This window comes from Terasakiella brassicae, assembly GCF_014641495.1.
GTDB classification, from domain to species: Bacteria; Pseudomonadota; Alphaproteobacteria; order Rhodospirillales; family Terasakiellaceae; genus Terasakiella; species Terasakiella brassicae.
This window is the reverse complement of record NZ_BMHV01000006.1, coordinates 1-56,899: the sequence shown is the minus strand read 5'-3', so window position 1 is coordinate 56,899 and position 56,899 is coordinate 1. Positions and strand designations below refer to the sequence as shown.

Genomic DNA, 56,899 nt, shown 5'->3' with positions numbered 1-56,899 from the left:
TTTCCTGCATGATGCGGACTTTTTCCGGCCAGCGATCAAGGTCTTTAAGAGCGGTGCGCAAATCTTCGGCATAATCGGTGATTTTCAGGAACCATTGGTTCAGTTTACGGCGTTCCACCGGGGCACCGGACCGCCAGCCACAACCGTCAACAACCTGTTCGTTGGCGAGAACGGTATTTTCGACCGGATCCCAGTTGACCCAGCTTTCCTTGCGATAAACCAGATCATTTTCCAGAAAATCGAGGAACATTTTCTGTTCGTGGCGATAGTACTGCGGATCACATGTGGCAATTTCGCGGTCCCAATCATAAGACAAACCCATTGTTTTGAGCTGGGCACGCATGTCTTCAATATTTCTATAGGTCCATTGGCCGGGGTGAACACCGGCATCCATTGCAGCATTTTCCGCCGGCAGGCCAAAGGCATCCCATCCCATTGGATGCAGAACATTAAAACCCTGTGCCTTTTTATAACGCGCAACCACATCGCCAAGTGTATAGTTACGCACATGACCCATATGAATCCGGCCGCTGGGATAGGGAAACATTTCCAGCACATAATATTTTTCCTTATCCGGGTCTTCTGTGACCTTAAAGGTTTGATTTTGATCCCAGTAGGACTGCCATTTAGATTCGGTTTCTTTAAAATTATATCGGGCCATGATCGTTATGTCTTACTTGTTCTAAAAGAAGTCATCCCGAACGTCCTGTCCGGGATGCATGATTTTAACAGCTTTTATATCGTGCGCTCTATTGCGTTAAACTTTCCGAGCGCAGCTGACGTGCCTTGGTCAAAATGGCGTTTTCAATGTCGGTGACTGCTTTTGGGTCCATTTCAACGGCTTGCCATTCATTATTTGTATTTTTCATTTGGCGGAAGGCGGCGACTCGGATCGCATCGGCGCGCAAAGCCTGATCCAGAATATAGATATTTAATTTAAAACGCTCGTTTGGTGTGTTGCTGGCGCTATGCCAGTCAGTCAGGATAACACCGCCAAATGGATCGGCAGAAGCCAGTGGCATAAAGGAAACCGTATCCAGTGTTGCCCGCCACAAATAAGCGTTTACCCCAATACCGGTGCCACCTTGGCCTTGGCGTTTCTGATCTTTGCCACCGAAGGTTAGGCCACCTTCACCAAAAACGGTTTGCTGTTTATCAATTTTATCCCAGCGATCATTAGGTAATTCGGTCGGTCTTGGATTCAGACTGTCACAAGCCACGAGGAACAAGGGCAAAGTGCCAATAAGGGCGAGGGTACGGATGGAAGATAGAAATCTTTTCATGAACGGATATTCCCGGCTCTGTGACAGATTAGTAAAGCTTAGAAAGATATATGCCTTATAATGATAGGGGGAAGCAAGCATCTAAGCGAGGATTTATCGGTTTTTCCTTATCTGATTGTACCTATGTCCAAAATCAGCCTGTGTTTTTTTTGCAACAGTGGGGATAAAAGGTCACATAAATGCTTTTCTTCTTGTTGACCTCTGCATTCGAAAGGCATTTAATACGTTCACGCAAAAGGCATGTGGGTATGTCTATTGCACATGTTGTACAAACAAAACCTTTCTAAGGGGATCTAATTAGATGAAAAAGCTTCTCGTAGCTTCTACTGCTCTCGTAGCTTTCGCTGCAGTTAACTCTGCTCAAGCTGCTGACCCGATCAAAATCTCTATCGGTGGTTATTTGAACGAATTCGTGTCTTACACAGACCAAGACGATGATGGCGGCCAAAACTTTGCTGAAGTTAACATCAACTCTGAAAGCGAACTGTACTTCCGTGGTTCCACAACTTTGGACAACGGTTTGACGGTTTCCGTTAACATCGATCGTTATGCAGACCGTGATGAAGGTAGCGGTGATGACGTATTCCTGCAAGTTGCTTCCGACAGCATGGGTAAATTGCGTATCGGTTCAACTAAAGGCGCTGCGTACGCATTGTCTCATCAAGCAACAGACGTAGCTGTTACTAACAACGATGGTGGCGTTGGTAGCGGTATCCATAAATTCTTTAACCGTCCGGGTAATGTTTATTCTGACCAAACTCAAACTGCTTCTGAAGCCAACGACGGTATTAAAATCGTTTACTGGACACCGAGCTTCGCTGGCTTCACTGCTGGTGTTTCTTACGGTGTGAACCAAAACGGTATAGGTTTGCACAGCGTGATTGATCTTGAATCCAATGACTTAAATGGTGCTACTCCTGGTACACCTACAGGAGATCGTGCTGCTGATGCGGGTATCGCTTATAACGGCGACTTCAACGGCGTTTCTGTTGGTGCTGACTTCACTTACCAACGTGACTTCTTAGGTGGTCTGACAGGTACTGCTAATGAAGACCGTAAAGCTTGGCGTGCAGGTCTTTCTGTAGGTGTTGCTGGCTTCACTGTTGCTGGTTCTTACCGTGACACATCTAACGAGCGTAACTTGAAAGATGTAGATTCTAAAGGTTGGGAAGCTGGTGTGTCTTACGCAACTGGTCCGTACGAAGTGTCTTTGACATACACTAACTTCAAAGAAGACACTGCTGCAAACAGCGGTTTGGAGCATGAAAACAAGCAGTGGGCTCTCGGTGGTTCTTACGACATGGGTGCTGGCGTGAAACTTGTTGGCGCGATCATTGGTGCTGAATACGACGATGGCACAACTGCTGGCGCTGCTGAAACCAACTCTACTACTGACAACGAAGGTTTCGGTGTAGTAACTGGTCTGAAAGTTTCCTTCTAATCTGATATCAGTTTAGATAAAACTTCAAAAGTTAGGGCGTTCCTTTGGGAGCGCCCTTTCTTTTTGTTTAATAAAAAGAATAATTTACCCATGCAACAACCGTCCCGCACCTAAAACCTGTCAATCCCGCACTTGATGCGAAACCCATTTTAAATCAAAGGGTTCAGTGTCTTATATCCGGGAAGACGGGATCCCCGATCAGGGTCGGGGATGACGGTGGAGAAAAAAGGGCAAAGAGGTTTAAAGTTAGCGTTTTACAGCAACGATACTACAAGCCATGTACTGGCAAAACGGTTTAGAAATCTGAATTTTATTTACGTCCAGTTTTTTGATCATTTTCTGTTCCGGCATATCACCCATTTCAAACCGAAGTTGGAAGAGACGTCCTTCCAGATCGCACATGCGGGGACTATGTTCCGGGATACCGTTACGGGTCAGTTGATAGGCATAACCTTCATGGCCATCGGCATAAAATTCAAATTCAAAATCAAGATTTTTAAAAAGCTGACGCAAGCCCGAAAATGAAATGCGCCAGAAATCGTCAGGATAAGCGTGAAAAGCCTGTACCCAAGGCACACTGAGAATCAATCGTCCGCCCGGCTTTAAAAGCTTTTCGATATTGGCGGCCACTTCAAACGGATTGGTGACATGTTCCAACAGATGATAGGCCACAATGGTGGAATATTGCTTGATTCCGGTCTTTTTACGCAAGCCGGAAATATTTTTTGTAATATCAAAGACGTAATCCACATTATCGCCGTCCTCAATATCGATCCCGATGACCTGCTTACCGGCAAAAACGCGGCGCCAGCGTGTTGTGGTATCTAAATCCGCAGCTTTACTGCCGATATGCAGGACCGGTCCGTCAAAGGTGGTGAAATGGCGCATGACCGATTCCATATCAATGCGGCGCAATCCGACTTTATTGCCTTCTGCGTCACTTTCCCATTCGCCGACGGTTTCAAAATTTTCTAACATAAATGCCCCAAAATATAAGTGTTCTGATTTGATTTGAATTTATACGATCTTGCCCGGATGAAAAAGGTCAAATCAACCCGCTAATTCCGGCAAAGCCGATTGATTTACTGCAAGACAGGCGAATTGCCGTTTTTTGATTGATCCCGCCCAGTCCATAGACGCTCCTATCGGTTTGTGAAGCCCACGCATTAAATCGGATGGTGCCAAGACAGGCTGCGTTGGGATGGCTTTGTGTGGTAAAGACGGGGGACAGAAGAATACCGTCCAGTTTGGCCTTTTCCGCCCGTTTTAATGCGTGCAGGGAATGACACGCCCCTGTTACAAGGAAGGTTGCTTTTGGGCGTGGGTACCGTCCGCAAGCCGCAATTCTCTTCACAGATTTTTCTGGAAAATGAACCCCATCCAGACGATGCTTCAGGGCAAGTTGAAGATCATCAGAAACCAGAAGTTTTACTTTATGTTTACGGCACATCCTTTTGATTTTAATTATAATTTGTTCTTTCTGATTTCTTGAAAAATGACGCACAATCAAGGCAGAGTTTTTCGGCAGGTACGGGATCAAAGACGTGGGGTCAGAAAGTCGTTTTGAATCCGTCATAAAAATAAGGGCCGGTAAATTTTTCTTTTTTGCATTCCGGCGATTGAGCTGACGGGCTACCTCTGATACGGTCAGGGCCATTTCCACACCTTTGATGTAAACGGATTCTCCTATGGGTATTGCAGATAATCTTGATCAAGTGAAGCAATCAATTCAACAGGCCGCACAAGAGGCGGACCGTAATGCTGACGAAATTGAACTGGTCGCGGTCAGCAAAGTGCATGTCGCAAAGACAATCCGCCCGGCATTGCAAGCCGGACACCGCGTGTTTGGTGAAAACCGGGTGCAGGAAGCCCAAGGAAAATGGCCCGCGTTAAAAGATGAGTTTTCAGAGGTTTCTTTGCATTTAATTGGTGGATTGCAAACCAATAAGGTCAAGGAAGCCGTTGCCCTTTTTGACGTGATTGAAACGGTGGACCGCCCCAAGCTTGCGCGCGCTCTGGCAAAGGAAATGGAAAAACAGGGGAAACAAGTCGGGGTTTACCTGCAAATCAACACCGGGGAAGAAGAGCAAAAAGGCGGATGCTTACCGGGGGATGCGGATGAATTTATCAAATTGTGCTGCGATGAACTGAAATTGCCGGTTCTGGGCCTGATGTGTATTCCCCCTGCTGAGGAAGAACCGAGCGTACATTTTGCGTTCTTGCGTAAACTGGCCCAGCGTTACGGGCTTAAAAAACTCAGTATGGGTATGAGTGGGGATTATGAAACCGCTATTCGTTTTGGCGCGACCTCGGTGCGGGTGGGGACGGCTATCTTTGGCGAACGGGCCCCGCATTAATGAGGCTATAAACGGATTTCTATCGTTTCATCAGGGGTGATCTTTGCCAAAATCTCGTACATATCGGTGAGGTTTACCGCAACACAGCCTTCTGTTGGGGCATATTGATGACGTGCCAGATGAAAAAAGACCGCACTGCCTTTACCGGGAACGGGCGGGCTGTCGTTATGCCCTAAAACAACAATAATGTCATAGATAGGGTCATCGCGATAAAGCTTTTCGTATGAGGCCGGAAAGGGCAGCGTAACAGGACGGTTATAATCCGCATGTTGCGGATCATCACACCAGCCGTCTGTTTTCTCAATAACACGAACGTTTAAGGCGCTATCGGGTTTTTTGATACGATCAGCACGATAAAGAATGTAACGCAACGCAAAAATTCCGGTCGGTGTGGCTCCATCGCCTTCGACTTTATCTGTTTTTACGCCGCCTTTTCCCAAGGCACAGCGATAGGTCTTCCCCCCATAAATCAGGGTGTTATCGGCCCGAACCAAGATTGTCATGGTCTATCAGCCCCCGGATTGTGCCGTGGTTTCATAACGTTTCATATTTTGTGACATCATATCGGCAAACCAGCCATTATCGGATGTTTGGCTGAGTTGTGCCGTATTGGCAGGCACAGGGGGTGGGGCAACAGGTGCTTTTCTTTCCGCTTTCAGGCGCTCTCCTTGATCCTGTTGGCGTTGTGCCTGCATATCACGGGCAAAGGCACGCAAGGCATCAAGGGAGTCGGTATGTGATTGTTTTGCTTGAAAACCAACAGATTGTTGCGGTTGGGCAACGATTGTGTTGGCGGGAACGGGTTCTGTTTTTGTTGATGTAACAGGCGCAGGTGAAGATGTTTGTGCTTGTGGTCGTTCGGTTGGGAAGGGCAAAGGCGGCTGATTTGCCGGGGGGGCCCAAGTGCCAGCCGACCCGGCTCCAACCGGGGTGTTGATAGGCGTTGGGACTTCACGCGTGGTGGCGGGGTTCATAAATTCCTGTAACTGCGCCAGTCTTAAGGATTCTTCCCCGGCTGCAAACGCATCAGCCTCGCTTTCAGGGATGGATTTGATCGGGGCGAACCCGTTTATAGGGTGCGATAGGCCCTCGTTCTGTGCCATCATGGTTTTGTCTTGTGCCGGAACATCAACTTCTTCGCCCTGGAACATGGCTAACACATGTTCCCCGGCATCTTTTCCGGTGTTGTTTTCTAAAATCACATTGAAGGCAGACGCCGCCAGTCCAATGGGACCACCAAAAAGCGTTCCCCCTGCCAATCGTGCGCCGGGGTCCAGTTCGTCGCCGGTAATGGCGCGATAAGCGGTGGAGACAATCGGGATATGTTGCAAAGGATTGACGACATCCAACATATCCCAGAAAGTAACGCCATCGTCGCCAAAGAAACTGAATTCTTTTTCTTTATCAGCCTGTTTGGCGGGCTCGTTGGATGATTTTGTCGCCTCGTTGCCAGCGGGTGGTGGATTGTATGCCACCTGCGTATTTACATGATCGACCATATCCGGCTCCGGTTGCTCAATTATCGCTCTTAGGTTTATTTCTTTTAAGCGATATGTCGCAAACTCTATGCCAGATTATAAGTATTTGAAAAATAAGTATTATATTTACAAGATAGGGCAGGGGAGGGCAAAAAATTCCGACTCAGCGGTTTAAAGACCTAAAGATAATGCCCACCTTTGGTCGCCTTGGCAAAAAGGTAAGGTTCGTTGTGTTTGTTGGTTTCAAACGCATGTTCGACCCGTTCCACCACATCGACATGACAGGTGCCCAGAACTTTGACTTTTTCCGGGTTGTTGGTCATAAGACGAACTTGTTTAACCCCAAGATGGTCAAGCATTTGTGCCGCCGGGATATAGACCCGTTCATCCGCATCAAAACCTAATTGTTCGTTGGCATCAAACGTATCCAGCCCGGTATCTTGCAATTTATAGGCACGTAATTTATTGATTAAACCGATGCCGCGCCCTTCTTGTGCGAGATAGAGCAAAATACCGCTGCCGTGATCGGCAATGGCCTTGATTGCACCGCGCAGTTGATCCCCGCAATCACAGCGCAAACTACCAACCAGATCGCCTGTGAAACATTCTGAATGAATACGGATCAGGACGGGTTCATTGGGATTGGGTTCCCCGATAATGATGGCGATATGTTCAATGCCACCGTCTGCCGGGCGAAAAGCGACCATTTTGGTCTGTGGGGCATCAGCCAGCGGCACTTGTGCATCGCTGACCGCGCGCAGGGAACGCGCAGCGGCCTCTTCATAACCAAAGATATCATGGTTGGTCACACCCATTAGGTTTTCTGCACTGATAAAGGACTTAAAATCATCCACAGGCAGGTTTACCGTAATCGCTGCCGGTAACAGGCGCGAAAGCTTGGTTAGGCCGATCGCAGCACTTTCGCCGCTGTCAAGGTCGATATCTTCAAACGGGATATCAAAAAAGTCGTTTTTGGAAAATTCAGCCAGCGGATTGACCAGACTTTCAATCAAATCGGGGCGCAGGGCTTTGCCCATTTTGGCACGCACGGCCTTATATTTGAAGATGCCCAGTCCTAATGTATGGGCGCGCGCGGCCGTGATGATTAAATCCGGTTGCCCCTTACTTAAATCTTTAAGGCGCTGGATCGTTGATTTTGTCGCGCCTTCTGCGGCTAAAACCAAGGTGATAAGCCCATTTGCGTTATCAATAGCAACAATTTGTCCACGGCGCAGGTCGGACAGGGCGCGGTCAACTGCCAGCAAAGACGGAGCTGTGGTCGCGGATTTGGTTTCGCTTAAGGTAATGGACAGGCGATGCGGCATAGCAATAACGGACATTTTTTAAACAAAGGTCCCCATATGTAGGCCGAATAACGCGATTTCACAATAGCGTTATCGCCCTTAAAGTCTTCTATACGGGATATTCTTTAGTTGTTATGGTAACGGGTGAGCAATATTCAGGTCCGTGTGAGGGAAGTTATGTCTAACGCCAAACGTGTTCTTCTTGTTGATGATGATGATTCATTGCGTCAAATGTTGACCGAACAATTGTCGTTACATGAGGATTTCGACGTGGTTGAAGCCGATGGCGCCGCCAGTGCCTTGGCGGTGACCAAAGACGAAACTTTCGATGTGGTGATTCTGGATGTGGGCCTGCCGGATATGGATGGTCGCGATGTGTGTCGATTGATGCGCAAACAAGGGGTGAAATGCCCGATTATCATGTTGACCGGGGCTGATACCGATGCCGATACCATCCTTGGCTTGGATGCCGGGGCCAATGATTATATTACCAAGCCGTTTCGTTTGGGGGTATTGCTGGCGCGTCTGCGGGCCCATTTGCGCCAACATGAACAAAGCGAAGATGCAACGTTCAAGGTCGGGCCTTATACTTTCCAGCCTGCCGCCAAGCTGTTGATTGAGAATGAGACGGAACAGAAAGTCCGCCTGACAGATAAAGAAAGCAATATTATCAAGTTTTTATACCGCGCCGGAGGCAAAGTTGTCGGGCGCGATACGTTATTGGATGAAGTCTGGGGTTATAACGCGGGTGTGACGACCCATACACTGGAAACGCATGTCTATCGTCTGCGTCAAAAAATCGAAAAAGACCCTTCCAACGCCCAGATCCTTGTGACGGAACCGGGCGGTTACAAGTTGGTGCCCTAGTTATGTTTCGTGCGCTGCTGTGTCGCTTTATCGGGGATGACGATGATCGCAAAATCCCCAAGCGGATTCAGGATGCAATTGTTGAACAGCAAAATGTATCAGAACAACTGGTCGGCTGGATCCAGCTGGCAGTGGTGGTGATCTTTGGTACCCTTTATGCTGTTTCGCCGAAAACCTTTCACACGGACGCCCCGTTTGAACCGGTCCCTTATGTTTTAAGTCTTTATTTCGGCTTTACGCTTATCCGGCTTTATTTCAGTTATCGCATGCGATTGCCCGGCTGGGTAATTTCACTATCGATTGTGGCAGATATTTTATTGTTGTTTGGTACAATTTTCAGCTTTCATATCCAATATATGCAACCGCCGAGTTTTTATTTAAAGGCACCAACGGTTCTTTATATCTTTATTTTCATTGCGTTACGTGCCCTTCGTTTTGAAGCCCGCTATATCCTGCTGAGCGGACTGGCCGCCGTTTTAGGATGGGCCGTGATGGTGGGGTATGTGGTTGTCCATGATGATATGAACAATATGGTGACGCGTGATTATGTGCATTACCTGACCTCAAACAGTGTGTTGATCGGGGCGGAATTTGACAAAATCGTCTCGATGGTTTTGGTGGCTGTGATTCTGGCCCTGGCAACTTTGCGCGCCCGTGCTTTGCTGGTTCGTGCGGTAACCCAAGGTCAGGCCGCCCAATCGTTATCGCGTTTTTTCTCGGAAGATTTAGCCGACCATATCAAATCGGCTGAAAATGACGCCCATGTCGGGGATGTGGTCGCGCGTGAGGCCTCAATCCTGAATGTGGATATTCGGGGCTTTACCCCATTGACCAAACGATTGAAACCGTCCGAACAAATTGCACTGATTACCGAATATCATGCCCGGATCGTGCCGGTGATTTCCAAATTTGGCGGCCATGTGGATAAATTTTTGGGTGATGGCATTATGGCTTATTTTGGGGTGTTGAAAGAATCTGCGCAGCATGGGGCACAAGCTTTACACGCGATGGAAGACATTATCAAAGCGTCTGATCAATGGAATGCAGACCGTGCCCGTTTGGGGCAGGATCCGGTTGTGATCCATGCCTCGTGCGCATCCGGTCCCATTGTGTTTGGGGTGATCGGTGAATCGCATCGATTGGAATATACTGTGATTGGGGATGCGGCAAATGTGTCGGCCAAAATGGAAAAGCAAACAAAGATTGAGGGCGTACGCGCCATTGCAACGGCACAAACCTTAAAATGCGCGCTGGATCATGGTTATGAACAAGCTGAAGAGCGTTGGGAACTTCGCCCCAACCGCCAAGTTGGCGGTGTTGAAAAACCGATGGATGTTGTTGTCCTGAAGGAAAGTTAAGAGACGATTTCGTGAAACGCTTGATCATATAGCGTTTTACTTTCGATATCGAAACAACAAAAAATTACCTGCGCCAATCCGGGGTGAATTTTGCAAAATTCAATGACATTTTTAACGACAAGTTGAGCCGCCCGCTGTGGGGGAAAGCCAAATATCCCTGTAGAAATACATGGAAAAGCAATAGATTGCAGGCCTTTCTTCAAGCAAATTCTCAGAGAGTTAAAGTAGCAGTTGAGAAGAAGCCGATCTGCTTCTTTAGGGGGATGTTGTTGCCAAACGGGTCCGACGGTGTGGATGATATAGCGTGCGGGCAGATTATATCCCCTTGTTAATTTGGCTTCTCCCGTTTGACAGCCGTTCAGGCGACGACATTCTTCCAGCAGACCTTTTCCCGCTGCCCGGTGAATGGCCCCGTCCACGCCACCCCCGCTTAACAGGGTTTCGTTGGCGGCATTGACGATAACGTCGATGTCTAATTTGGTAATATCGCCTTGCTGTATGGAAAAGACAGTCATGTTTCTAAAATACGTTCTCCACAATCTGAAAGATTAAGAATCCTTTTTCATCTTTTTCACTGTATTTGTCGTTGAAAAGCCGTCCTTTAATTGGGCAAGAAAGACGCGCCCGCCGTTTTGCTTGATCAATTCAGCGCCAACAACCTGATCGATCGTATAATCAGCGCCTTTGACCAGAACATTGGGCAATAAGGTTGATAAGAGCTCCATCGGGGTATCTTCATCAAAAATCACCACCATATCGACACAGGCGAGGGAGGAGAGAACGGTTGCCCGGGCCATTTCGTTCTGAATGGGGCGTTCCGGCCCTTTTAAGCGCTGGACGGAAGCATCGCTGTTTAACCCGATCACAAGCTTGTCGCATTGTTCTGCGGCTTGTTTCAGCAGGGAAATATGGCCGGGGTGCAAAAGATCGAAACAGCCGTTTGTAAAACCAACACTTTTGCCTTGTGCCTGCCAGCGAAGTACGCGGTCTTTGGCGCTGTCACGCCCGACGACTTTGGCTTCGGCTTCGGATAGGTCCTGATGATGCAGGGCTTCGATCAGTTCTTCGCCATAGACACTGGCAGTTCCGATTTTGGCAACAACGATCCCGGCGGCAACATTGGCAAGCTTGGCCGCATCGCTTAAGGTGGCCCCAAGGCCCAACATGACCGCCAAGGAAGCAACAACCGTATCGCCTGCCCCGGACACATCGAATACTTCGCGGGCTTCGGTTGGAAGGTGAATGACATCGCCTTCTTGGGTCACAAGTGTCATACCGTCTTGGGATCGGGTTGCCAGAACGTTTTCAATTCCGCAGGTTTCAATAATATGGCGGGCGGCGGCGACAATGGATTGATCGCTATCACAGGCCATACGGCTGGCTTCGCTGAGTTCCTTGCGGTTTGGTGTGACCAGTGTGGCCCCGCGATATTTGCTGTAATCATCGCCTTTGGGATCAACAATAATGGGGAGATCGGCTTTTTTAGCCAAAGCAATTAAATCAATTGCATTTTCCCCATGTAAAACCCCTTTGCCGTAATCCGACAAAACCATGACTTTGGCCTGTCCGAGACTTTGCGCCACATCCATGATGAGATCACCATGCTGTTTTTCCGATAAGGGAGCGAGGCTTTCATGATCAGTGCGCAACATTTGTTGGTTGGAGGCCATAAACCGTGTTTTTAACGAAGTCGGGCGCGTTTCATCCAATAAAAGGGCCGCGCAGCATCGATCATTTTCATTTAACAGGTTGGCAATTTGTCGCCCGGCATCATCTTCACCGACTAAACCGCAAAAACGGGCATTGGCCCCGAGGCTGAGGACATTGCGCACGACATTGCCCGCCCCGCCCAACATGGCATCTTCACGATCAATGCGTAAAACCGGGATCGGGGCTTCAGGCGAGATCCGGTCCACGTGGCCGTAGACAAAACGGTCCAGCATAATATCGCCGACACAAAGAATTTCGACCGTTTCGGCCCGATTGACCATATCGATGAGGTGGGCGTGCTGTGACATGTTTGGTTTACTCTTTAAATTTCAGATGGGCGATTGCACGAAAAAGTCTGGATGTGACAAATATTTCAGAAAAAAATAAGGTCCAAAAGAACAAATATTTCCGGTCTTACCTCTTGTGTTTTAACGCTTTGGCGAAGGGTGCAAAAGCATTTTCGCGCAGGTGGCGAAACTGTTTTTTCAACCCGCTCTCCCGGCTGAGATAATTTATTTTATAAATCATGGATTTAAATTAATTCAGCACAGAAAAAGCAGGTTTCTTTATAGCCTGTCGGGCTTTCCTTTGAAAAGACTCCTCTATAGGCTTTTAGAGAATAATTTTGAAATATTCAGAAACAAAAAAAATTATTGCAGAAAAACGCCCGCAATATCTGTGTGTTTATATGGAATTGTGAAACGGACATACTTATCAGGGCGTTTCGACATCAGGATTAAATCCCCCAACTCTTATTCCTGCTCCCTAACCTGAAACGCCCTGTTTTTTTGACCGCTCCCACAATCTAACCGAACAAAGCCCTGAGTGAGGTCGCTATGATTACCGGACATATTGAAACTACGACACAAGAATATCAAAATGATACCCAAGTCCGCGCTTATGCCGAGCGTCTGGTACTTAGCCTGGGATATAACGATGCGATTTGCACGGCGATGGAATTCCAACTGTTTAATGTGGCAGAGGAACTCCGCTTTATGCAAGATGACTATCGCGGCGTTGCCTAAGACCGCTCAGGCGAAAATTAAAATGAAAAAGCCCCATTTGCAAGATGGGGCTTTTTTTGCGACTCGTTATATTTGTAGGTATTGAAACAGAATCGAAACGTTCCTATATCAATAAAAAATAACAAGCAGGTTCCGTTTTCATTTTGCAGATGAGGGAATGATTATGAATAGAACACTCACAATCGCGCGCAAGAACCGCTATACCCATCCCGGCCATGAAACCCGCACCAACGAGCTGGCAAAACTGTTGGTCAATGCGTTTGGTTATGATCAGGCGATAGAAAAAGCCAAACAAAGCCATTGGGATAATGTGGCACAGGCGATCCATTTTATGCTGAGTAAAAGTTATAACCGCTTTTAAAGGTTAACAAAGCCTGAGTATTTGTGCGACTGGTCACATGTTATACTGCTTCATTGCGCTATAATATAAGCCTCTCGTCATGCATTATTTTTTGAGGTATAAGATGGTCCCTATGTTTGAGACCGTCCGACATAATTTGCAAAATTACGTTTTGAATGCGCAGGAACATATGGATTCTGCGCAACGGTGCAGACTTGCCGACGAAATGGCGCATATCTTTGACCATGACGGTTTAAATGAGCGTGAACGCCATCTGGCTGAAGAAATTATTGCCAACCTGATTGATGATGAAGTCGAGTCCGTCCGGGTTGCTATCGCCGTGGCGGTTGGAACATCCCCGCATTTGCCAGTTGAACTGGCTCATAAACTCGCATGCGATATTTCTACGATCAGCCTGCCGGTTTTAAAATTATCTCCGATCCTGGAAGACCGTTTTCTGGAAGATATTTTAAAAACGGGCGTGGTGGATAAAATGTTGGCGATTGCTGATCGCCATAATGTCTCGGCCCAAGTTTGCCGCCGCATTGTTTCGATGGGGCGTAAGGAGCCTGTTTTGCGCCTTTTGGCCAATAAGGGGGCGAAGATCAACGACCATACCATGATTACGATTATTCGTGTTTATGGGGATGACGAAACGGTGGAACAGGCAATTTTTGATCGGGGGGAACTGTCAGACGATGTTTTGACGACCCTGCAAAATCTCAGCGAAGCCCATGTTTCTGATTTTATACAAAAATATTTTAAAATACCGGGTCATGTCATGGATGTTGAACGCGGGCGTGATTTATTAGAAGGCATAAATCGCAAGCCGACATGGTGGCATAGCAAGCAAGGCCCGATCTAAAGGGACTTTTCCATTTTAAAATTGATGAAAATTTCCCTATTGCGTTCAACTGTTTGGTGGGTTTGAACGTGAAACCTCTGTTTCAAACAAGCGTATATGGATTATTTTTTGTGGACCAATGCCAGCAATCCGTCCAGATCGCAGTGGGTTTCCAAATGAGTAGCCAATTCATCCAGAATATCATCAATCTGTTGATCATAGCGCAAACCAGCCTGCCTTCCCTTGCGAATGTCCCCCAAAAAAGCATGGCGGAATTCGTCTGCATTGAACAGGCCATGCAGATAACTGCCCATGATTAAACCATTATTACTGATTGCGCCTTCGTCTTGTCCATTTAAATTCAGCCAAGGGGTCTGCCGGGCCGGGCCGTTTGAAACTCCCATATGCATTTCATAACCGAAAACAGGAAGGTTATTGGTTTTGCAATGACCTGTGGCTTCGCGCAAGGTTTTAGGGCCGCATAGGGTGGTTTCCATATCCAGCAGGCCAAGACCGGGTAATTCCTTGATATGGCCTTCGATACCGTCAGGGTCACGCACGGTATTGCCCAACATCTGATAGCCTCCGCATAAACCGACCACACGCCCGCCCCGACGCACATGGGCTTTGATATCAATATCCCAGCCTTGTTCGCGCACAAAAGCAAGGTCGGCCAAGGTGGCCTTGGATCCGGGCAGTAAGATAATGTCACTATCACCGGGCAGGGCATTTCCCGCTTCAACGATTTCAACCTGAACATCAGGTTCGGCCCGCAAGGGGTCGAGATCATCAAAATTAGCAATGCGGGTAAAGCGCGGTACAGCAATTTTAATCGATTTCTGATCTGTTTCTTTTTTGCGGTTATCAAGGCTCATGGCATCTTCATCGGGGAGAAGGCGCGCTTTGTCAAAAAAAGGAACGATACCGAAACTATCAAGATCTGCCTTGTCTTTAATGATATCAAGGGCAGAGGTGAACAGGCTGACATCCCCGCGAAACTTGTTGATCAAATAGCCCTTGATGCGGGCGCGTTCACGGCCTTGCAACAGGGTTTGTGTCCCGACGATGGAGGCAATGACACCGCCGCGATCAATATCCCCGATGAGAATGACAGGGATGTCGGCGGCTTCGGCAAATCCCATATTGGCAATATCGCTTTTGCGCAAATTGACTTCGGCGGCACTGCCGGCGCCTTCGACCAAAATAAGATCACAATCTTCCGCCAGTTTATGAAAACTTTCCAAGACTTTTGGCATTAAGCTTGGTTTCAAGGCAGTATAGTCACGCGCTGTTGCATTGCCGATAACGTTGCCCTGTACAACAACCTGAGACCCCACATCGCTTTGTGGTTTTAATAAAACCGGGTTCATATGAACGCTGAGGTTCAGTCCGCAGGCACGTGCTTGCAAGGCTTGGGCGCGTCCGATTTCCCCGCCATCGGGGGTGACGGCGGCGTTGTTGGACATATTTTGCGGTTTAAACGGGGCGACTTTCAGGCCCCGTTTGACAAAAGCCCGACACAGTCCGGCGACCAACAGGGATTTTCCCACATCTGATCCGGTCCCTTGAAACATAAGGGCTTTGACAGGCTTTTGCATGAACGTTCTCTTTATTTACTGGCAAGGGCTGCCAAGGTGGATCGTAGATTATCTGCTGCCGGATTGCTGGCTTTTCCTTCAATGACAATATCGCGTGGGTCAATGGCTTGTGCATAAAAGGACTGGTTCAAGTCTGCGCGCTTGGCAAAAACGGATCCTTCCAGTGCCCCACCGCCAAACAGGCCGCGATCAAGGGAAAAGGCCACAATATCTGCGCCAACAGCCGTTGTTGAGGCTCCTTCGACGCTGCCGCCAAAGGTCCCGACAACGATTCCGGCTTCGGCACCGACTTTAAACTGGTCGGCTAAAATGGCTTCCATCCCGGCGTGTGTGCGAATGACGAGGATCATTTGGCTGTCTTTTAGGCCGATCTGGAAACCGACACTGCCGCCACCGATAGTATAAAAGGCCGGGTAGCTCCAGCTGCCATTGGATTTTTTAGAAAGTAAAACGGCATTCCCGTATTCACCGCCGACAATAAAGCCGCCTTTAAGCAGGCGCGGCACAATGATGACCCCGACAGCTTTATCAAACGCATTGTTCAGATCGGGATATTGTCTGGAGCCGAGAACATGGCGCGCCGTTGCTTCGGATTCCAACAAAATCTGGATGGCATCCTGATCCACGGCCTGTGCCTTGTGGAAGGGAAGAAGGGTGAGGACTGCAAATGCAATCGCCAGAAAGCGTTTCATGGCATCTATCCTTTGAAATAAGAGCGTTGTTGCCGATTATGCGCGTTAAATTTGAAGAAAATCCTAAAATTCCACCCCGGGCTGGGCTTTGATGCCACTTCGAAACGGATGTTTAAGCAAGGTCATCTCGGTTGCCAGTTCGGCCGCATCCAACAATTTATCGGAGGCATGGCGACCTGTTAAGACCACATGCACCATATCAGGGCGATTTGCCAGACAGTCCAAAACCTCGTCTTCGCTGACATATTCATATCGGATGGCGACGTTGATTTCATCCAGAATAACCATGCGGTAATCGCCCGACATAATCATTTCCTTGGCGGCGGCCCATGCTTTTTGGGCGGCGGCAATATCGCGTTCTTTATCTTGTGTTTCCCATGTGAAACCTTCGCCCATGGCTTTGAAGGTGACCTGATCGGGGAACCCTTCAAACACGCGGCGTTCCGCCGTATCCCATGCCCCTTTGATAAACTGGATCACACCGACTTTAAACCCGTGTCCAACACAGCGTAATGCCATGCCGAATGCAGAAGAGGATTTACCTTTACCTTTGCCGGTATGGACGATGACAAGGCCTTTTTCATCGATCTTTTTTTCCATCATACGGTCACGGGCAGCTTTCTTTTTTGCCATTTTACTGGCGTGTTTTTCCAGATCTTCGTCTGACATGGGGGGTCCTTCCCTTTTTTAAGAAACGGTTTCCTCCAATATAGGAGTCTCTAAAGATTTCGCAATCGTAAAGGTAGGATTAGAGCAAGCAAAGCAAAGCAATCGCGCTGGCGTTGACGAGGCAAGCCGCGACATAAACCTGTAAGGCGCGTTTGATATCTTTGGACAGGACACGGGCCCGACCATCACCGATCCACGGATCATTAGCTTGACCTTCGCGATATTTGCGCGGTCCGGCCAGCGCAATATCCAAGGCCCCGGCCATTGCGCCTTCGGGCCACCCGGCGTTGGGGGAACGATGTTTGCGCGCATCGTGAAACATGGTTTTCAGACCTTTGAACGGGCTGGAGGTCGGTAAAAAGAAAGAGCCAAAGAAAATCCAGAAGCCGGCCAGACGTGCGGGAATAAGATTGAGGACATCGTCCAGCCGTGCAGCGCAAAACCCAAAGGATTTGTGGCGATCTGTTTTATGACCGATCATGGAATCCATTGTGTTGACAGCCTTGTAGACCAACAGACCGGGAAATCCGAACAGAACGTACCAGAAAACGGGGGCGACAACGCCATCGCCGAAATTTTCCGCCAGCGATTCAATGGCGGCACGCGCAACCCCGTGTTGATCCAGTTGGTCTGGGTCGCGCCCGACAATATGGCTGACAGCTTCGCGCCCCCCTGAAATCCCGTCTTCATTCAGGGCAATGGCGACCCGGCGCACATGGATAAACAGGCTGCGTTGCGCGATAAGGGCAATGGTCAGGAACAATTCAAGGATCCAGCCGAAGGGATAGTTTTGCCCAAACCATGTGACACCGAGACCAACGGTGAAACAAAGCGAAACCATGAACATAACAACGATAGCACCCCGGATGGTGCGATTGACTTCGGATCGACTTTCCCGGTTTAATTTTTGATCAAGAAAGGCGATCAATTCCCCGATCCAGACCACGGGATGTTTAATGATCGTAAACAACCGATTCATATCCCCGACATAGGCATCCAAAGCCAAGGCACAGAGCAGTAACCATAGGGGATTATAACTGTCGTAGGGGACAAGGGAGGAAATCGCGAACATGGTGTTATTTTTCGTGCAGATCGGTCTTGAGTTGATCGAGATCGAATTCGCTATATATATTTATACCGTTTTCTTTCAATAGCTTGGCTGTAATGCCCAATCCTTTGATCTTATTGGATGTGAAGGTTCCATCATAAATCAGATTGACGCCACACGAGGGACTGCGTTCTTTAAGCAAGGCATGCCGGATGTTGTGTTTTTTTGCCAAATTAAGCGCAATTGATGCACCTTGATGAAAGGCATCGGTAAAATCTTCACCATCCTGACTGATAACTTGCCCTGTTTCCAGGTCTCGTTCGCAGGGTTTACGCGGGACAGGTAAACCCCCGGCAACTTCTGGACAAAGAACAATAAAACGATCTTCTTTTTTCCATTGTGCCATGATCGGATCATCAATCAGGGTGTCACCCCCGTCATAACGGACTTTTTCGCCAAACAGGCAGGCGCTGATCAGTATCTTTTCCATAATTGCCTTATCTAGGTCCGTTTGCTCAAAGACCGTTTTTTCAGGTTCATTTTGTCATGGGCGGCGGCCCGTTTTTTGAGGGTGCGCATGTTTTTACGACGACCTTCTTCCGCGATCAAGGCTTCAACATGGCGCCCTTGGAATAATTCGATTCCATTGTTGCGCCCGAATTCGACGGCTTCTTCACTGTCACATCGGCTGAGGATAATCTGTTTGGCCCCTGTCAACATGATCTGTCGAATGACCTGATCGGTTAAATCATGCCCGCCGTGAATAATGTCGGATGACCAGATTAACTTGATCATATCTGCGCCCAGACGTTCGCGGTCGATAAAGGGCAAGGTCTTGTAATTCACCCCGTCAATGCAGATACGATAGCCACGTTCTTTGACATATTCGCGGGCAAAGAGGTAGGCGTTTAAATCACTGAAAATATCAAGATGTTGCAGTTCCAGAACGATATTACCGCGCATGGCAGCAATGACATTTTCATCGAAACGCATAAATTCGGTAGACAGCAGGGTTGCTACGTTCAAATTGATGCTGATATCGCCCGTGATATCGCGGTCTTCGGTTTTACTGAGCAGGGAAAGAACGCGCCGGTCCAATGTTTCAGTCAAATGCTGGAACAACCAAGGCGAGGATGTCAGATTGACACCGGGCAGGAGAGTTTCACGCAAATCACTGATTGAAATGAATAATTCGCTAAAACGTGCTGTGGGGACCATTTGCGGCCCTTCGACACTACAGACATATTGGCGACGCACCATATTGGTCAAATCAGCGGCTTTCAAGGCCTCGATCACACGATCAAGGATGCGTGGTGTCATACGTTCGCCGGCTTCTTGTTTGGCAAGAAGGGCGGTTTTGACATCGACGCTGCCGCCCATTGCGGCGCGGGCGCTTTTATCTTTTTCCACGAGATCGCGGGCCATTGCGACAATATCTTCATAGTCGGCTTCAACATCGTACCAGCTGTTAAAATCCTTGCCGTGCGGTCCGTTTTCTTCCAATAAAGGATCATCGCCAAACAGGAATTTGACTTTTTCAATGGCCTGTTCAACCTGTCCCATGGCTTCGGTTTTAAAAACAAAGATAATATCTGCGTTTTTGAAGACGAAGATTTGTCCGAGCAGATCTTTCACCATCCCTTCAAAGGCATCGGCGGCAACGCGAATATGATGTTCGCGCCGGTTGAAGGGGCGCAGCTTGGACAGGTGGAAATGCACCATTTCCCGGCCTTGACGGTGGTGTTCAAGGCGGCGGATATAATCGTAGAACAGGTTTTCCTGATTTTGGGTTTGCATGATCTACGCCCCCCTCATGGCCGAAGCCGTTTTTTGGGTCATGGCTTCCACCAGTCGATCAACGAAGAAGCCTTGAAAGCGTTGCACACCCAATTGTAAACCGAATTTGACGGCATCTTCACTATCGACCAACGAGATAATAACGTTGGAAGCGCCGATGCTCTGGATCAATTCGCGCATTTCCCCGCGCCCTTCCTGTGTGGCGGAGGCACCGAGCCGGTCGCCCCAGGCAATTTTATAAAAATCGGCCTTCAGTTTAGAAGGATCGAAATAATCCAGAACCAAGGGCTGTAGACTGTCAATCAGGACCTTATAGCCACGGGTTTGCAGCATATCGCGCACTTGTTCATAGGCAAAGATATCGCTGAAAACATCAACGGGTTGGAACTCGATAATAAAACGATGAGCATCTTCGCCGACAAAATGGTCAAACAGTTGAAAATCTTTGGTATGGATGGTTTGGATATTCAGGTTCAGGCTGATATTTTTCGGTAAATCATCCATTGTCTGACTGCGCAGCATATGCAGGACACGTTGATCCAAAATCGTGGTGAGATATTGAAACAACCATCGGTCCGCCAGCAGGTCCACATCCGGGGCAACAATTTTGCGTAAATCGGCGATGGAAACATAATATTCACGAAACAAAAGCTGGCCTTGTCCGTTTGTCCCCACCTGCACCGCGCTTTGGTGACGCATTAACGGGCGGGCATCCAGTTTGCGAAAGGTTCGGGCCAATTGATCCAGATTTTTCGGTGTGAGTTTTTCGTCATCCATAGAGGCGACGTTTTTATCCAGAGATTGGCGTTTGGCAGACAGAATGCTGGAAACAACGGCTTCCTTGAAATATTCAAAATCCTCTTCCAGATCATACCATGTACAAAAAGCCTCCTCCCCGCTGATATCGCGCCGCTCAATTAAGGGATCGGCGCGAAACATATTGCGGATAGAGGATAAGGCCCGGTCAATCTCTTCGACACGGCTGTTCTGACAGGTCAGGATAATGTCAAAGTTGGCCAAAGCGAACAGGTCTGACATATGAGTAATCGTTATAGGATCGAAACAACGCTCGGCAATGCGAATATAATCGGGTTTTCGGTTGGTGCGCTGTAATTGGGACAAATGAAGATGAACCGCGCACAGACCAACGGGTTTTTTTTCAAGAATCTGCATATTTTCCAGCAGTTTATTTTCCGGGCTGTTGGTTTCTGCCCGGATTGCCCGCATCAACTGTGCATCGCTTAAATTTTCTGCCATTTTCTTTCGTCTGTCCCAGCGTAGAAACTCAATTTATCCTTGAAGCTTTAAATGTATCATAGAGATAAAAGACTTCATAAAAAATTAAAATGCTCTATGTTTTTTGACGCTGGATATGTTACATGGTTCGGCAGTCTTTAAAGGGGAGATTCAGCTCGTGCATATGCGTAAACGGATTTTAGTAACTGGCGGGGCAGGCTTTCTGGGTTCGCATCTGTGTGAACGTTTATTGAAAGAAGGCCATGACGTTATTTGCGCCGATAACTTTTTTACCGGCAGCAAAGATAACATCCGTCATTTGCTGGATAACCCTTATTTCGAATTGATGCGCCACGATATTACCTTTCCGCTTTATGTGGAAGTGGATGAAATTTACAATTTGGCGTGTCCGGCGTCCCCGATCCATTATCAGCATGATCCGGTGCAGACGACCAAAACCAGTGTGCATGGCGCGATTAATGTTCTGGGATTGGCCAAACGTGTCGGGGCCAAGGTTTTTCAGGCTTCCACCAGCGAAGTGTACGGCGATCCTGAAATTCATCCCCAACCGGAAGAATATCGTGGCAATGTCAACCTCATCGGTCCGCGTGCCTGTTATGATGAAGGCAAGCGATGTGCCGAAACGTTATTTTTCGATTATCACCGTCAACACGGGGTCAACATTCGGGTAGCCCGTATTTTCAATACCTACGGTCCGCGCATGCATCCCAATGACGGGCGGGTTGTGTCTAACTTTATCATGCAGGCGTTGCGTAATGAACCGATCACCATTTACGGAGATGGATCACAGACACGCTCTTTCTGTTATTGCGAGGATTTGATCGACGGGTTTGTACGTTTGATGGCGGCACCGGATGACATTACCGGACCGATCAATTTGGGCAATCCCGGCGAATTTACAATCCGGGAACTGGCGGAAAAAGTCATTGAAATGATCGGGTCAACCTCAACCTTGACCTTTGAAGACTTGCCGGTAGATGATCCGATGCAGCGCAAACCCATTATTGATAAGGCGCAAAATCATCTAGGCTGGAATCCGACCATTGCCTTGGAAGACGGATTGAAAAAAACCATCACATATTTTGAAAAAATGCTCTGATCTCCTGTTGTTGACAGACGGGTATCTCTGACCCAAACTGGATGTATGTTTGAGCATCATCTCATATATGGGGCGGCTTGGCTGATTTTTGGGCTTGTCCATTCTCTTTTGGCCCGTGAATTTGTGAAATCGCGGCTGAAACCTCTGTTCGGGGCCTTTTATCGTTTGGCCTATAATATATTTGCGACTTTGCAAATTGCGGCTGTTTATGTTGTGGGCTTATGGCTTTATGAACATGAAGTCGCCTTTGTGCGCGCAGATTGGTGGGTTGTGGGACAGGGCGCTGTTTATATCATCGGCTGGGTGCTGATGATTTTGGCGTTGCGCGAATATGATCTGGGCACTTTGAGTGGCCTGACCCAAATTCGTGATCATTTTAAGGGGATTTTGGCTCATGATGACGAACCCTTGCATTTCAAAGGGTTCCACTGTTGGGTGCGCCATCCGCTTTACAGCGCAGGCTTGCTTATCCTCTGGGGGCGGGTCACGGGGCCATTTGATTTGATGACAGCCATTTTTGGCACGTTATATTTATGGGTCGGTGCGCGATTTGAAGAACGCCATCTAATAAGACTGTACGGCGATCATTATGCGACTTATAAATCCCGTGTACCTGCGTTCATTCCCGTAAAAGGGAAAGTGATTTTGAAAGAACCCAAACCATGACCGATTTTGATACCACACAACATTTTGATGATCAAAAGGCAGAGGCCTACGACCGGGTTATTCGCCAAGTCGTGCCCGGTTATGACGTTTTACATGAAATGATCAAGGTTCTTTTAAAACGTTACGTATTAGGAACAAATTCAAGCTTGCTGTCTGTGGGTTGCGGAACCGGGGTTGAATTGATGACGTTGGGGCAGGAATTCCCCAATTGGTCCATCACCGGGGTTGAACCGGCACAGGCAATGGCGGCGGTTGCGCAAGCGAATTTGGAAATTCAACAGCTTTCTGATCGTTGTGAAATCATCAATGGCTATGTGGAGGATCTGAATAGTGAGGTTCGCTTTGATGCGGCAACACTGATTCTGGTCATGCATTTTGTGCCCGATGATGGATCAAAAGAGGCCTTATTGCGCTCCATCGCGGCGCGGCTTAATCCCGGTGCCCCGTTAATTTTGGCAGATTTGCATGCAGAGGTCGAAGGCGTGCGCTTTAAGCGTTTTCTGGATGTATGGCGCGACTGGCAACTGCACCAAGGCATGCCGGAACATATTGTGGACCGTGGGTTCGAACATGTTGTGCGTGATATCCAATTTATCGGGGAAGACAGGATTATGGAATTGCTTCATGCGGCGGGCTTTAAGACGGTTGAACCTTTTTACGGCGCGTTCCTGTTTGGGGGCTGGATTGCCTGGAAAGAATAACAGCAGGTTATTTTCATTTTGTTTTATAGACAGGAACAGGTAAGTCGGGGTTATATTTTTGATATATCCTGTCAATAAACCCTTCTTGATACAGCGTATTGAGCTCTTGTTGTAAGCGCGTTGTAATTAAATTACTCAGATGCAAGTTACAGGCAATCCCGCCGGCAATGGCGGTGAGGGTGAATATTTTCTTTATGTCATGGCCTGTTTTATCGGCAAGGGCCTGACCGGCCATTTCACCGGTCACCCATAAATCAATGCGCCCGCCCTGAAGTTTGCGCACATTCAATTTATCATCACGTACGGTTTCAACCGGGATATTGCGGGTAACCAGATAATCAACGGCGGCATCCCCCAAGTATCCGCCAATCCGATATTCGGATAAATCGCTGAGTTGCATAATTTTGATTGTGCTGGTCGGGCGCGCAAATAAGACGATGGGATTTTCCGTTAGCGGCGTAATCCATTTAAACAGATTTTCACGTTCTGTTGTCCGCCCTGTTGTAAAAAGACAGGTGTTTTTCTGAGATAAAGTTAATTCGTAGGCTCTCTTCCACGGGGTGAGCTTCAGTCGATAGGCAAAACCCGTTCGTTTCATAATTTCCTGAACAATTTCTGTGGAAATACCGCTTACTTTACCGTTTGGTCCAGTAAAATTATAAGGGGGATATTGTTCTGTGAAGAAAAGCAAGTCTTCGCTCCAGCCTGTCTTGATGACAGTCACAGACAAAGAACAGCCAATAATGATTAAAATAAAAATATGACGCAACAGGATCCCCATTTTCAAGAACCATATGTTTAACCCTATGGCATATGGGGATTTTGACATTGATATACAAATAAAAACCCCGCCCGTGAGATGGGTGGGGTTTTTTACTTAGGGGTCCTAAGGCTTAATCTGTTAAATCTTCAAAGAAATCTTTGACCTTACTGAAGAAGCCTTGGCTTTCCGGGCTGTGGTTTTCTACATTGCCACCGCCGGCGGCTTCAAATTGTTTCAGGATTTCTTTTTGTTCTTTTGTCAGTTTCACCGGTGTTTCCACGGCGACTTCGACGAACATATCCCCGCGTGATTCGGTGCGCATGACGCTCATGCCTTTGCCGCGCAAACGGAATTGATTACCGCTTTGGGTGCCTTCGGGCACTTTGATCCGGGCGCGTCCCCCGTCAACGGTCGGGACTTCGATTTCACCACCAAGGGCGGCTTTTGTCATCGGGATCGGCACGCGGCAGAAAATATTGGCGCCTTCGCGCTGGAAAATCCGATGCGGTGCGATGCTCAGGAAAATATAGAGATCACCACTGGGCGCACCGCGCAATCCAGCTTCACCCTCGCCGGACAGACGAATACGTGTCCCATCTTCCACACCAGCCGGGACGCTGACGGACAAAGTCTTCGATTTGCGTTCACGTCCGGTTCCCCCGCAGTTATCGCAAGGATCAGAAATGACGGAACCCGCGCCATGACAGGTCGGACAGGTGCGCTCAATCGTGAAAAAGCCTTGTTGCGCGCGTACTTTACCACGGCCGTGGCAGCTGGGGCACATGCTCGGTGGTTTACCGCCTTTGGAACCGGAACCGTCGCAGGATCCGCAATGAACGGATGTCGGAACTTCAATCTGGGCTTTTTTACCGTTGAAGGCATCTTCCAGACTGATTTCCATATTATAGCGCAGGTCTGAACCGCGCCCTGATGACTGGCCGCGTCCACCGCCCATCATATCGCCGAACATTTCTTCAAAAATGTCGCCAAAACCGGAGAACCCGCCACCGCCGAAACCGCCATGTCCGCCGCCCGGACCGCCTTGTTCAAACGCCGCATGACCATAACGGTCATAAGCTGCCCGTTTTTCGGCATCTTTTAAGACTTCGTAGGCCTCGTTGATTTCTTTGAATTTGGATTCTGCATCCGTATTATCCGGGTTGCGGTCAGGGTGATATTGCATGGCAAGCTTACGGAACGCGCTTTTCAGGGCTTTATCGTCTACATCGCGGCTGACGCCAAGCGTTTCGTAGTAATCTTGTTTTGCCATTTTTTGTCCTCTTTAAAGACAAATATGTCCCCGTTTGCGGCGGGGACTATTTGAAACAAGGCCCCCTGCTTTCGCAAGGGGCACACTTTTACAGGTTACTTGTCTTTTTTGTCCGGGTCGACTTCTTCGAAATCGGCATCGACAACACCGTCATCAGCCGGTGCGTCTTCTTGTGGTGAAGCTTCAGCGCCAGCGGATTCTTGCTGGGCTTTATACATGGCTTCACCCAATTTCATAGAAGCGTTCATCAAAGCATCTGTTTTTGCCTTGATATCTTCCGGGTCGAGATTGTCGCCTTCCAAGGCGGACTTGAGCTCGTTAACCGCTTTTTCAATTTCGCCTTTTTCATCTGCACCCAAGGCATCCCCATGTTCGGTGAGGTTTTTCTCAGTTGTGTGGATCAGGCTTTCCGCTTGGTTACGGGCTTCGGCTACTTCTTTACGTTTTTTGTCTTCTTCGGCATGTGCTTCTGCATCTTTAACCATTTGGTCGATTTCGCTATCGTCCAGACCGCCGGATGCTTTGATCGAGATTTGTTGTTCTTTGCCGGTGGCTTTGTCTTTGGCAGACACATTCACCAAACCGTTGGCATCAATATCGAAGGTAACTTCGATTTGCGGAACACCACGCGGTGCCGGCGGAACACCAACCAGATCAAATTGACCCAGCAGTTTGTTGTCTGCCGCCATTTCACGTTCGCCCTGGAAGACGCGGATGGTTACAGCAGACTGGTTGTCTTCGGCTGTGGAGAAGACCTGAGATTTACGTGTCGGAATTGTAGTGTTGCGATCGATCAAACGGGTGAAGACACCACCCAATGTTTCGATCCCCAAAGACAACGGTGTTACGTCAAGAAGCAGAACGTCTTTCACGTCACCTTTCAACACGCCACCCTGAATGGCAGCACCCATGGCCACCACTTCGTCCGGGTTTACACCTTTGCTCGGCTCAACACCGAAGATTTCTTTAACTTTTGCAACGACTTTGGGCATACGGGTCATACCGCCGACCAAAATAACATCGTCGATTTCAGAGGCTTTCAGACCGGCATCTTTCAACGCAGCTTGGCAAGGCTTAACTGTACGTTCGATCAGGTCGGAAACCAGACTTTCCAGTTTTGCACGGCTCAGCTTGATGTTCAGGTGTTTCGGACCGGACTGATCAGCGGTGATAAACGGCAGGTTGACTTCTGTTTCCATAGAGGAAGACAGTTCAATCTTTGCCTTTTCACCCGCTTCTTTCAGGCGTTGCAGGGCCATACGGTCCGAACGCAGGTCAATGCCTTGTTCTTTTTTGAATTCGTCAGCGAGATAATCAATAATCGCCATGTCGAAATCTTCACCGCCGAGGAAGGTATCGCCATTGGTGGATTTTACTTCGAAAACACCATCGCCGATTTCAAGGATGGACACGTCAAATGTACCACCGCCCAAATCGTAAACAACGATGGTGCCGGTTTCTTTTTTGTCCATACCGTAAGCCAGTGCAGCGGCTGTCGGCTCGTTGATGATACGCAGCACATCAAGGCCCGCGATTTTACCGGCATCTTTTGTTGCCTGACGCTGGGAATCGTTGAAGTAGGCCGGAACTGTGATAACGGCTTGTGTGATGGTTTCACCGGCAAAGCTTTCTGCGGTCTCTTTCATCTTTTGCAGGATGAAGGCAGAAATTTGTGACGGGCTGTATTTTTCGTTGTTGGCTTCTACCCACGCATCGCCATTGTCTGCTTTGACGATTTTGTAGGGAACCAGACCTTGATCTTTTTTGGTCAGCGGGTCGTCGAAACGGCGACCGATCAGGCGCTTGATGGCAAATAGTGTGTTTTCCGGGTTGGTGACGGCTTGTCGCTTGGCCGGTTGGCCGGACAGGCGTTCACCTGAATCTGTGAAAGCAACCATAGACGGGGTTGTGCGTGTTCCCTCGGAATTTTCGATAACACGTGCATCACCGCCATCCATGATGGCGACACAGGAGTTGGTTGTACCGAGGTCAATACCGATGACTTTGCTCATTTTACTCTCTCTTTGTTGCGGCGAGTTCCCTGTCGTCCGCCCTTCTCAAACAAGGCACAGACATTCAGAACTCCCTGAGGGTCAAAAACTGGGCGTTATATAAGACGATTGTCGCCTTCATGCAAGCGCTTCGGCGTAAACATTTACATCAAGAGTTAAGATTTTTCGGTTTTTTAACCGGATTAATCGATTTTCTCGCAAACGCGGTTGCGTCCCTGCGTTTTTGCATCATAAAGGGCGATATCGGCCCGTTTGAGCAAATCGTCCGGATTTTGGTCTTTTTCCAACAGGCCGGTCAGGCCGAAACTGGCTGTGAACCCATCAATTTTACCTTGTCCGGTATCAAAGGCAAAATCCTCGGTGTTTTGGCGGATCCGTTGGGCAATTTGCCAAGCGCCGATCAAATCTGTTTCGGGCAGCAGAATGGCAAACTCTTCACCGCCGATTCGGCCCAAAACATCGGAATTGCGCAAGCTGTCGCGGCAAAGTTTGGTCATGGATCGGATGGCTTCATCACCCGTGGCATGACCATAGGTATCGTTAATATGTTTAAAGTGATCCACATCCAGCATAATCAACGATAAATTATGACCATATCGTTTGGCGCGGTCCATTTCCTTTTCACAGAGTTCAAGAAAATGGCGGCGATTGTTGGCGCCTGTCAAGACATCGGTTGATGCCATTTTGCGCAGTTCGCGTTCCATTCGTTGCTGTTCCGTAACATCAGTGGAGATACCAATGAGAGCATGGGCATTGCCGACATCATTGATTAACGGGGCTTTGATGGAGAGGAAATAGCAACTTTTGCCGGTGCGATAATGGCGTGATTTTTCAATACTGGTACAGTTTTCCCGGTAATTGAAGACCTGTGTATCACTTTGATGGAAACGTTCGGCGACACTTTCGCCAAAGATCTCGGCATCTGTTTTTCCGACAATTTCATCAAATGTTTTGCCCAGATACTCACACATATCAGCATTTACGTAGGTATAGGTATAACTTGTATCCTTGATGTAAACATGGGCTTTCATGTTGTCGAGGATGGTTGTCAGCTGACGCTCATTGGCCTGAAGTTTTTGTTCCAGTCGTTTTTGCTCGGTGACATCAGTCGAAATACCTAAAATCGAATGAACGTCCCCTTCAGCAGTCAGTAAGGGCACCTTGACAGACCAATAATAACTTTTTGTGCGGGTTTGGGTATCGACGGATGTTTCCATACGGGAAATTTTCTGCTTGGTTTTAAGCGCCTCCTGATCTGTGGTGCGAAAACCAACAGCGGTTTCCGGTTCAAAAAGATCGAAATCATTTTTACCGGTTATGCTGGTGCGATCCATATTCAGGATTTGGCAGAGTTCCTCATTGGCATAGGTGTAGCGCAGATCGGTGTCTTTGATGTAAACCCGCGCTTTCATATTATCCAGAATACTGTTGAGCTTTTCCTGACTGGCCCACAAGGCTTTTTCAAGTCGTTGCTGTTCCGAAATATCAATGGACATGCCAAGGAGTTCATCGACTTCGCCCTGTTCATTTTCCATAGGGCATTTGACGGATAAATAACAGCGTTCAATCCCATATTCGTCCCTACCGCCATCTTCAAGCGCCCGAACCGTTTTGTGTTGTTCAAAAACGGTTCGGTCATTTTTTTCAAAAGATTCTGCGGCCTGAAAAGGAAAGAGATCATAATCCGTTTTACCCAGGACTTCGTCGCTTTTTAAGGCATGCAGGGCAGCAAGCATATGGTTAACGTAGGTATATTCCCCTTTGCGGTTTTTGGAAAATACGTAAGCGGGAATATGATCCAGAATGCTTTGCAGTTTTTTCTCATTATTGATCTGGCGAAAGGATTCTTCTTTTTGCGCGGTAACGTCCATCTGTACCCATATGAAATTATCGCCATTTTGGGTGATGTTTGTATGAAACCAGAAGGACGTTCCATTTGGGGCACGATATTCAAGCTCGTTCTGCCAGACCGTTGAGTCAGCAAGGGTGTTTTGAATATCGGTTAAATCGGCACCGGGATAGATGAAGCGGACGTTTTTGCCCAGAAGCATGTCATCTGTCAGTCCAACCGTTTGGCAAAAGGCGGGGTTCACAAAATTTATATGACCCTTTTGATCACACATGAAAATCACCGCACCCGCATTCTCAAGAATTGCGGGGACAGATCCAGTCGTTAATCCCGTTTTATGCTTACCAGACACGCTTCTTTTCATCCATGACAGAGAAAATATACTTTTTTAAATCATCCACTGCTTACCAGAGAAATGCAAGCTTCGCGCAAAAAGGGAGACAAAAAAATTAACGTATTGATCTGGAATAAGGATTGCTGGCAATGGATATACCAGCGCACAATGATATAAAGACCGGAAAATACCAGAACCTGATATTTCAAAATGATATCGAAACAATTTTGCGTGTCGGCAAATGTTGCGGGGATAATTCATAAAAACGTGCTGTTTATCGGTTCGTATATTATTCGAAAGAAATCCGATCAAAATATGAGGCAGGGTTTTCTTTTCAGTTAATTGTGCTAAAGTGAATTATGCAACAAAACGCTATAACTATAAGATTTTGTTGAATCTATCGTCCGTTCGCGAATAAGGCATAAGCACATGAAGTATAAAGAATGGTCTGATGAATTTGAGTTGGGAATTGGTGTGATTGATGAAGACCACCAGATGCTGTTTCGTACGATTCGTCAATTAGGGGAACAAATCGCCGGAAATCGCAATGTGGGTGTGATTGAAGCAACGATTAAATCATTGGGCCTTTATGTTGAAGAACATTTTGATCGTGAAGAACGTTTTATGGTGCGTGCGGGGTATCCGGATTTTGATGCCCATAAAAAAGAACATGATGATTTTCGCGATAGTGTGATTTCTTTGCATAATTTTCATGCCCGTTGTCCGCAAGATGTCGATGCAGAGAAAATCGTGACTTTTCTGGAAGGCTGGTTGTTGAACCATATTGCAAAGGTTGACCGGGCCTATGCCCCGTATTTGTTGGGTAAAAAGGAAGGTGATCCGGCCATTATGCAACGCCGCCAGCAAAATGCGGCGAAAAGTATGATCAACATTTCCTGCCCGGCGGATAAGGAAGAACAGGTTCGCCATTTTATCAGTTTGATCAGCGATGCGAGCGAAGAAGGCCAGTTGGTCGAAGCGGCTGTTGAAAAAATCACAGAGACGCAAATTAAACGACGGGAGGCCAAAGCCAAAAGCTTGTTTGGCCGTTAACCGTCTGTTTCCTTTATCTGTCTGATCTCAATGACCTTATTGCATTCCCAAGGCAGGGGCTTATAATAAGTTTATCGCTTATGTAAGGAATGCAAAAAATGGGACTGTTTGACTTTTTCGGCGGTGGTAAGAAAAGCGAAGCCAAAAGCGGTGTGCTTGAAGTCGCCTGGTCTAAAAATGCGGCGGGCAAGTTTCGCCGTCTCCCCTTTGTTGAATTGGCAAAAGAAAATGTATCCGGTGTTTCGGCAATCTATGTCATTTGGCATGGCGGGGTGAAACCGGGCTGGGTCTATGTCGGGATGGCGGAAGATCTGGCGATGGATATCACGGATGCCAAACAAAGTAGCGAGATTATGAGCTATGACATGCGCGGTGGCGTGTTTATCACATGGCAGACCTTTCCTGCAAAAATAGCACCGGGGGTTTTTGCTTTCTTAAGTGATGTTCTGCAACCGGAAGTCCGTAATCCTGAGGTTGATATGTATATGAACAAAGAACATGTCAAAGTCTTACCGCCGGGTTATACAAAAGAAAGCTTTAGTCGGCTTATTGGCTAGATCATAAGTATAATTTACATTTTTTATTTTTCCTTCAAGGTTGCGAAACTTATAAAAAGTCCCTTATATTTATAAAAACCTCGTTTAAGGGGTGAGGATTGGCGGGACATTGTACTTGGAATGACAATTGGGTAGGGCAACGGCTATGGGCGATAAAAATGATCTCACAAGGCGTCTTGAGTTTTTACGAATAGACGAAAATGTAAAAAAATCGATGTGGGATTTTTTTGCAACCATAAATGGCGATGTGCCAGCTATTGTAGAAAATTTTTATGCGCACTTGTCCGGGTTTCAAGAAACCCAGTCCATCATTGATAAACATTCCGATGTGCGCACCTTAACGGATGCGCAGCGCCAGCATTGGGAAAATATGTTCAGCGGGGATTATGCCGACGCTTATATGGAACGCGCGCTGACGGTCGGGCGCGTCCATGATGTGATCGGACTGGAACCGCGCTGGTATCTGGGCGGTTATTTCATGTTGATCGAACAGATGCTGCAAACTTACCTGCGCAAAAACGGTGTCAAAAATGCCAAGGTCATGGATGGTGTCGGGGCGATGTTACGCTCGGTCTGTCTGGATATTGATCTGGCTATGATGACTTATATTGAAAGCGGCGAGCTGCGTAAAATTCGTGAACAGCTTTTACAAATGTCCGATGAGATTCTAGATGAATCGGATCAAACGATTCAAAGTGTTTCGGATCAAACCGCCTTGATGCAGGAAAATGTCGATAATTTAAGTGAAGCGCAGATTGAATTGCAAAAACAGGTCGATTTTGCGACTGAATCTTTGAACCACACCTTAAATTCCATTCAAACGGTGGCTGCGGCGACAGAGGAACTGGATGCCTCGTCACAAAGTATTGCCGGGCAGGTGCAATCTTCTGAAGAGATTGCCCAAAATGCCATTGAACAATCGCGGCGGAGTCAGGAAACGGTCAATAGTCTGGAAACCAGTGCACAGGAAATCGCATCGGTTGTGGCCCTTGTGCAAAATATTGCCTCGCAAACCCGCTTGCTTGCCTTGAATGCAACGATTGAGGCTGCGCGCGCCGGTGAGGCCGGCAAAGGGTTTGCCGTTGTGGCACAGGAAGTCAAAAATCTGGCGGCGGAAACCGAAAAAGCCATTGATCAGGTCAATATGCAGTCCGGCCAAATTCGCGAAGCCACCGAACGCGCCGTCCACGAGATTGAAATCACCAACCAGTTGATCCAGAAAATGGGTGAAAGCGTTGGTCATATTTCCGAAGCGGTGGAACAACAAACTGCCGCAACAACCGAGATCAGCAGCAGCGCAACCAGTGCATCGGACAGCACGTCTCATGTGGATGAAAGCATGAAAGATGTGTCTGAACGCAACGTGTCGGCACAATCGGTGGCGCGCAAAGTTTCCAATATTTCACGCAATGTCATCCGGGATGTTTCGGGATTGCGCGGTGCGATGACCATGTTGCTGCGTACCTCTTATGCCGGGAACCGTCGTCATAGCGAGCGGGTACCCTTGGGCATGACAGTAACGTTGAAGCAAAATGGGACTGAATGTGTCGGAACGACAGCAGATTTAAGTCTGGGCGGGGTCTCGTTGCGCATTGATCATGCACAGGATCGTTTAAAAACGGGTGCGTGTCATATTGTCCTGGATAAACTCGGGGCATTCGACATGGATATTCGCCAGGTGGCGGATAATGTGGTGAATGCGGCATTCGGTGCGCATACAGATGGAGAAAAAGCAAGAATTGTTCAGCTGTTGGAAGAAACAAAGAACCATGACAAAACCTATATTGCATTGGTTCAAGAGGCGGCAAACCGAACGGAAGAAGCATTTGAAACAGCCCTGCGTAAAAACCAGATTGCTTTCGAAGATTTCTTCGATATTGATTACCAGCCGATTGCCAATACCAATCCCCGCCAAATGTTGACAAAATTCACGGCAATTACGGATGAATATCTGCCCGATATTCAGGAAGATATCGTTCAACGCGCCCCCAACATTGTTTTTTGTGCAGCGGTCGATCGTGCCGCCTATTTGCCGACCCACAATAAGGTCTATATGAAAGAACAAAGCGATGATCCGGTCTGGAACGATGCCAACTGCCGCAACCGTCGTATTTTTGCCGATCCGGCGGGCCTGCGCGCAGCCCGCAATACTCAGCCCGTTCTGGTGCAGGCCTATGACCGCAAAGTCGGGGATCAGGTGGTCTTGTTAAAAGAGGTCGATGCCCCGGTCTACATCCGTGGACGCCATTGGGGCAATGTGCGCATGGCGTATAAATTCTAGTAATCGGTGACCTGCCGCTATTACGGCCATGTCACTGATTATTATGGATTTACAACTTTATTCACTTTTTGTTCTTTTGAGCCTTGATCTTTTACTGAAGCTTGCTAAATGGAACATTAGTCAACAGTAGAAATGTGTCTAGACGAATGCTGTTCGTGGTTAGGATAACCCAAAGCGGCCCTTTCTTTTTTTGAAAAGAAGGGCCGCTTTTTTTTATGGAGTATTACTCATGAGACAATTTGGCTCAAACCCCGCAGATGCGCATCTGCGGAAATTAATGGAAGACCCGCATTATTGGAGAGACCGTGACCCGGCATATGTTGCGATGATCCAGCAGGGCTTCAAAGACCTATATGACAATCCTTCACCTCAAGCGCGCGCAGCCGAGGGTGAAGCTGCAAATGAAATGGGGCTGAATGGCTCTCGTCATGTTCAAGATAGTGTGGTGGCTCATGTTGCTCCTGGGGAGATTGTAATTCCCTTGAGTATGCAAACACCAGAATTGATGCGATATCTTTCTGATAAAATGGGCCAAAATCTAGAAAAATACACAGTGGGTTCAGGTTATGAGCAAAGAAACCCAACGAGTGGCCTACCTGCATTTGCAGATCGACCATTGTGGGAAGTTAAAGCTGAAATCACTAGAACTTTGAATGCGATAGTGGAAAAGAAACTGAAGCTTCAGCAAGAAACTGATCCAAATCAACGTCGGGCCATTGAGTGGAATATTTATCAGTTAGAGCAACATCTAGAAGAGCTTTATGCAGAGGAAGAAAGGATCGAGAGAAATAGTCCAGAAATTTAAGGGCTTCTAAACTTATCTTTAATTGCTGAAGCCTTTGACTAAGGTTTCAGCTCTTTTTTTAATTTTTGAAAGTTGATCTGAGGAAAAGTTATTTGCAAGTTTTGTTTTTTTATCAAGGTAGCTGACCGGACGACCAAAATTTATTACTGAGTTAAATTGATCAACATAATGCCAAAATAAAACTGCTTCCTTCGTAAGGCCAACATGTTGGTTATGTTTTTTATAAAGTCTTTTAATACCAAAAATCGCGGTACTACCGCCATTTTGAGCGTCCTTTAGATACAGGTCTAAGATTTCTTTGTAGTCGGGATTTGAGAAGTATTTCTCCTTCATTTCTCCCAACGCAGTATAGCCAGCTGTTTCTCCCTGACTGATAGCCTTTTGGAAATATTGTTCAGCTTTTGCTAAATCCTGTTCCACGCCCCAACCGTTTTGATAAATATGACCTATGCGGACATAGGCGTAAGCATTGCCATAAGAGGCAGCAGCTTCGAAATAACGTTTCGCAAGTAGATTACCAGCTTTACTGTGCCCGTCACCTAAATAAAGGTGCGCTAAATTTGAAAACGCTTTAGTGTAACCAGCATTAACGGCTTTTTGTAAGTATATCTGAGCGAGAACAGGCTTGTCTCGGTTTGTAAGCTCACTGCCAACAAACCAACCGTTGAAAGGATTTGCTTCAATAGAAATGTCGAGCCATTCTAGTGCTTGGGTTCGGTCTGAATATTTTTCACCCGAAACTTCCTGATCAAAGAGAACGGAATAACCAATCAGATATTGCGCATCTTCTGATCCCTCTTCAGCCAGTTTGATAAAGTCATTTAGAGTGACTTCTTGAGAGGTCTCCTGTGAAGCACCGTAGGCCGTATTTGAAAAGTGCAAAAAGCATAAAGTCAGCAATAAACAAATAAATCGTTCCATCTCTCGTATCCTCAATTTAGGTGTCTGAAACAACTATGGATAGGTTTGAGAGATAATTCAGCAACTATTGTGAAAAGGGGCGTATTTTTTTAGGAAAAATTCAATGGTGAAATCGTGACGGGAAATCGGTGACATGGCCGTAATAGCGGCAGGTCACGCTCCCGAGTTCTCCCGAGTTCCGGGGTCAGCTACGAAATTATCTTTCTTGATTGCGCAACTTAATTAGGTGGCTGACCCCGGAATTTGTTATGGGTCTTTCGATGGAAATTGAACCATTTCTACATTACGTCCAGAAAATTGATCGGTGTTGGCAAGTTTTTTCCATGTTGAAATAATGTCATCGCAATCTCCAATCAATTGCACTTTCCCGATGCACTCAGATTCTTCTTCGTTGAATGGTGCGATTAAGCCGTTATAAGCATCTGCGTCTCCAACGATAACGTAATTAAACACTTTTCGGTTCTGGTCGTTCAATGTCAAAAATTTGCCAGTGAAGGGGAGCGTTGCTGAAGGTTTTATGCCGACGCGATATACATTTGGCAATACCAACTCATAATGTGGCATTTCGCCAATGGGTCTATGAAACCAAAGATGATTTGGAGCTATGAGTTCGCAGTCTACCCAAAACCAAAGCGTCTGGCTTAGTTCAGTCGGCTGTTTTGTTGGTACTGTGATGAAAGTTCCATAGGCGGGAGCGTTTGGTGCATTGGTGGGAAGAAAACCTGCAATTCCTTCACCCGACATTGCAATACTCATTAAATCCATTTCATTGTTGATGGTCCCAAGGCTAGTGAAATAACCATACTCAATGTTTTGTAGGACAGGGTTGCCCTGAATGTTGGTCTTCGAACCCCAAATTTCCTTAGAGGTTGTTATGCCTTTTTTTCCAGCATCATTTGTATGGTGGTAAAGTTTAAGAAGAAACTTTTGGTCTTTTAATTTCCAGACACCTGTTGGCGTTACATTCTGATGCCCTTCAGATATGGCATAGGCACATTTGTAAACGAGAGAGCCGTCTGAACACCGCTTCGTCAGACCTTCTGAGAAGAATATGATGCGGAATACCGTGTCATTAGGAAAGGCTATGTGGATCGTACAGAAACCAGTGTCCTCATCTAAGAAAAAAATTTGGTTAGGGTAGAAGAATTGAGGAACGAAAAAATGTTTGGTAACGCCGTTGGCAAAAAGGATATCTGGTTGGATAACCGATTTTCCAGCCATATGGATCATGCGGCATTTTAGATAGCCGTGCTTAAATGGAAGCTCTTTGAAAAGAGCCTTAAAAGTAACTTTTTCATCCATGAAAATATCCTCTGTGGCATTGTTATTCCTGTGAAATCAATATAATAATATAAAATTGTAGATGGAGTAACTTTTTATCTTAAAGTTGTTTTGTTGTTTTGTTGTTTTTCGTGATGGGAGTGTATGATGACTGAAATGAGTTCCGAGCAAGTGAGTTCCGAGGTCAGCCTCGAAATTATATTGCTGTTTTCATCATCTGTCCCTTTTCCAATCGCCTTTAAAACTAAAAAGCCCCCGATCCTTCCCTAACCCACCCTATGATGGACAAAAAATTAAAAGCGGTGCGGTTTGGGCGTTGGGGGGAAGAGCTGGCGGTTTGGACTTTGCGTTTGAAAGGATATCGGATCCTTGCGCGCAATCTGCGCACACGCGCCGGGGAAATTGATATTGTCGCGCTAAAGGGGCGGACCCTTTGTTTTATCGAAGTAAAATCGCGCCCCAGCCTTGATCTGGCCTTGCAGGCTTTTTCCCTTGCCCAACAAAAACGTCTGATTGTCGCAGCCGAGGCTTTTCTTTCTGCAAATCAGCGTTATGCTAATAGCGATATTCGGTTTGATTTTATGGCAATTTCACCCCATAGATTGCCCAGACATTTGAAAAACGCATGGTACGACGAAAGATGATCACCCGGTTTGCTTTTTTAAGCTTGAGCTGCCTTATCCTCATAGCCTGCACACCCTTGGGGGTTTTAACCACTGTTGGCACGACAGCGGGCACCTACGCGATGGAAGAACGCGGGCTGGAAGGCGCCGCAAACGATTTGGGGTTAAAAGCCGACATCGTCGGGACATGGGCGCAGGAAAAATTGTCTTATGCCTCTGACTTATCGGTGATTGTCTATAATTCCAAAGCGATGGTCATAGGCGCGGTTGAAAGCGAAGAAGAACGCGCCAAGGCCATTGCCCTTGTCTGGAAAGTGGACGGCATTAAAGATGTCTATAACGATATTGTCTTAAAAAGCGAAACCGGTATTGAAGATTTCACCCACGATACCCTGATCAACACACGTTTATTTGCCGCCCTGACCTTTGACGGGCAGATCATGGACATCAATTATAAATATGATGCCGAAGGCGGGACGGTTTATGTCATCGGTCTCGCCCAAAGTCATGGCGAATTGCGTCGATTTATTGCCCACGCCAAATCCATCCCCTATGTGCGCAAAGTGGTATCCCACGTTGAGGTCAAAGAACGCAAATCCATGTATCGTCCGAAAAAAGAAAGAGTCCTGAGCGACGCATCATGACACTCCCCGGTGAAATCCAGCGCGGCTTTCAGTCCCTTGCCCAACAGGATGAAGAAACCTTCAATCTGTGTGAAGCCGGTCTTTTGGTGGGCAAGGTTCTCAAACCATCCCTTGAGCTGAACCGTTACCGCGATGAAATTGATCGCCTGTCACAAGACCTCAACACACGGTTTCAAGGCTTGTGCCTGCATAACGATCCCTTACAAGCCAAAGTCGAGACCCTGCAAACTCTGTTCTGCAAGGAAAAAGGATTTCAGGGGGATGAAGACGCGTACGACGATCTTGATCATATGAATATGGCTTGCCTGCTGGATGAAAAATACGGCACAGCCCTGTGTCTCAGTATGTTGTTCATCCATTGTACGCGCCAATGCGGTTGGGCGGTGTTCGGGCTGAACTTCCCCGGTTATAACCTGATTTGTATTGAACATGGGGCAAAACGCGCCATTCTCGATCCCTTTCAAGGCTGCATCGAACTGGATGCTTATACACTACGCCAAATGATCAAAGTTCTCGGCGGTGCCGAAGCGGAATTGCAACCGCTATTCTACGATATGCTGCCAAGCAAAACACTGTTTATCCGCCATCTGGGGGCAATTAAGGCGCATTTCTTGCGCTGTGATCAAGTGTCTCAAGCCCTTGAGATACTGGAAATCTGTCATATTCTGGAACCATCATCGCCGGCCTTTTGGCGTGACAGCGGCCTGTTGCATGCCCGTATCGGTCAATTATCCGAGGCGATCCAAGCCTTGAAAACGGCCCTGAAATATACAACGGATATCGATGCCATTCGTCATACCGAACGTATCCTGAGCGATTTACAAAACAAGACGCAAAGTTAGCCCCGACAGACTTCACAACTTTTTTTATCATCAACAACTGGCACCGCCTTATAAGTTGGTCTATATCTGATTTCATATCATTTTAAGGTGAGGAAAACATATGTCCCTGCGCGTTGCCATCCAAATGGACCCGATCGAAACCATCGACATCAATGGGGATTCGACTTTCGTGATGGGACTTGAAGCCCAAAAACGCGGCCATACGCTTTTCCATTACCACCCCAAAGATTTAACCATGCTGGATGGTCGTGTGGTGGCTTATGCCCGGCCCATGACGTTGAAACGCGAACATGGCAATCATTTTGAATTGGGCGAGGCAAGTTGGATCGACCTGCAAGATGATGTTGATGTCATCTTGATGCGTCAGGACCCACCGTTTGATATGGCCTATATTACCGCCACACATTTGCTGGAACACATCCATCCCCAGACATTGGTCGTCAACAACCCGGCGGAAGTGCGCAACGCACCGGAAAAACTGTTCGTCACCAAGTTCCCCGACCTGATGCCGCCGACCCTGATTACCAGCAACAAAGAACAAATCGAACGTTTTCGCGACAAACATAAAGACATCATCGTCAAACCCCTGTTTGGCAATGGCGGTGCCGGGGTTTTCCATATCAAACCGGGGGATGAAAACCTCAATTCCCTGATTGAAATGTTTAGCGAACTTTACCGCGAACCGATCATGGTTCAAGCCTACTTGCCCGATGTGCGCAAAGGCGACAAACGCATTATCCTGATCGATGGAGTGGCAGCCGGGGCCGTCAACCGCATTCCGGCAGAAGGCGAAGCGCGCTCCAACATGCATGTCGGCGGACAGGCCGCAAAATCCGAGCTAACCGCGCGAGAACGCGAAATTTGCGAACGCATCGGCCCGGAACTGAAGGCACGCGGCATGATTTTTGTCGGCATTGATGTTATCGGCGATTATCTGACTGAAATTAACGTCACGTCACCCACTGGCCTGCAAGAAATCAATCGTTTTGATGGATCCTGTCTGGAAAGCCAGATTTGGGATGCCATTGAAACTCATACAGCCTCTTAATTGTTCTAAAGCCCCCCCCAATGACCTATCACGCCGGTTTTACCACACTGCGCGCAAGCGACCGGGACGGTACCGTTCCCTGTGCCTTGTGGTATCCCACCGAAACACCCGCCCAAAATTTGCGCCAAGGTGTTTACAATTTTCATGTTGCCAAAAACGGTGATATCGCACCGGGGTGTTTCCCCCTTGTCGTCATGTCGCATGGGTCCGGCGGGACACGTTTCGGACATTGCAAAACGGCGGAGTTTCTGGCCGAGCACGGCTATATTGTGCTGGCCCCGGAACATCCGCATAATAATTTTTTCGATGACAGCGCAGTGGGCTCAGCCCGGTCCTACAGTGGACGTTCACGCCATTTGAAATCGGCACTGGATATGGTGCTCGCAGATAATAAATGGGGTCCGGTTATTGATCCGCAAAAAATCGCCGTTTTCGGCTTCTCCCTTGGTGGGTTTACCGCCCTGACCTGTGTTGGGGCCACCCCTTATGTAAAAGGATTGGCCCGACATATCCGCATGAACCGGGAATTCGACCCCATTTTCAGTGGATATGAAGTCATTGTGCGGGACGGCTTTGATGAAGATTACCTGCCTGTGACCTATGATCCACGCTACAAGGCCTGCATTGCCCTCGCCCCGGTTAGTGGCGGTTTGTTCCCACCTGCCAGCCTGCAAAATATTAAGGTTCCTGTGCAAATCTTTCGCGCAGAACACGACATGATTTTACGTCATCCGTTTCATAGTACGGAAATCCGCGAGAACCTGCCTAACGGATGCGATTACCACATCACCAAAAAGGCCGGGCATTTTTCCTATCTGTCACCGGTGCGCGAAGACGTGAAATCCCAGCTCGGCGAGCTTGCAAACGACAATCCCGGCTTTGATCGACAAACCGCACATGACAAAATTCATGTCTTAATTGTCGATTTCCTCAACAAAGCCCTTTCCTGAGGACGATGATCGGGCTACATAAAACAATCAACCCTCGAATCGATATAAAGAACACGATAGAGTCCCATGATTTCCGCCTTCACAAAATCTTTCGCACAGCTACCCGATCCCACGTTTCGAAAAGTCATTTTTCTGGGCGTTCTCGGTGCTTTGGTCACGTTCTTATTGCTTTTCAGCGCGGTAACAGGCTTTTTATTTGAAAGTGTACTGGTCAATATCCCGTGGATGGATACCGCAATTGACTGGCTGGGTTCCATTGCAACCATTGCCGTTGTCTGGTTGCTTTTTCCTGCTGTGGCTTCTGTCATTATCGGTTTTCTATTGGAAGACATTGCCGAAGCAGTTGAAAAGAAACATTATCCCGGCCTGTCCCTTGCCAATTCTATCCCCTGGGGGGAAACACTGGTTGAAGCCATTAAGTTTGCTGGCGTGATGTTGTTGCTCAATATTCTTGCGTTGCCGATTTATTTGCTGTTTCCGGCTGTCAACCTGCTGGTCTTTTATTCCCTTAACGGCTATTTAATAAGTCGAGAGTATTTTGAATTGGTTGGCCAGCGCCGTGTCGGCGTCAAGAAAGCCAAAGCCTTGCGCAAAGCCTATCAGGGACGATTGCTGATTGCGGGCGCATTGACTGCTTTCTTGTTGACGATTCCTCTGGTAAACCTATTGGCACCCGTGGTTGGCACAGCCGCTATGGTCCATCTTTTCCATCGCTGGCGACAGGAGCCGAAATTCCTGATGCTGGAACAGAGTTCTTAAGGAGTATGTGTGAGCATGTTTGGGCGTAATAAAAACGGCGACAAAGCATCCACCGAAACAAAAACTGAGCAACCGGCTGCACAGACGAATAACGAAGACAAAGTCGAGCAGTTGCCGCCTTTGAAGCCGTTTTCGTCAAAAGGTACACATACCCCGGCCCCGCCAAGTAAACCGGCTGTACCCAATGCGGCCTCTTCCGGGTCTTCCCCCGGTTATCGCCCCGATATTGCGGCGCGCCGTTTAATGGATATTCCCGGTGCGACACCGCGCCGTGGCGACCAACGCAACTATCAAGACCCGCGCACGTTGACCGTGGGCCGTGAAATCTCGCTCAGTGGGGAAATCACCGCTTGCGAAACATTGGTTGTTGAAGGCAACGTGGATGCCAAAATCACCGATGCGCGTGTGCTGGATGTCTCGTCCCACGGGGTTTATACCGGCAGTGCCCATGTGGAAGAAGCCTATATCTCCGGCGTGTTTGATGGCGAGCTTTATGCTTACAAAACCCTGACGGTGCGCAGTGGCGGCCGTGTTAAAGGCAATGTGCGCTATGGTCGGATCGTCATCGAAGAAGGCGGCGAAATTTCCGGTTCTATGGCGACACTCAGCCCCGATGAAATCGCGGCAGCGCGTAACGATGACAGTAAAACCTGATTTAGCAAGATCGTGATGTCATTGTCCATTCGCGCCGTTCAAGCCCTTGCCTTGTGCGGCGCGTTGCTGCTTTCCGCCTGTGCTGGTCCTTCCAAACAGGACATGTACGGCGGCGAACGCCCGCAACAAACCACCCCACAGGTCGAAGTTCAGAAAAAAGCGGAAACCCCGCGCCTTTCTGCACGGCGACTGGCGGCAATTAAGGAATATGGGCTGGAAAAGGCACAGCCTGATAAACTTGTCGGCTTAGACGGATTTGAAGTGGAACAAGCCCTCGGTACCGCTGATTTCATTCGCAAGGACAGCGGTGTGGAAATTTGGCAATACCGGGCCAACCATTGCATTCTGGATCTGTTTTTATACCAAAATGGCGCCCACCTGCGGGTCGACCATACCGAATTGCGTGGAAGCCTCCCCAAAGAAAAAGCCGCAGCCGATTGTTTTAATCAGATCGTGATGGATTTGAGACCATGAGAAGCTGGCTGGACGCGTCAAAAATCTATTTCGATCGACGAATTCTGGCCATTCTCTTTCTTGGATTTTCCAGTGGACTCCCGCTTTTACTGGTCTATGGAACCTTGTCTTACTGGTTGGGGGTTGAGGGCGTTTCGCTGGCAACCATCGGCTTTTTTTCACTCGCACGCCTGCCCTATACCTTTAAATTTCTGTGGGCGCCGCTGATTGACCAAGTGCGCCTGCCTGTTCTTCATCGCTTGATCGGGCATCGGCGTAGCTGGGCTTTGGTTTCACAAATTTTCCTGATGCTGTCCATTTTAGGACTCGGTCATTCCGACCCAGCCCAAACACCCGAGACAACAGCCCTTTTTGCCGTATTTGTCGCCTTTTTCTCTGCCACTCAGGATATTTTAATTGATGCCTATCGTATCGAACTGCTGAAAGACGATGAACAAGGCGCGGGCGCTGCCATGTACGTCAACGGATATCGCCTGGGTATGCTGATTGCCGGTGCGGTTGCAATCGGTCTGTCAGACTGGATTTCCTGGCCGCTGGTTTATAGCATTATGGCCGGATTGATCCTTATCGGCATGATCACGGTTTTGCTTAACCGTGAACCGGAAAACCTTGCGGCCCAGCAACAACTGGAAGCACGTAATCTCCACAGCGCCCAATTGATTGCAGACGGCAAGGCACCGTGGCTGGCGGCCCTGATTGCCAATTTCAAAATCGCTGTCATTGAACCCTTTAAAGACTTTATGACACGCGCGGGCTGGATTTGGGTGCTGGTCTTTATCGTCCTTTATAAAATGGGCGAGGCCATGCTGGGCGCCATGGCCAATCCGTTTTATTATCAGATCGGTTTCAGCGCGACCGAGATCGCTTCTGTCACCAAGGTTTTTGGGCTTGGCGCCACCATTATCGGCGGTATGATCGGCGGGATCGTGGTTTATCGCTATGGCATTGTGCGGGCGTTGCTCTATTGCGGGATCGTACAGATGCTTTCCACCTTGTTATTTGCTGTGCAGGCCGAGGTTGGACACAACGTGCCCATGCTTATGGCCGCCATTTCCGGGGAAAATATCACCGCCGGTATGGCCACAACCGCCTTTGTCGCTTATCTGTCCAGCCAATGCAATTCCGCCTATACCGCTACCCAATATGCGTTGCTCAGTTCCTTTATGGCGGTGCCACGCGATATGTTTGCCGCCCTGTCCGGCATTATGGCAGACCAACTGGGCTGGACCTTCTTTTTCGTCGCCTGTTCAGCTATTGCCCTGCCCGCCCTGCTTCTGCTGGCCTGGATGCAGCGCAGATATGAGACTACGGTTGATAATCCTGCTTGATAAAAGAGTGCCTTTTCGCTATCGTGCGCCTGCAATTTAGGGGGCGCTTTCGGGGCCCACAGTAACAGTGTGAGGAAAATTCATGGATATCAAAAAGATTCCTGTTGGCGATGCACCGGAGTCCGTCAACGTGATCATCGAAGTTTCTGCCGGTTCTACACCGGTGAAATACGAATTTGACAAAGACAGCGGCGCAATCTTCGTTGACCGCTTCGTTCATACGCCGATGCATTACCCGGCGAACTACGGCTTTATTCCGCACACATTGTCCGATGACGGTGACCCGGTTGACGTTTTGGTTCTGGCACCGGAAAGCATCATCCCCGGCGCGGTTATCGCAGCCCGTCCCATCGGTGTTTTGATGATGGAAGATGATGGCGGTATGGATGAAAAAGTTCTGGCCGTTCCGACCAACAAAATGCACCTGATGTATGCGGACGTGGCAACACACACAGACCTGCCGCAAATCATCCTTGATGAAATCGCGCACTTCTTCCAGCACTACAAAGACCTTGAAAAAGGCAAATGGGTGAAAATCACCGGCTGGGAAGGCGCAGAAAAAGCCAAACAGTTGATTATGGAAGGTGTTGAACGCGCCAATAAAGGCTAAGTTCCTGACCGATCAAGAATAAGCAAAAGCCCGATGGTTATCCCGTCGGGCTTTTTCTTGTTTAAAAGATTCTCTTACTGACGACCGATGGAATTCATCTGAATTTTATTTAACTCATCTGCCATTTCTTTTTCTCGCTTGGCCTTTTCTTCAACCTCGCGACGGCGTTTTTCCAGATCGGTTTCTTCAACACCGGGTAACAATTGTTTCTGGCCTTTTTCAATGGTCCATACCCGGCGGCGCGGTTGCATTTTTTCCAAAATTTTCTGCGCATCCTTGGTATTTTCAGGGACCTCAATTGAAATTTCAACGCGGCGGTTTTTGGCCCGTGCCTCAGGGGTCTTGTTTTCAATCAATGGACGGGAATCGGCATAGCCTTGTGATGTCAGGCGTTTTTTCGGTATTTGACCGGACCGTAAAAAATAATGCACAACCGATGTGGCCCGCGCCGATGATAAATCCCAGTTCGATCGATATTGCAGGGTTGAAATCGGGATATCATCCGTATGCCCGCCGACTTTGATATCCCCCGGCGTACGTGCCAGAACCGGGATAATTTTATCCAGTGTCGCATAAGACGAGGGTGCCAATTCCGCCCCGCCGGACTGAAAGGCGGTTTCGGATGGGAAACGTACGATAATACCTGTGTTGGTTTCTTCTAACTCCACCAAATGATTGGCAATATCGGCCTGTAGAGAACGACGCAGCTGAGCGACCATTGCTTCACGAATGGCTTCGGTTTGCGGAATATCCATTTGCACCGACTTCACACCGGACAAAATCCCGCGCCCGCCAGACAGGTTGGATTGTTCATCGGTTTGAAAATCCGCATTCTGGTTAAAGGCTTCCCGCATGGGCCCTGCATTTTTCTGGAAACTGTTATCATTTACTTCGGAAAAAGACAGCAAAAGAACAAACAAAGCGAACAACAAGGACATCAAATCAGCATAGGTCACCATCCATGCCGGAGCATCCTTGTTATGCTTGATGGTCTTTGATCCATCAATGGTGTCGTCTTTGGTGTCCTCAGATGTCGTCATCTGCCCTTAACCCCGCTTTTTCGCATCGCGACCGGCGGTATAACTGCCACCCGATCCGATTTGGCGTTGTTTTTCAGGAAGGTGCGGTTCCAGAATTTCCAGCATCGCCGTTGGGTTTTGCATTTGCTGGATTTGGAAAACACATTCAATAATCAAGGAACGCAGCGCCTTATCTTCAGCTGATTTTGATTCCAGCTTATCCGCAATCGGCAGGGCAATCAGGTTGGCAATCAACACGCCATAAAGGGTTGTGAGCAATGCAACCGCCATTGCCGGACCGATGGTGCTGGGGTCTTGCATATTGGCCAGCATTTGAATGAGACCGACAATTGTCCCGAACATCCCGAATGCCGGAGCAGAATCGCCGATCGCGCGGAAAATCTTGCCACCGATTTCTTCACGCTGAATGGCCATCGCCATTTCCTGCGTCAAAATTTTGCGGATATAATCCAGATCACGACCATCGGCACAAAGCTGAACGCCTTTTTTAAAGAACGGGTTTTTCAAATTGTTCTTTTCAATGGTTTGAATACCGTTTTTACGAGCACGCTTTACAAGCTGAATAGCCTGACGGATGTAATCACGCGGTTTTTCTTTTTGAACGGTAAAGGCCGCACGTATCCCGATCGGGATAGAAATAAAGATCCCTGATAAAGGGAATTTGATCAAAGTTGCGGCAAATGTCCCACCGAAAACAATCAGAAAACCGGGAATATTGAAAAAGATGGCGATATCAGATCCCGTCAGGATCGCCAGCGTGACAACTGTCAAACCGATTATCAGCCCGGCAATGGTTGCAAAATCAAACTGCATAGATCTCGATCCGCCTCTATTATATTTTTTCTTCTCATTCGAATATTCGATTTTGCAACCTCAAACTCTATCTTGCAAGAGGCAAAAATCATCACATTCGCTTATAATTCCGTACGTTAGGCCATTCTTTCAGAAATTTTACCCATTTCGCAACTTCTCGTTGGCAAAAATAAACAGACATAACTGTAACGTATGAAACGCATTACACAGAAAAACAAATAAAACGAATGCCTTTTAAAATCTGATTTCTACGGGCATTTCATTTTTCACTTTTTTTGCAATCTTCTTTCATAGATACTATTCAGACGTTAATATTTCTTTAGCTCGCAAAGGTTGGGGTTGTTTTGTGCAGGGCGTTTAAGTTATCCGCTATTCTTTTCCTATTTTTAAGCCTGTTTACCCTGCAAGCGCAGGCCCGCCCCTTGCAACTCTGTACCCATGGCGGGTTTGAACCCTATGTCATTCAGGAAAAAAATTCTTTAACCGGGATCGATATCGAAATTGTCCTCGCTATTTTAAACAATCTCAAACAACCTGCCGAGATTAAGGCCTATCCGTGGAAGCGTTTGATCAGCCTCATTGAAAATGGGGAATGCGACATGGGCTTTTCCTTATTCGATACGGATGAACGGCGTGATTTCGCCCGTTATCTTTTTACCGTCCCCATACATTATTCCACCTTCAGTGTTTTTGTGCGTCGATCCAATCCTTTAAAATTCAACAGAATTTCAGATTTTTTTAATTTACGGATTGCGCATAATCGCGGGTTTGCCCTGTCTGTCGGGTTTGAACAGGCCATTGCAGACGGAAAGATCAAACGTATGCAATTCGACAATGCAAAAAGTGCCATTAAAATGCTGGAAAGCGGGCGCATAGATGCCATTATAGATAATGAAGCCCGTTTTAGATATTACCTGAAAAAACATAATAAACTGGGGGAAATCAAGTCCCTGAATATTCCGTTTATGCCACATCAGCCGGCTTTTCTCGTGCTGTCGCGCAAATCCGATATGCCGGATATTGACGAGATCAGGCGCCGATTCGAAACGGAACTTAAAACGCTCCATCTCAACGGCACCATTTTAGCTATCAGCAATAAGTATCTAAATTAGCAACTGTATTTAAGATGCGGTTTGCGTCATCAAATGATGCTCATCGTCCGGAATGCCCGCTTCCAAGCGTGCTTTCAACCGTGAACAGCGTGTGCGTTCACTCTCCGACTTCAATTGTCCACAGGCCGCCAGAATATCCTGACCACGCGTGACACGAATCGTCGCCGTATAGCCCGCGCGGTTCAGAATTTCTGTAAATCGTTTCTGTGTTTTACGGTCTGAACATTCATATTCACTGCCCGGCCACGGATTAAACGGAATGAGATTGAATTTACAGGGAATTCCTTTGACCAGTCGCGTCAATTCACGTGCGTCTGCTTCGGAATCGTTGATCCCTTTCAGCATGACATATTCAAAGGTCACGCGGCGCGCATTAATCGCTGCGGGATAATCACGCACAGCCGCCATCAGTTCTTTGAGGGGATATTTCTTATTGATCGGCATGATCTCATTGCGCACATCATCGCGGGGCGCATGCAAACTAATCGCCAACTCCACATCAGCCTGTTCGCCAAGACGACGAATTTCGGGGACAACACCGCTGGTTGACAATGTGATACGGCGCTTGGATAAAGAAATACCTTCCTGATCCATCAGGATTTTCAAGGCTTTGACCACATTCTCAAAATTGTAAAGCGGTTCCCCCATCCCCATTAGAACGATGTTTGACAACAAACGCTTATCACCGGGCGGAGACGGCCATTCATTATAACTGTCACGCGCAGCCATAAATTGACCGACGATTTCAGCCGCACTTAAATTACGCACGAGTAATTGTGTACCTGTATGACAGAATTTACAGGTCAACGTACAACCGACCTGAGAGGAAATACAAACCGCACCGCGATCTTCTTCGGGGATGAAGACCGTTTCCGCTTCGTTGTTGTCGTCAAATTTAAACAACCATTTACGCGTTCGGTCTACAGAGGTCAGCTCCTCAGACACATGCGGGCGGGAAATGATGAAATGATCTGCCAATTTTCCATGTAGGTTTTTGGAAATATTGGTCATTTTCGAAAAATCAGTGACGCCGTAATGATAGATCCATTGCCAGATCTGTTTGGCGCGAAACCCTTTTTCACCAATACGTTCCATTTCGGCCTTCAGCTCTTCACGGCTAAGGCCGACCAAGTCGATGCGTTGGTCGCTCATTTCATTAATTTCCTGAGTATTGTGCTCGGTTATTCCAAGCGGTCGGCGCATCTATACAGGAAAACGCCCTTGATTGCAAATCCCGTCATTGGAAAGACTATAAAAAGGATAGCACAAGGTTAACTCGATCTGCGACAACGCATTTGCACTCAACCAATAGCGCGTTATTTTCTAAATACCTTGATCTGATCAATGATATAGCGTCCCATTTTTAAACGCAGGCTATTGACCTCTTCACGCAGGTTCAGAAGTGCCCCGGCAACACCGGCGGTTTCTGTCATGTTCGACTCGACCAGTGCACGCAATGTTTGCATATCCTGTTCCAGTTTCAGGGTTCGGGCAGACTGTTCCTGTGCGCCGCGTTCCAGATCACTGGTGCGTTGACGGGTATTTTCCAGATCGGTGCGTACCACGCGAACCTGACTGGCCAAATCTTTCAAGCCCCCTTCGCCTTCGACGATTTCCATCAAATCGGCCATGTCTTTGCGCACAGCATATAAGGCTTTTTGATAACCGGAGATTTCCCCGCGCATCACATCGACTTCTTTATGAACATCGTCCGCTTTCATCGCGGCCCGTTCCATGCGTTGTGTTCGCGCCCGGATGCCTTTTAATTCGACCTGTTGGCGTTCCATCGCCAGATAAGCCTGTTTTAAAAGGGTGCGGATATTCTGAATATCACCTGCTTGGGCCTGATTGGGTTCACGTGCCACATCGTGAATACGTTCCACCAGTTCATCAACCGTCCCCTTCAGGGCTTTATAACGGGCTTTGGTGGTATCGCGCTGCAAACGCAGCTTGTTCATTTCCAGTTCACGTTCTTTAAGGTATTGCTCATGGCGTTTAACGGCGTCCGGGCGAATACCAAATCGTTTTGCAGCAGATGCCAATCCCGGTGTCAACGGCGAACGGCGCAAGGGGGTAATGTTTTGCGTGTGCGCTGTTTCCGCCAAAATCTGTTGTGCCTGTGCCATATCTTGCGCTCTCCCAAACACTTAACGTGCTTATAAAACAAATCCATTCGACCCATCATGGCGCAAAAAAATGATCAGATGGTTAACAGAGATCTTTTTTATGAAGAAAGAAAAAACCGCCGCACTCAATCAGAGTACGGCGGTTTTTATTTGAGTGCTCAGATCATAAAACAAACTTAGTGTTTTACATCTGCCCAGATTTTACGCTTCAGCGCATAAAGCATAGCTGTCAGAACCAACAGGAACAGCATAACTTTCAAGCCCAAAGATTTACGTTCGTCCAGCTCGGGCTCAGCAGCCCAGTTCAGGAACGCAACGATATCTTCTGCATGTTGTACAGCTGTTGCTTCGGTGCCATCTTCATACTCAACCAGCTCGTCCATCATTTGTGGCGGCATGGACGTATAATAGCCCGGGAAGTAAATGTTGAAGCTTTTGTCTTCGTTCAGAATAAAGCCTTTCTGATGCGCGACTTCTTCCGGCACTTCATCCATATAGCCCATCAGGAAGCTGTAAAGATATTCCGGACCACCCAAACGTGACTTGGCAACCAAAGACAGATCCGGCGGCAAAGCACCGTTGGCATCAATCGCCGCCGCATCGTTCGGGAACGGGCTGACAAATTTATCAGACGGCTTGGCTTCACGTGTGAAGAATTCGCCATCGTCATTCAACAAGGCACCTGCATCGCCATGTGGCAAACGGATTGATTTTTCCGCTGCAATTTCCTTGATCTCGTCTTCTGTAAAGCCGAGCGCAGAAAGATTGCGATAAGCAACCAAACGCAGAGAGTGACAAGCTGAACAGACTTCGTTGTAAATCTGGAAACCGCGACGCAATTGCTTTTGATCGTATTGACCGAAGAAACCTTCGAACGACCAGTTTACGTCTTTCAGTTCCGGCACATAAGCACCACCGGCAGCCTGGGCTGCACTGGCACTCAATGTCAGGGCAGCAACAGCAGCAATAAACAGTTTACGCATGTTACGCGTCCTCCGATTTCTTGAGTACGGCAGCGGAAATGCTTTCCGGCAAATCGACGACTTTCTCAATCTTGCTCATTAACGGCAGGATCACGAGGAAGTGGGCGAAATAGTACAGGGTCGCAAGCTGCGCCATGATGATGTAAGACCCTTCCGCCGGTTTTTTACCGAGGTAACCAAGGAAAATACAATCAAGGAACAGAATCCAGAAGAACCATTTGTAAACCGGACGGAACTTACAGGATTTCACCTTGGAACGATCCAGCCACGGCAACACCATCAGCAAAATGATGGACGCAAACATCGCCAAAACACCACCCAGTTTCGCCGGGATAATGAAGATGTCGAATGTAATCGCACGCAAGATCGCATAGAACGGCAGGAAGTACCATTCCGGCACGATGTGCGGCGGTGTGACCATCGGGTTTGCCGGGATATAGTTGTCCGGCTCACCAAAGAAGTTCGGTGCCCAGAAAACAAAGAACAGGAAGAACATAAAGAACAGCCCCATCCCGAACAGATCTTTGATCGTGAAGTACGGGTGGAAAGGAATGCTGTCTTCCGGCTGTTTCATTTCAACACCCAGCGGGTTGTTGGATTTTACAGCGTGCAAAGCCCACAGGTGCAGACCGACAACGGCAAACAGAACAAACGGCAACAGGTAGTGCAAGGAGAAGAAACGGTTCAATGTCGGGTTATCAACAGAGAAACCACCCCACAGCAACGTTACGATAAAATCGCCAACGATCGGGAAGGCCGAGAACAGGTTGGTAATAACGGTTGCGCCCCACAGGGACATTTGACCCCACGGCAGAACGTAGCCCATAAAGGCCGTGCCCATCATCAACAGCAAAATAACAACGCCGAGGATCCACAGGATTTCGCGCGGGCCCTTATAAGAACCGTAGTACAGCCCACGGAAAATATGGATATAAACGACGATAAAGAACATGGAGGCGCCGTTCATATGGATATAGCGGATCAGCCAACCATAGTTGACGTCACGCATGATGCGTTCAACAGAATCAAACGCCATATCAACGTGCGGTGTATAGCTCATTACCAGAAAGATACCGGTAACAACCATCACAATTAAAACAGTGAGCGCAAGGGAACCGAAGTTCCACCAGTAGCTCAGATTGCGCGGCGTCGGATAGCCGGCAGTGGAGTGGTGCATCAAAGAGAAGACCGGTAGACGATCATCAACCCATTTGACGACTGGGTTATTCCATTCAGGAGAACTCATTTATCGGGCCCCTTATCCAATCTTGACGTGTTCGTCGTCGAGGAATTCGTACGGCGGAACGGCGAGGTTCAACGGTGCCGGACCTTTGCGAATACGACCGGACGTATCATAGTGAGAGCCGTGGCACGGACAGAACCAGCCACCGAAATCACCGCGCGGGTCGCCGGGCTTCTGACCAAGCGGTACACAACCCAGGTGGGTACATACACCAATCAAAATCAGCCATTCCGGTTTTTGAACGCGATCAGCGTCTTTTTGAACGTCAACCATGGACGCACTGTCGTCTTTAGCGGCTTGTTCGATCTCTTCCGCGTTGCGGTGGCGAACAAATACCGGTTTCCCGCGCCATACTACAGTGACGCTTTGCCCTTCCTCGATCTGGGAAATATCTACTTCTGTGGTAGACAATGCCAGAACGTCAGCAGCAGGGTTCATGCTGTCAACGAAAGGCCAGATCGCACCTGCAACACCCGCTGCACCGACGGCAGAAGTCGCCAGCAGCAGGAAGTCGCGGCGAGATTCACCGTCTTCCGTCTTATTCTCTACGTTAGTAGCCGTATCAGCCATGTTTTACCTCATTTTTGTCCCCGAACGCGAATCGGGGTGCCCAAGTCGTTGCCTTCAATCAAACAGATTAAGTATCTGCGATATCATGGTGTCTTCTAAAATGAGAAAAGACACAATGACAAAACTCAATTAACAACGTGACCCGACCTAAAATGAAGGACGAGTCGCGCACCCGTATAATGCATTTCGCCTGACAAGAAAAGGTTTAACCTGTACATATCCATGAAATTATGTTGCGAATTGCCTTAATTCAGGTGTAGTTAATAACGACTCTCAATTGTAAGGATTTTTTACGTGCGTTTGGCCCTGTTTCAACCCGACATCCCACAAAATACCGGAACCCTGCTTCGACTCGCGGCTTGTATGAACATCGGTGTCGATATTATCGAACCCTGTGGATTTGTCCTTGATGACAAACGTATGCGCCGTGCCGGGATGGATTATCTGCATCGTGTGGATTTAATCCGCCACAACAGTTGGGACACTTTTGTTGACGCCAAAAAAACACAAGGCGGCCGATTGATCCTGCTGTCAACCAAGGCCGCCCATATCTATACCGAATTTGAATACCACCCCGACGACACCTTGTTATTGGGACGCGAAAGCCAGGGCGTTCCCTGCGATGTCCATGATCACGCCGATGAACGCCTGATCATTCCAATGGCACAGGGGATGCGTTCTATCAATGTTGCCATCAGTGCGGCGATGGTTCTGGGGGAAGCCTTGCGCCAAACCGGTGGCTTCCCCGGTTAAGTGAACAAAATTTAAGTCTTTAAGGGATAAAGACTGCGATAATCCGCTGGCTTGACGATTTTCCCCAACAGGCAACACAGCGGATCATGGACCGCACAAATCAACTTGCCTCGCCACGAGCCTTTTTTTGACAGGCCCAAGCGGAATTTCACTTCTTTTGTCCGATGGTGAACAAACGGGATGATCAGCGCCGTTGCCCATTTGGAACAACGCATCAGCCGGACATAAGGCACCGCCCAAAAGTGATACCCCTCCATGAAAGACGGAGGTAAATATTTATGTGCAAAGACAAGACAGGCTTTTTGATCAAAGGAAGACATCAAACCCTGTGTTCCCATTTCTGTACAAATGACTTTTGCACCACCTTCGCCACCATCACCATCTGCTTCCGAGCCAGAAGCAGACCCAACACCTCCGCCCGCGTTTCCGCCATCCCCACCTTCATGGTTTGCTTTGGGAGGCTCCTTCTTTTTTTGGGTTGCCTGCTTTTGCGTTTTGTTATCCGTTTGCGTATCCGCCTTCGCTGTCTGCGGACCGCCTGTATCTGAAATTGTTTGCTCCCCACTGATCGGGTTACTCCACGGGGTCAGTTGACTGTCAGTGGCCCCCGTTGTCTGTAAACGACTTGTCTGTGCTGGCGCAGAGATCGGTGTATTTTTGTTTATGTTTTGTTCTTCTTTTTTTGAAATCACCTGAACCGGTTGTGACCGCCTGCGTTCAAATTCCGTAACCGTAATTGTTTGAGAGGCATTTTTCCTGTTTTTGTAATATCCTTGGCCTAAACGCCCCATTGCATCGGGGACATAAACCCAATCCTGTGCATTGAAGATTGTATCCGACATAACTTCCTGCTCCTGTTTTAAAATAATCAACCCTCCTTATTTAAGGTATTTATTCCTTTTAACAACCCTGATTGAGGAAAAATCATATGGCCTATCTCATAAAACAGATGCATCCCCTCTTTAAATCAGGCACCATATCTTTGACTTGAAGGAGAAGAGAATATGAGTCTGGAATTCCTCATCACGGCATTCATCGTGGTGCTTCTGCCCGGTACCGGCGTTATTTACACCGTTTCCATCGGATTATTTCGCGGCACGACCTTTTCCTTATGGGCGGCTTTGGGGTGTACGTTCGGTATTGTGCCGCATATCTTGGCTTCCATTCTTGGACTCGCCGCGCTGATGCATACCAGCGCGCTTGCCTTCCAAACCGTTAAATATGTCGGGGTGGCCTATCTTCTTTATCTCGCCTATGGCATGTGGAAAGAAAAAGGCACGCTGTCCGTTAAACAAGTCGATCAACATAAAAACGGGGCACGGATCGCCTTGCATGGTACATTGATCAATGTGCTCAATCCCAAACTCTCCATCTTTTTCCTCGCCTTTTTACCGCAATTTATTACCACGCAAAGCCAAACGCCCCTTCTGGATATGGGCCTTCTCAGCCTGACCTTTATGGGGATGACATTTGTGGTCTTCGTCATATACGGCTGTGCTGCGGCATGGATGCGCCGCTATGTTATGGAAAATGAACGCCTGCTCGGCTGGCTCCAACGCAGCTTCGCCGCCGCCTTCGTCGCCCTTGGTGTTAAACTGGCATTTGAAGAACGTTAACCCTCTGGACTAAAAGCAAATATTTTCTGGCTTTTTCGTAGGCCAGTGAAGAGTTCTTCAAAAAACGGGGGCCAAAACCTAAAAAATAATATAATTTCGAGGCTGACCCCGGAATTTGTAAATTCGGTATTGTTACGCGCGCTAAACGTGCCATAGTGCTCTCCTTCATTTTCTGAAAGAGGTATGAAAAGCTTAGGCAAGTAATTCGGTAACTGTCCCCCGAACTTGAAGAAAATCCCGCACCAGGAAAAAGAGCAGGTCAATTACATTATCAAGATAAATCTGGTAATAAATATTATTACGAGCCAATCACACAAACTTTTAAAGATGCGCCGAATTCTGTGAATAAACGTATACAAAAAGATCAAAATTTTAGAAGCGCTATTGATAAGGCACTCAATAAATACCTAGGAAACACATAATGTTTTATACAAACAAAATAATTCGAGATAATTTTGCTTCACAAAATAAAGAAGATTACCCCTTATCTACTGAATTAAAGGAACTACTTTCAAATGGTCTTATTGAAGTAGATAATGGACTATTCTTCAAAAGTTTTCAAAATTCTTTAAAAACTATTACTAATGAAAATTCCCCAGATATTACCGGAAGAGAATGTACCATTAACAAATTTCACATTGAAGATTATGTAAATAAAAATGTTTATCAACAAGCTTTTTTGACAATCAAATATATATGGGAAATGTGCAAAGACTATAATTGTCGTATCATCTTGGGAGACGACGAAGGAGATCTCAATATACGTTTCCATCAAATCCGTTATGCTGAAAAGTGGCTTGATGAAAACCTAGAAAAATATAAATTGAATGGAATTTTGTATTTAGATACTAATGAATGTATGTCATTTCCTAAAAATTTCGCAGATTTTTTAGACAAAATTGCAAAACCCTGTAGCTCTGTGGAATAATCCGTCCGAAAGTTCGAATCCGGAGTCGGAGTTCGGGGGACTGCCTATTCCGGGGTCAGCCTCGAAATTTAATTAGGTGGCTGACCCCGGAATTCTCCTTCATTTTCTGAAAGAGGTATGAAAAGCTTAGGCAAGTAATTCGGTAACTGTCCCCCGAACTAGAGCAAGAAAGCAACCAACAAAATCAAAGTAGAAGCACAAGCTTTGACTCAAAGTGGCACGCTGGTAGGCATGAGCAAGGCCCTGATTGAACCATTTACTGAAACCATATCCCTACTTGAAGTTAAGTTTAAGTTAAGTTTAAGTTAAGTTCGGGGGACAGTTACCGATCTCTCGGTTTTGGTCCGGGCTTTTTAGGCAATAAAGGGCGGTGAATTCGAGGGACAGTTATCGATCTTTTAGTTGAAATTTTTAAAGCGCTTTTTCCTATTAAGGAAAAAGCGCACACTCTCGTAATTTTCCCCCACCACACGCCTGCGCGTACAGCATAATCTTCTAGCAGAGGCCAGCCGGGGCCAGCATTATCGCAAGGGGCGATTTAAACCTGACCTCCGGTGATGACTTTGCAACTCCGGCACGCTCAGGGGTACAAACGTTGCCTTGACCAGTGAAACCGGCAGCTTCACCAACGCTTACGGCAAGGTTCAGGCCACAGACACCCTGTCCATCAGCGCACAGGAGTTCGGGGGACAAGGAGTTCAAGGAGTTCGGGGGACAGTTACCGATCTCTCGGTTTTGGTCCGGGCTTTTTAGGCAATAAAGGGCGGCCAAGCTGTTCCTCCAGGGTATTCCGGGGTCAGCCTCGAAATTAAATTAACGTCAATTCGGGATAAGGAATGTTGTCGGCAAGCCTTTCAGTGAACATGCAGGTTTCCTCGGTTTCAAAACATATGCAGCCAATCCTGCAAGCAGATTGATGAAGAAATGATCTGTTTTCCTGTGTCTTGAATGCTCAATCTGGCAATTTTCTTTCAGTTGTCCGATAACAGCTTCGACAATTGCCCGCTTGGACAGGAACCATTTCTGGAAAGAAGTATGATTGGCTGGTTTCATTTTCTTTCGGTGTTTTGTAATGAACTCAACCCCTTGTTCTGACAAATCTTGCGTCAACTTTTTGGAGATG

The 56,899-nt window shown here is 47.7% G+C and carries 59 protein-coding genes and 1 pseudogene (1 of these 60 cut by a window edge); 29 read left to right on the top strand and 31 right to left on the bottom strand.

Going from position 1 to position 56,899, the window contains the following annotated elements; genetic code table 11:
• Positions 1-661, bottom strand: partial view of a leucine--tRNA ligase gene (gene leuS / locus IEW74_RS05470; RefSeq protein ID WP_188662517.1) — the 5' end (the start) only. 1,907 nt of this gene lie to the left of the window's left edge; only the first 661 of its 2,568 coding nucleotides appear in the window; its start codon is at positions 659-661; its stop codon lies beyond the left edge, outside the window.
• A gap of 88 nt (positions 662-749) precedes the next feature.
• On the bottom strand, positions 750-1,283 hold the full coding sequence (locus IEW74_RS05465) for a DUF3576 domain-containing protein (RefSeq protein WP_188662515.1): 534 nt from the start codon (positions 1,281-1,283) through the stop codon (positions 750-752).
• A 301-nt stretch (positions 1,284-1,584) separates the two neighbouring features.
• Here IEW74_RS05465 and IEW74_RS05460 point away from each other — a divergent pair, with 301 nt between their 5' ends.
• A complete protein-coding gene (locus IEW74_RS05460; RefSeq protein WP_188662513.1) occupies positions 1,585-2,724 on the top strand; it encodes a porin in 1,140 nt (379 codons plus the stop codon).
• A gap of 246 nt (positions 2,725-2,970) precedes the next feature.
• On the opposite strand, the gene IEW74_RS05455 is transcribed toward IEW74_RS05460, so the two are convergent.
• Together IEW74_RS05455 and IEW74_RS05450 are read right to left on the bottom strand one after the other, a co-directional pair.
• Entirely contained in the window at positions 2,971-3,702 is a 732-nt protein-coding gene (locus IEW74_RS05455) for a class I SAM-dependent methyltransferase (protein ID WP_188662511.1), read from the bottom strand.
• Between the two features lie 67 nt (positions 3,703-3,769).
• Positions 3,770-4,381 carry a thiamine phosphate synthase gene (locus tag IEW74_RS05450; RefSeq protein ID WP_188662509.1) on the bottom strand — a complete coding sequence of 204 codons (612 nt, stop codon included), beginning with the start codon at positions 4,379-4,381 and terminating at the stop codon, positions 3,770-3,772.
• Between the two features lie 31 nt (positions 4,382-4,412).
• Between IEW74_RS05450 and IEW74_RS05445 the strand changes: the two genes are divergently transcribed.
• A complete protein-coding gene (locus IEW74_RS05445; RefSeq protein WP_188662507.1) occupies positions 4,413-5,081 on the top strand; it encodes a YggS family pyridoxal phosphate-dependent enzyme in 669 nt (222 codons plus the stop codon).
• A gap of 5 nt (positions 5,082-5,086) precedes the next feature.
• Here the strand turns inward: IEW74_RS05445 and IEW74_RS05440 are convergent, their stop codons facing one another.
• The 3 genes from IEW74_RS05440 to ribA form a co-directional block, all read right to left on the bottom strand.
• Positions 5,087-5,584 carry a L,D-transpeptidase family protein gene (locus tag IEW74_RS05440; protein ID WP_188662505.1) on the bottom strand — a complete coding sequence of 166 codons (498 nt, stop codon included), beginning with the start codon at positions 5,582-5,584 and terminating at the stop codon, positions 5,087-5,089.
• 6 nt (positions 5,585-5,590) lie between these two features.
• Complete coding sequence (locus IEW74_RS05435; RefSeq protein WP_188662503.1) at positions 5,591-6,580, bottom strand: hypothetical protein; 990 nt, start codon at positions 6,578-6,580, stop codon at positions 5,591-5,593.
• A gap of 158 nt (positions 6,581-6,738) precedes the next feature.
• On the bottom strand, positions 6,739-7,899 hold the full coding sequence (gene ribA / locus IEW74_RS05430; RefSeq protein ID WP_188662501.1) for a GTP cyclohydrolase II: 1,161 nt from the start codon (positions 7,897-7,899) through the stop codon (positions 6,739-6,741).
• Between the two features lie 141 nt (positions 7,900-8,040).
• On the opposite strand from ribA, the gene IEW74_RS05425 reads away from it, so the two are divergent.
• Both IEW74_RS05425 and IEW74_RS05420 read left to right on the top strand, forming a co-directional pair.
• The gene (locus IEW74_RS05425) at positions 8,041-8,730 is read left to right on the top strand and encodes a response regulator transcription factor (protein ID WP_188662499.1); all 690 of its coding nucleotides are present in this window, start codon (positions 8,041-8,043) and stop codon (positions 8,728-8,730) included.
• A gap of 2 nt (positions 8,731-8,732) precedes the next feature.
• Positions 8,733-10,088, top strand: coding sequence for an adenylate/guanylate cyclase domain-containing protein (locus tag IEW74_RS05420; RefSeq protein ID WP_188662497.1), 1,356 nt, complete (start codon positions 8,733-8,735; stop codon positions 10,086-10,088).
• Here the strand turns inward: IEW74_RS05420 and IEW74_RS05415 are convergent.
• Both IEW74_RS05415 and hldE read right to left on the bottom strand, forming a co-directional pair.
• Positions 10,085-10,603: an O-acetyl-ADP-ribose deacetylase gene (locus tag IEW74_RS05415; RefSeq protein WP_188662495.1), complete on the bottom strand. Its 519-nt coding sequence runs from the start codon at positions 10,601-10,603 to the stop codon at positions 10,085-10,087. The two genes, IEW74_RS05420 and IEW74_RS05415, sit on opposite strands and share 4 nt — an antisense overlap.
• Before the next feature lie 33 nt (positions 10,604-10,636).
• Positions 10,637-12,106 carry a bifunctional D-glycero-beta-D-manno-heptose-7-phosphate kinase/D-glycero-beta-D-manno-heptose 1-phosphate adenylyltransferase HldE gene (hldE, locus tag IEW74_RS05410; RefSeq protein WP_188662493.1) on the bottom strand — a complete coding sequence of 490 codons (1,470 nt, stop codon included), beginning with the start codon at positions 12,104-12,106 and terminating at the stop codon, positions 10,637-10,639.
• 528 nt (positions 12,107-12,634) lie between these two features.
• Here hldE and IEW74_RS05405 point away from each other — a divergent pair.
• The 3 genes from IEW74_RS05405 (at position 12,635) to IEW74_RS05395 (ending at position 14,028) form a co-directional block, all read left to right on the top strand.
• Positions 12,635-12,823, top strand: coding sequence for a hypothetical protein (locus IEW74_RS05405; protein ID WP_188662492.1), 189 nt, complete (start codon positions 12,635-12,637; stop codon positions 12,821-12,823).
• Positions 12,824-12,986: 163 nt separating this feature from the next.
• Entirely contained in the window at positions 12,987-13,184 is a 198-nt protein-coding gene (locus IEW74_RS05400; protein WP_188662490.1) for a hypothetical protein, read from the top strand.
• 112 nt (positions 13,185-13,296) lie between these two features.
• Positions 13,297-14,028, top strand: a complete 732-nt coding sequence (locus tag IEW74_RS05395; protein ID WP_188662487.1) for a DUF2336 domain-containing protein — start codon at positions 13,297-13,299, stop codon at positions 14,026-14,028.
• A 101-nt stretch (positions 14,029-14,129) separates the two neighbouring features.
• Here IEW74_RS05395 and IEW74_RS05390 read toward each other — a convergent pair whose 3' ends face one another.
• The 7 genes from IEW74_RS05390 to IEW74_RS05360 form a co-directional block, all read right to left on the bottom strand.
• Positions 14,130-15,605, bottom strand: coding sequence for a cobyric acid synthase (locus tag IEW74_RS05390; protein WP_229734250.1), 1,476 nt, complete (start codon positions 15,603-15,605; stop codon positions 14,130-14,132).
• A gap of 11 nt (positions 15,606-15,616) precedes the next feature.
• Complete coding sequence (locus IEW74_RS05385; protein ID WP_188662485.1) at positions 15,617-16,297, bottom strand: lipid-binding SYLF domain-containing protein; 681 nt, start codon at positions 16,295-16,297, stop codon at positions 15,617-15,619.
• A gap of 63 nt (positions 16,298-16,360) precedes the next feature.
• Positions 16,361-16,966 (bottom strand): cob(I)yrinic acid a,c-diamide adenosyltransferase, encoded by a 606-nt coding sequence (cobO, locus tag IEW74_RS05380; RefSeq protein ID WP_188662484.1) that lies wholly within the window; start codon positions 16,964-16,966, stop codon positions 16,361-16,363.
• Positions 16,967-17,045: 79 nt separating this feature from the next.
• Entirely contained in the window at positions 17,046-18,038 is a 993-nt protein-coding gene (gene cbiB / locus IEW74_RS05375) for an adenosylcobinamide-phosphate synthase CbiB (protein ID WP_188662482.1), read from the bottom strand.
• 4 nt (positions 18,039-18,042) lie between these two features.
• A complete protein-coding gene (locus IEW74_RS05370; RefSeq protein WP_188662480.1) occupies positions 18,043-18,504 on the bottom strand; it encodes a 2-thiouracil desulfurase family protein in 462 nt (153 codons plus the stop codon).
• An 11-nt stretch (positions 18,505-18,515) separates the two neighbouring features.
• Positions 18,516-19,811 (bottom strand): EAL domain-containing protein, encoded by a 1,296-nt coding sequence (locus IEW74_RS05365; protein WP_188662478.1) that lies wholly within the window; start codon positions 19,809-19,811, stop codon positions 18,516-18,518.
• Between the two features lie 3 nt (positions 19,812-19,814).
• The gene (locus IEW74_RS05360; protein WP_188662476.1) at positions 19,815-21,068 is read right to left on the bottom strand and encodes an EAL domain-containing protein; all 1,254 of its coding nucleotides are present in this window, start codon (positions 21,066-21,068) and stop codon (positions 19,815-19,817) included.
• Positions 21,069-21,231: 163 nt separating this feature from the next.
• Between IEW74_RS05360 and IEW74_RS05355 the strand changes: the two genes are divergently transcribed.
• The 3 genes from IEW74_RS05355 to IEW74_RS05345 are packed head-to-tail and all read left to right on the top strand — an operon-like array spanning position 21,232 to position 23,534.
• Positions 21,232-22,167, top strand: coding sequence for a UDP-glucuronic acid decarboxylase family protein (locus tag IEW74_RS05355; protein WP_229734251.1), 936 nt, complete (start codon positions 21,232-21,234; stop codon positions 22,165-22,167).
• A 45-nt stretch (positions 22,168-22,212) separates the two neighbouring features.
• Positions 22,213-22,833, top strand: a complete 621-nt coding sequence (locus IEW74_RS05350) for a methyltransferase family protein (RefSeq protein ID WP_188662472.1) — start codon at positions 22,213-22,215, stop codon at positions 22,831-22,833.
• On the top strand, positions 22,830-23,534 hold the full coding sequence (locus IEW74_RS05345; protein WP_188662470.1) for a methyltransferase domain-containing protein: 705 nt from the start codon (positions 22,830-22,832) through the stop codon (positions 23,532-23,534). Before IEW74_RS05350 ends, IEW74_RS05345 begins: the two co-directional genes overlap by 4 nt.
• Positions 23,535-23,547: 13 nt before the next feature.
• On the opposite strand, the gene IEW74_RS05340 is transcribed toward IEW74_RS05345, so the two are convergent.
• From IEW74_RS05340 to IEW74_RS05325, 4 genes and pseudogenes are all read right to left on the bottom strand, one after another.
• Positions 23,548-24,315 (bottom strand): substrate-binding periplasmic protein, encoded by a 768-nt coding sequence (locus tag IEW74_RS05340; RefSeq protein WP_188662468.1) that lies wholly within the window; start codon positions 24,313-24,315, stop codon positions 23,548-23,550.
• A 112-nt stretch (positions 24,316-24,427) separates the two neighbouring features.
• Positions 24,428-25,567: a molecular chaperone DnaJ gene (gene dnaJ / locus IEW74_RS05335; RefSeq protein ID WP_188662466.1), complete on the bottom strand. Its 1,140-nt coding sequence runs from the start codon at positions 25,565-25,567 to the stop codon at positions 24,428-24,430.
• A 95-nt stretch (positions 25,568-25,662) separates the two neighbouring features.
• Positions 25,663-27,594 (bottom strand): annotated as a pseudogene (gene dnaK, locus IEW74_RS05330) (molecular chaperone DnaK); the annotation flags it as partial.
• A gap of 167 nt (positions 27,595-27,761) precedes the next feature.
• Positions 27,762-29,792 (bottom strand): sensor domain-containing diguanylate cyclase, encoded by a 2,031-nt coding sequence (locus IEW74_RS05325; RefSeq protein WP_268233801.1) that lies wholly within the window; start codon positions 29,790-29,792, stop codon positions 27,762-27,764.
• A gap of 399 nt (positions 29,793-30,191) precedes the next feature.
• Here IEW74_RS05325 and IEW74_RS05320 point away from each other — a divergent pair, with 399 nt between their 5' ends.
• The 4 genes from IEW74_RS05320 (at position 30,192) to IEW74_RS05305 (ending at position 34,458) form a co-directional block, all read left to right on the top strand.
• A complete protein-coding gene (locus tag IEW74_RS05320) occupies positions 30,192-30,815 on the top strand; it encodes a bacteriohemerythrin (RefSeq protein WP_188662455.1) in 624 nt (207 codons plus the stop codon).
• Between the two features lie 98 nt (positions 30,816-30,913).
• On the top strand, positions 30,914-31,372 hold the full coding sequence (locus IEW74_RS05315; protein ID WP_188662453.1) for a hypothetical protein: 459 nt from the start codon (positions 30,914-30,916) through the stop codon (positions 31,370-31,372).
• A gap of 145 nt (positions 31,373-31,517) precedes the next feature.
• Positions 31,518-33,653 carry a protoglobin domain-containing protein gene (locus IEW74_RS05310; RefSeq protein WP_188662451.1) on the top strand — a complete coding sequence of 712 codons (2,136 nt, stop codon included), beginning with the start codon at positions 31,518-31,520 and terminating at the stop codon, positions 33,651-33,653.
• A gap of 229 nt (positions 33,654-33,882) precedes the next feature.
• Entirely contained in the window at positions 33,883-34,458 is a 576-nt protein-coding gene (locus IEW74_RS05305; RefSeq protein ID WP_188662440.1) for a hypothetical protein, read from the top strand.
• An 18-nt stretch (positions 34,459-34,476) separates the two neighbouring features.
• On the opposite strand, the gene IEW74_RS05300 is transcribed toward IEW74_RS05305, so the two are convergent.
• Positions 34,477-35,379, bottom strand: a complete 903-nt coding sequence (locus tag IEW74_RS05300; protein WP_188662438.1) for a tetratricopeptide repeat protein — start codon at positions 35,377-35,379, stop codon at positions 34,477-34,479.
• A gap of 246 nt (positions 35,380-35,625) precedes the next feature.
• Positions 35,626-36,681: a hypothetical protein gene (locus IEW74_RS05295; RefSeq protein WP_188662436.1), complete on the bottom strand. Its 1,056-nt coding sequence runs from the start codon at positions 36,679-36,681 to the stop codon at positions 35,626-35,628.
• A gap of 257 nt (positions 36,682-36,938) precedes the next feature.
• Between IEW74_RS05295 and IEW74_RS05290 the strand changes: the two genes are divergently transcribed.
• From IEW74_RS05290 to ppa, 10 genes are all read left to right on the top strand, one after another.
• Positions 36,939-37,304 carry a YraN family protein gene (locus tag IEW74_RS05290; RefSeq protein WP_188662434.1) on the top strand — a complete coding sequence of 122 codons (366 nt, stop codon included), beginning with the start codon at positions 36,939-36,941 and terminating at the stop codon, positions 37,302-37,304.
• On the top strand, positions 37,286-37,927 hold the full coding sequence (locus tag IEW74_RS05285; RefSeq protein ID WP_188662432.1) for a BON domain-containing protein: 642 nt from the start codon (positions 37,286-37,288) through the stop codon (positions 37,925-37,927). The genes IEW74_RS05290 and IEW74_RS05285 overlap by 19 nt, the downstream gene beginning before the upstream one ends.
• Entirely contained in the window at positions 37,924-38,769 is an 846-nt protein-coding gene (locus tag IEW74_RS05280; RefSeq protein ID WP_188662431.1) for a transglutaminase family protein, read from the top strand. The genes IEW74_RS05285 and IEW74_RS05280 overlap by 4 nt, the downstream gene beginning before the upstream one ends.
• Positions 38,770-38,869: 100 nt before the next feature.
• The gene (gene gshB, locus IEW74_RS05275; protein ID WP_188662429.1) at positions 38,870-39,817 is read left to right on the top strand and encodes a glutathione synthase; all 948 of its coding nucleotides are present in this window, start codon (positions 38,870-38,872) and stop codon (positions 39,815-39,817) included.
• A gap of 20 nt (positions 39,818-39,837) precedes the next feature.
• The gene (locus IEW74_RS05270) at positions 39,838-40,767 is read left to right on the top strand and encodes an alpha/beta hydrolase family protein (protein ID WP_188662427.1); all 930 of its coding nucleotides are present in this window, start codon (positions 39,838-39,840) and stop codon (positions 40,765-40,767) included.
• Between the two features lie 66 nt (positions 40,768-40,833).
• Positions 40,834-41,526, top strand: a complete 693-nt coding sequence (locus IEW74_RS05265; RefSeq protein ID WP_188662425.1) for an EI24 domain-containing protein — start codon at positions 40,834-40,836, stop codon at positions 41,524-41,526.
• 15 nt (positions 41,527-41,541) lie between these two features.
• The gene (locus IEW74_RS05260; RefSeq protein ID WP_188662423.1) at positions 41,542-42,180 is read left to right on the top strand and encodes a bactofilin family protein; all 639 of its coding nucleotides are present in this window, start codon (positions 41,542-41,544) and stop codon (positions 42,178-42,180) included.
• Between the two features lie 15 nt (positions 42,181-42,195).
• Entirely contained in the window at positions 42,196-42,654 is a 459-nt protein-coding gene (locus IEW74_RS05255; protein WP_188662421.1) for a hypothetical protein, read from the top strand.
• Positions 42,651-43,982 (top strand): AmpG family muropeptide MFS transporter, encoded by a 1,332-nt coding sequence (locus IEW74_RS05250; protein ID WP_188662419.1) that lies wholly within the window; start codon positions 42,651-42,653, stop codon positions 43,980-43,982. Before IEW74_RS05255 ends, IEW74_RS05250 begins: the two co-directional genes overlap by 4 nt.
• Positions 43,983-44,064: 82 nt before the next feature.
• On the top strand, positions 44,065-44,592 hold the full coding sequence (gene ppa / locus IEW74_RS05245) for an inorganic diphosphatase (protein ID WP_188662417.1): 528 nt from the start codon (positions 44,065-44,067) through the stop codon (positions 44,590-44,592).
• Positions 44,593-44,666: 74 nt separating this feature from the next.
• Here ppa and IEW74_RS05240 read toward each other — a convergent pair whose 3' ends face one another.
• The gene (locus IEW74_RS05240; protein ID WP_188662414.1) at positions 44,667-45,632 is read right to left on the bottom strand and encodes an OmpA family protein; all 966 of its coding nucleotides are present in this window, start codon (positions 45,630-45,632) and stop codon (positions 44,667-44,669) included.
• 6 nt (positions 45,633-45,638) lie between these two features.
• The gene (locus IEW74_RS05235; RefSeq protein ID WP_188662412.1) at positions 45,639-46,445 is read right to left on the bottom strand and encodes a motility protein A; all 807 of its coding nucleotides are present in this window, start codon (positions 46,443-46,445) and stop codon (positions 45,639-45,641) included.
• A gap of 422 nt (positions 46,446-46,867) precedes the next feature.
• On the opposite strand from IEW74_RS05235, the gene IEW74_RS05230 reads away from it, so the two are divergent.
• Positions 46,868-47,557, top strand: a complete 690-nt coding sequence (locus IEW74_RS05230) for a substrate-binding periplasmic protein (RefSeq protein ID WP_188662410.1) — start codon at positions 46,868-46,870, stop codon at positions 47,555-47,557.
• Between the two features lie 9 nt (positions 47,558-47,566).
• Here IEW74_RS05230 and rlmN read toward each other — a convergent pair whose 3' ends face one another.
• The 5 genes from rlmN to petA all read right to left on the bottom strand — a co-directional run bounded on the left by rlmN (position 47,567) and on the right by petA (position 52,479).
• Complete coding sequence (gene rlmN / locus IEW74_RS05225) at positions 47,567-48,709, bottom strand: dual-specificity RNA methyltransferase RlmN (protein ID WP_188662408.1); 1,143 nt, start codon at positions 48,707-48,709, stop codon at positions 47,567-47,569.
• A 164-nt stretch (positions 48,710-48,873) separates the two neighbouring features.
• Positions 48,874-49,683, bottom strand: coding sequence for a coiled-coil domain-containing protein (locus tag IEW74_RS05220; RefSeq protein WP_188662406.1), 810 nt, complete (start codon positions 49,681-49,683; stop codon positions 48,874-48,876).
• Between the two features lie 176 nt (positions 49,684-49,859).
• Positions 49,860-50,666, bottom strand: coding sequence for a cytochrome c1 (locus IEW74_RS05215; protein ID WP_188662404.1), 807 nt, complete (start codon positions 50,664-50,666; stop codon positions 49,860-49,862).
• A 1-nt stretch (position 50,667) separates the two neighbouring features.
• A complete protein-coding gene (locus tag IEW74_RS05210; protein ID WP_188662402.1) occupies positions 50,668-51,912 on the bottom strand; it encodes a cytochrome b in 1,245 nt (414 codons plus the stop codon).
• A gap of 12 nt (positions 51,913-51,924) precedes the next feature.
• Entirely contained in the window at positions 51,925-52,479 is a 555-nt protein-coding gene (petA, locus tag IEW74_RS05205) for a ubiquinol-cytochrome c reductase iron-sulfur subunit (protein WP_188662400.1), read from the bottom strand.
• Positions 52,480-52,773: 294 nt separating this feature from the next.
• On the opposite strand from petA, the gene IEW74_RS05200 reads away from it, so the two are divergent.
• Entirely contained in the window at positions 52,774-53,232 is a 459-nt protein-coding gene (locus IEW74_RS05200; RefSeq protein ID WP_188662397.1) for a tRNA (cytidine(34)-2'-O)-methyltransferase, read from the top strand.
• Between the two features lie 11 nt (positions 53,233-53,243).
• Here IEW74_RS05200 and IEW74_RS05195 read toward each other — a convergent pair whose 3' ends face one another.
• A complete protein-coding gene (locus tag IEW74_RS05195) occupies positions 53,244-54,074 on the bottom strand; it encodes a hypothetical protein (protein ID WP_188662395.1) in 831 nt (276 codons plus the stop codon).
• A 162-nt stretch (positions 54,075-54,236) separates the two neighbouring features.
• Between IEW74_RS05195 and IEW74_RS05190 the strand changes: the two genes are divergently transcribed.
• From IEW74_RS05190 to IEW74_RS05180, 3 genes are all read left to right on the top strand, one after another.
• Positions 54,237-54,848, top strand: a complete 612-nt coding sequence (locus IEW74_RS05190) for a LysE family translocator (protein WP_188662393.1) — start codon at positions 54,237-54,239, stop codon at positions 54,846-54,848.
• 421 nt (positions 54,849-55,269) lie between these two features.
• The gene (locus tag IEW74_RS05185) at positions 55,270-55,776 is read left to right on the top strand and encodes a PM0498 family protein (protein WP_188662391.1); all 507 of its coding nucleotides are present in this window, start codon (positions 55,270-55,272) and stop codon (positions 55,774-55,776) included.
• Between the two features lie 600 nt (positions 55,777-56,376).
• Positions 56,377-56,529 (top strand): hypothetical protein, encoded by a 153-nt coding sequence (locus IEW74_RS05180; RefSeq protein WP_188662389.1) that lies wholly within the window; start codon positions 56,377-56,379, stop codon positions 56,527-56,529.
• Positions 56,530-56,595: 66 nt separating this feature from the next.
• Here the strand turns inward: IEW74_RS05180 and IEW74_RS05175 are convergent.
• Positions 56,596-56,899, bottom strand: a 304-nt coding sequence (locus tag IEW74_RS05175) for a transposase (protein WP_188662387.1), incomplete at its 5' end; no start/stop codon positions are given.

Bases quoted from the DNA above. Each gene is read 5' to 3' on its own strand.
- IEW74_RS05265 (WP_188662425.1), top strand. From the start codon at position 40,834: ATGATTTCCGCCTTCACAAAATCTTTCGCACAGCTACCCGATCCCACG.
- IEW74_RS05290 (WP_188662434.1), top strand. From the start codon at position 36,939: ATGATGGACAAAAAATTAAAAGCGGTGCGGTTTGGGCGTTGGGGGGAA.
- IEW74_RS05365 (WP_188662478.1), bottom strand. From the start codon at position 19,811: ATGCAAACCCAAAATCAGGAAAACCTGTTCTACGATTATATCCGCCGC.
- IEW74_RS05400 (WP_188662490.1), top strand. From the start codon at position 12,987: ATGAATAGAACACTCACAATCGCGCGCAAGAACCGCTATACCCATCCC.
- IEW74_RS05350 (WP_188662472.1), top strand. From the start codon at position 22,213: ATGTTTGAGCATCATCTCATATATGGGGCGGCTTGGCTGATTTTTGGG.
- IEW74_RS05270 (WP_188662427.1), top strand. From the start codon at position 39,838: ATGACCTATCACGCCGGTTTTACCACACTGCGCGCAAGCGACCGGGAC.
- IEW74_RS05360 (WP_188662476.1), bottom strand. From the start codon at position 21,068: ATGGCAGAAAATTTAAGCGATGCACAGTTGATGCGGGCAATCCGGGCA.
- ribA (WP_188662501.1), bottom strand. From the start codon at position 7,899: ATGTCCGTTATTGCTATGCCGCATCGCCTGTCCATTACCTTAAGCGAA.
- ppa (WP_188662417.1), top strand. From the start codon at position 44,065: ATGGATATCAAAAAGATTCCTGTTGGCGATGCACCGGAGTCCGTCAAC.
- IEW74_RS05325 (WP_268233801.1), bottom strand. From the start codon at position 29,792: ATGAAAAGAAGCGTGTCTGGTAAGCATAAAACGGGATTAACGACTGGA.
- IEW74_RS05390 (WP_229734250.1), bottom strand. From the start codon at position 15,605: ATGCAAAAGCCTGTCAAAGCCCTTATGTTTCAAGGGACCGGATCAGAT.
- IEW74_RS05420 (WP_188662497.1), top strand. From the start codon at position 8,733: ATGTTTCGTGCGCTGCTGTGTCGCTTTATCGGGGATGACGATGATCGC.
- cobO (WP_188662484.1), bottom strand. From the start codon at position 16,966: ATGTCAGACGAAGATCTGGAAAAACACGCCAGTAAAATGGCAAAAAAG.
- IEW74_RS05320 (WP_188662455.1), top strand. From the start codon at position 30,192: ATGAAGTATAAAGAATGGTCTGATGAATTTGAGTTGGGAATTGGTGTG.
- IEW74_RS05220 (WP_188662406.1), bottom strand. From the start codon at position 49,683: ATGGCACAGGCACAACAGATTTTGGCGGAAACAGCGCACACGCAAAAC.
- IEW74_RS05415 (WP_188662495.1), bottom strand. From the start codon at position 10,603: ATGACTGTCTTTTCCATACAGCAAGGCGATATTACCAAATTAGACATC.
- IEW74_RS05355 (WP_229734251.1), top strand. From the start codon at position 21,232: ATGCGTAAACGGATTTTAGTAACTGGCGGGGCAGGCTTTCTGGGTTCG.
- hldE (WP_188662493.1), bottom strand. From the start codon at position 12,106: ATGTCACAGCACGCCCACCTCATCGATATGGTCAATCGGGCCGAAACG.
- cbiB (WP_188662482.1), bottom strand. From the start codon at position 18,038: ATGTTCGCGATTTCCTCCCTTGTCCCCTACGACAGTTATAATCCCCTA.
- IEW74_RS05455 (WP_188662511.1), bottom strand. From the start codon at position 3,702: ATGTTAGAAAATTTTGAAACCGTCGGCGAATGGGAAAGTGACGCAGAA.
- IEW74_RS05285 (WP_188662432.1), top strand. From the start codon at position 37,286: ATGGTACGACGAAAGATGATCACCCGGTTTGCTTTTTTAAGCTTGAGC.
- IEW74_RS05465 (WP_188662515.1), bottom strand. From the start codon at position 1,283: ATGAAAAGATTTCTATCTTCCATCCGTACCCTCGCCCTTATTGGCACT.
- gshB (WP_188662429.1), top strand. From the start codon at position 38,870: ATGTCCCTGCGCGTTGCCATCCAAATGGACCCGATCGAAACCATCGAC.
- IEW74_RS05435 (WP_188662503.1), bottom strand. From the start codon at position 6,580: ATGGTCGATCATGTAAATACGCAGGTGGCATACAATCCACCACCCGCT.
- IEW74_RS05255 (WP_188662421.1), top strand. From the start codon at position 42,196: ATGTCATTGTCCATTCGCGCCGTTCAAGCCCTTGCCTTGTGCGGCGCG.
- IEW74_RS05460 (WP_188662513.1), top strand. From the start codon at position 1,585: ATGAAAAAGCTTCTCGTAGCTTCTACTGCTCTCGTAGCTTTCGCTGCA.
- IEW74_RS05425 (WP_188662499.1), top strand. From the start codon at position 8,041: ATGTCTAACGCCAAACGTGTTCTTCTTGTTGATGATGATGATTCATTG.
- IEW74_RS05210 (WP_188662402.1), bottom strand. From the start codon at position 51,912: ATGAGTTCTCCTGAATGGAATAACCCAGTCGTCAAATGGGTTGATGAT.
- IEW74_RS05345 (WP_188662470.1), top strand. From the start codon at position 22,830: ATGACCGATTTTGATACCACACAACATTTTGATGATCAAAAGGCAGAG.
- IEW74_RS05295 (WP_188662436.1), bottom strand. From the start codon at position 36,681: ATGGATGAAAAAGTTACTTTTAAGGCTCTTTTCAAAGAGCTTCCATTT.
- IEW74_RS05260 (WP_188662423.1), top strand. From the start codon at position 41,542: ATGTTTGGGCGTAATAAAAACGGCGACAAAGCATCCACCGAAACAAAA.
- IEW74_RS05300 (WP_188662438.1), bottom strand. From the start codon at position 35,379: ATGGAACGATTTATTTGTTTATTGCTGACTTTATGCTTTTTGCACTTT.
- IEW74_RS05195 (WP_188662395.1), bottom strand. From the start codon at position 54,074: ATGTCGGATACAATCTTCAATGCACAGGATTGGGTTTATGTCCCCGAT.
- IEW74_RS05440 (WP_188662505.1), bottom strand. From the start codon at position 5,584: ATGACAATCTTGGTTCGGGCCGATAACACCCTGATTTATGGGGGGAAG.
- IEW74_RS05445 (WP_188662507.1), top strand. From the start codon at position 4,413: ATGGGTATTGCAGATAATCTTGATCAAGTGAAGCAATCAATTCAACAG.
- rlmN (WP_188662408.1), bottom strand. From the start codon at position 48,709: ATGAGCGACCAACGCATCGACTTGGTCGGCCTTAGCCGTGAAGAGCTG.
- dnaJ (WP_188662466.1), bottom strand. From the start codon at position 25,567: ATGGCAAAACAAGATTACTACGAAACGCTTGGCGTCAGCCGCGATGTA.
- IEW74_RS05340 (WP_188662468.1), bottom strand. From the start codon at position 24,315: ATGGGGATCCTGTTGCGTCATATTTTTATTTTAATCATTATTGGCTGT.
- IEW74_RS05190 (WP_188662393.1), top strand. From the start codon at position 54,237: ATGAGTCTGGAATTCCTCATCACGGCATTCATCGTGGTGCTTCTGCCC.
- IEW74_RS05280 (WP_188662431.1), top strand. From the start codon at position 37,924: ATGACACTCCCCGGTGAAATCCAGCGCGGCTTTCAGTCCCTTGCCCAA.
- IEW74_RS05250 (WP_188662419.1), top strand. From the start codon at position 42,651: ATGAGAAGCTGGCTGGACGCGTCAAAAATCTATTTCGATCGACGAATT.
- IEW74_RS05215 (WP_188662404.1), bottom strand. From the start codon at position 50,666: ATGCGTAAACTGTTTATTGCTGCTGTTGCTGCCCTGACATTGAGTGCC.
- IEW74_RS05310 (WP_188662451.1), top strand. From the start codon at position 31,518: ATGGGCGATAAAAATGATCTCACAAGGCGTCTTGAGTTTTTACGAATA.
- IEW74_RS05385 (WP_188662485.1), bottom strand. From the start codon at position 16,297: ATGAAACGCTTTCTGGCGATTGCATTTGCAGTCCTCACCCTTCTTCCC.
- IEW74_RS05185 (WP_188662391.1), top strand. From the start codon at position 55,270: ATGTTTTATACAAACAAAATAATTCGAGATAATTTTGCTTCACAAAAT.
- IEW74_RS05305 (WP_188662440.1), top strand. From the start codon at position 33,883: ATGAGACAATTTGGCTCAAACCCCGCAGATGCGCATCTGCGGAAATTA.
- IEW74_RS05240 (WP_188662414.1), bottom strand. From the start codon at position 45,632: ATGACGACATCTGAGGACACCAAAGACGACACCATTGATGGATCAAAG.
- IEW74_RS05370 (WP_188662480.1), bottom strand. From the start codon at position 18,504: ATGGAAAAGATACTGATCAGCGCCTGCCTGTTTGGCGAAAAAGTCCGT.
- IEW74_RS05405 (WP_188662492.1), top strand. From the start codon at position 12,635: ATGATTACCGGACATATTGAAACTACGACACAAGAATATCAAAATGAT.
- IEW74_RS05315 (WP_188662453.1), top strand. From the start codon at position 30,914: ATGGGACTGTTTGACTTTTTCGGCGGTGGTAAGAAAAGCGAAGCCAAA.
- IEW74_RS05235 (WP_188662412.1), bottom strand. From the start codon at position 46,445: ATGCAGTTTGATTTTGCAACCATTGCCGGGCTGATAATCGGTTTGACA.
- IEW74_RS05450 (WP_188662509.1), bottom strand. From the start codon at position 4,381: ATGGCCCTGACCGTATCAGAGGTAGCCCGTCAGCTCAATCGCCGGAAT.
- IEW74_RS05395 (WP_188662487.1), top strand. From the start codon at position 13,297: ATGTTTGAGACCGTCCGACATAATTTGCAAAATTACGTTTTGAATGCG.
- petA (WP_188662400.1), bottom strand. From the start codon at position 52,479: ATGGCTGATACGGCTACTAACGTAGAGAATAAGACGGAAGACGGTGAA.